Raw genomic sequence first — 57,671 nt, 5'->3', positions numbered from 1 at the left:
TCGGGCCGCTCACCCACGGATCGTTGACCGAAGCCGATACGAGCTGACCGTTGTTGTATTGCCGGGTCTCACGGACGAAACCCTGCAGGCGCTGTGTGTCCTGGATGGGCTCGCTTTCGCTGGTCGACACCGTGGCGCCGTCCATGCCACGCAGGTACACGGTTTCCGCGACACTCTGCTTCTCCGACGAATCACCCTTGACCACGCGCACGGTGCCGTAACCACGCCACTGCGACCACGTCCGCTTGTCTGCTTCAGCGAACTCGTTCTCGTCGAAGTGCCAGGCAGGGTCACCGATGTAGTCGTAGTGCGTCTTAACCAACGACGAGGCGCCGGTGCGGTCGTCGTCAACGACATCGGTGACGACGTACTTGTGGAAGTAGTCGAGGATCGCCTTGGGCGCACCGTCCGGCGTCCACCACGTCGGGTAACAACGCAGATTGTTCGACTGGAGCGCAGTTGGCGACGGCATACGCGAGCCCGGCACACAGTCCACGTCGCTGTACCTGATCTCCGTGCGTGCACCGGCCTCGTTGTTGATGCCGGTGACGCGATACCTGGTCAGCGGCGAGAGGTTGTCGTGCCCGCTGTCCACCCGGTTGGCCATGGCCCTGCGGTCGAACGTGGTTTCCGGCAACGAGATGGAGCCGCCACGCAGTCCGGTGTGGACGATGGACTTCAGGTTCATCGCCGGCGACGTGCCATCGCCGGTTGCCGGGAAGTCCTGCGTCAGCGTCCACGAGTCGACGTCGTCGAACCCACCGCTGCCATTGCCCACCTGCGTGGTGATCTTGGTGAGCCGCTTGCGCGTGAAGAAGGTGGGCGACAAGCGGTTGGTGCACTGCTCGCCCGCGTTGCAGATCTGGTCCGCGGGTACGTCCGGCCAGGACGACGCGGTCGAGGGGTTGAGCTGCCCGGGATCGCAGGTGATCTGCCCGTTGGGCAGGCAACGCTCGGCGGTGTCGAACCATACCCGTGCGCCGGCGGTTCCGTAGACGTTGTTGTCGCGCAGCCCGTACTCGATACGTCGCAGTTGGCCACCACGCACGTAGGACGTGCCCTTGGCGGGATCTGCGTTGCGCCCGTAGTGGTTGGTCTCCGGCTCGTAGTAATACGTCGTGACGTTGCCGTGCGGATCGACCGAGTAGTCGAGGTTCCACCGATAGGCCTGCTGACACCACGACGCGTCGAACGTCCCCGCGTTGCACGGTTCGCCCGCGTTGTTGCCGAACACCGGCCCAGTCCACGCGGACCGCGTCTCCGGCTTGCCCGCCGTCCAGCCGGGCAGCCTGTTGAGGCCGAGAAAGTACTGGGTGCCGTCGGTAGTGGTGACCTTCCAGTGCTCACCGTCGTTGTCACCGTTCGCGGCACCGAAGAGGTGCTCGACGCGCGCACCGTCGTCGTTCTTGGCGCGCCACACCTCCTTGCCGTTCACCAGGTCCTTGTGCTTGATCAGCTGACCGGACACGCCGACCAGGCTGATCGAGATGTTGTCGCCGGCCCAGCACTGGTCACCGGTCTTGGTCTGGCCGTTGTTGCCGCCCAGATCGAGACCGCACGGTTTGAACTGCCGCTCGATGAACCCGCCCGGCGAGACGTCCCAACCGTCGCCGACGATCGACGCCTGGTTGTTCGTCGACGACGTCCTGCCGTCCAGACTCTGCGACGAGTACCCCAGCGAAATCTTCGGCGCCGCACCGCCGATCGCCGGCGGCACGCGGACCGGGTAGCCATAGGAGAAGTCACCGGACGACCCACCGGCATTCCACGAACCCGCAGGAGCCAGCGACGTCGCGGTGAACGTACCGTTGCCACCGGACGGCGCCGCGGCCACTGCCAGCACCGTCGGGGTCTCGGCAGCGCGTTGTGCCGACGTCGACGAAGCCGAGGCATCGGGAGTGACGTCCGCGGAGACCTTGCCGGCCTTGCGATCGTTCTCAGCGCCGGGAACCGGTGTCGTCCGCCGACACTCGGGTTTGTCTGGAGTGGACAAAGCACACGCGGGCAAGGACACCAGTCGCAGACGCGAGGCGTAGTCGCCACCGAACGCCGGTGCGAACGACCGGTAGTCGACGTCGATCTTCACCGGCGAGTTCGCCGCACCACCCGCATCCGCCACGGTCAGCACGACGCCGTTGAGGCCCAGTTTTCTGGCCGCGTCCTGCCCCTTGACGTTCACCCGCACCTTCGCCGGTCCCGCTGATCGTGCAGCGACATTTTCCTTGCGCTGCAACGAAACCAGTCCGACCTTGGCGGCAGCACCGCTGCCGACCTCGATTTCGGTCTGCGACTCTCCCGGCCACGACACCGGGTCCGGCTTGGTCTTGGCGGCCTTCGCCGCCTGGTCCTCCGCCTTGCCGCGCACCGCGGGGACATCGGTCGTCGCGACCGACTTGTCCTTCTGGAGTTCGGGAAGCTTCCAACCGTACTGGTTGCGACCGGCGGCCAACGCGTCCTGACCAGACGATGCCAGCAACGTCAAAACGACGCCGAGCGCCGTCAGCTTCGTTCTTCTTCTCACAGCGAGATCCTCAGGGTTCGTCAGGAATGCAGGGTTGCCAGACGCAGGTCAGCGATCGCTCCGGCGGTCATCACGCCCGAGTAGATGCGGGCGTCGTCGACGTCGCCCCTCCACATGTCCGAACGGTGTCCATCCCAGATTCCGCGTCCTACCCAGAAGTCACCGGTGCCGTTAAAGGTCTCGAGTCCGATCCCAGTCGTGGTCCCGTGGTCGAACGTGTGCTGCACATCTCCATTGACGTACAACTTGATCGTGCCGGTGGTCGCGTCGAACGTCGCTGCGAGGTGCACCCACTTGTTCGCCTCGGCTGTTTGGTCCGAGAGCGCGTAAGAGCCGCCACCGGTCGAGGTCTTCGTCAGCAGGAATCCCCACTTCCCGGTCTCCGGCCGATAGCCGAGCAGGAACGGCGAGAACCTGGCGTCGCCCATGCCGACAGCAGCCCTCGGGCCGTCGAAGCTCCCTGCGTGTCGCACCCAGGCAGACACCGTGTAAGACCGATCAGTGCGCAGGTTCAACGGATGCGAGCCTGCCATCTCACCAGTCCCGGACGAGTCGAAGCTCAGCCACTTGTCCTTGCTGGTCAGGATCTGGTTGGGATCAAGCGGATCCGCCGGCGTCCCCGCCCACGCGACACCGCCGGACAACGTGGCGTTCTGGCCCGACACCTCGTCCTTGGTCGTCGTTCCATCACGCTCGTCGAGGTTGTAGTGGGCACGCAGCACCACGAAGTTGTTCTGGGCCGCCGCTTCGTCCGCGCTCAACGCGCGGTCCCACACCTGAACGTGGTCGATGCTGCCGGGCAACCGGTGGATGCGCTCACCGTTCCACTTCACCGAACCGACCACGAACGGGCCGGTCGTGTTGAAGAGCGTGGCATCCACCGCGCTCTCCAGCTTGCCGTTGACGTACAGCTTCAGCTTGTGCGAGTTGGGCTCGTAGGTGCCGAGCAGGTGGGTCCACACTCCGATCTGTGGCGGTGTGGACGACAAAGCCTGAAAAATGGCCGGATTGTTCTGGTCCGTCGCGGCCGCGCTGAAGGTCCAGCGGCCGGAGTCGTGGGAGTACTGCAGGTAGAAGCCACTCGCGACAGCGCCGCCCTGGCTCGCAACCGCGTAGGAGGAGTTCGCGTCGTCGAGCTTCACCCAGGCCGACACCGACAATGCGCGCGAGCTGTCGACCAACGCGGACGAGGTGGTGGAGTACGAACTGGTGCTGTTGACCTGACCGTTGTTCGCGTAACCGGCGCCGAACGAGGCGCCGCTCAGCGTCAGCGGGTGTCCCTTGCCGGTGATGTCGGCTGCGGTGGTCCCGTACTTCTCGTCGAAGTTCCACGCGGCCACAGGGCCTGTCGGCTCGGCGACGTTGAACACGTAGGTCTGCGCTGTCGCCGCACGGTTTCCAGCCTTGTCATACGCCTGGACGTACAGCGTGTTGGTACCGCCCTGAGTCGGGGTGATCGGCACAGCCATCACACCGTCGGCACTGGTGACGTCCGACCTGTTCTCGAAGGTGTCGACGTTCAGCGACCAGCCGTAGCGAACGACGTCCATCGTGTCGTTGAGACCGGTTTTCCCGTTGGGAGAGAACGTGAAGGTGCCCGTGCGGCCAACGCTGCCGTTGATCCCGGTGGTCGGGTAGTCCGTGGACGACACGGAAGGTTTGTTTGGCGCCACCGTGTCGACCGTGAACTCGCAGTCGCCTGTCACCGGCGAGCGGATCTCCCGGTCGCCCCCGTAAACCGACCAGTTGTAAAGACCGTCCGCAGCCAGAACTCCTTGTGGCACAGTCACCTCGGCGTACGAGCCGGACGGCACGTCCAACGCCACCGGCTCCGCGATCCAGGTGCTGTTGCCGACAGGGCCTCGGCGAATGGCGAAACCAGAGTCCGCCAGAATGCCCCCGTCCGGGTCGGACACCCTCGCCCGCAGCCTCGGTGTGCGGGTGAACACGGCGGGCCGAGCGTTGCCCTGGGCACACGGCAGTGCATCGAAGCGGTTCGGTCCCCATCCCTCCATGCCGTGGTCGACGGGCGGATTCGGGTACGAGTTGTACTTCACCACGAGGTACGGGTTGAGGTCGAACCGTCGCCACGAGTTGTTGAGATCATTCTCGTTCCTGGCCTTGAACATGAACGTTGTGTTGGTCCAACGGCCGACCGAAGCGGAGACCGCTGCGGAGGTCGCGTCGAAGTCCGCACCGCCGTCCCCAGGGCAGTGCTTGGCGTTGTTGCGAGTGTTGTTCTCCGACAGGTTCTTGTCCCAGCCGGGCTGGTTGTTCCACGTGGTGTTCGAGTTGATGGGCCCCGTCAACCACAGCTCGGTCGGGGACGGTGCGCACGAGTAGGAGTGGATCACTTTGGCGTGCAGGGTCGCCGACTTGATCACCGTGCCCATGATCTCGGTCGTGTTCATCTGGAAGTACGAGCGGGAAACACCAGCCGACCTCGAACCGAGTTCGCTCGCGTTGAGATACCCGGCTTTGAGGTCACCGAGCTGTCCCTCGGTCTTGTCGAAGTTGCGCGCGTCTGCCCATTCCGGCGGCGACTGCACGACCGCGTGGTGAATCTTGCTGCACTGTTGGCAGTAGTAGTCCGGGTCCAGCCGTACCGGGTACGTGGTGTTCGGATCGCCGAGGAACGTCTGGTCCGGCGTGATCGAGACGGTGTCGGCACCGACCTCAACTCCCATTACGCCCCGACGCGCCGACTCGGAGGAGTCCCACATGTGCGAGGCATCCCCGCCGAAAACCTGATTGCCGTCGCTGTCGGTCACAACGAGATCATCAGTGGACGCCGCCGCGGCCGACCTCGCCGACACCCCGGCTTTGGCCGCCTTGCCGATCCTGGTGTTCTTGGTGTGGGACTTGAAGGTGATCTTCTTCAGCCGCGGGTTGCGGGCTGCTTCCGCCGTCTTCACCACGAGGTTCTGCGCGAAGCCGGTCAGCCCCACCCGCACTTCGAGATCCACCCCCGGCAGGACCTCCTGGTAGGTGGCGACCCGGCCGGAGATCTGCGCCGGAGGGAGATCGCCGTCCCAGCCGAACCCGACCTCTGCCTCACCCCTTCACCAGCCGGGCGACCGGACCCTTCGCCGATCCAGGACCACCCGCCGTGAACGACATCGTCACCGGCGCCGCCTTCGGCGCCAACGAACCGTCAGCCTGTGGTGCGAGGTTCAGGTCGACGTCGGTCCACGTGTTGTTCCGCTGGACGCGTACCGGATGGGTGTGGGTGACGAGCGTCCGCGTGCCATCCGGATTGGCTTTGACCTGGGAAGTCTCGGTTGTCTCCGCCCCGATGACGATCGACTTGCCGCTCTGCTTCGCGAGCTTCTCCGCGCTCGCGGCGTCTCTGACCTCGTCGGGCACGGCCGCGGACGCCGTGGCGACCGAACCGATGAGTGTGCCCGCGAAAACGAGCGCAGCACTGAATACGGGCAGGGCTAAGCCCCGCCCTCTGGCGTTGAGCATCTATCCCCCCACTGCCGAACCCGTCCGGCAGCCTGATCACTGGTTCCCCGACCCGTGCTGGAGCAGCATGGACGAGCCCATCAGGAAAGGGAATACGTCAACGGGGGAAACTCCGCCGCAGGACGAAGCGTGTTGTTCACATCTTCACAAGGCGGAGGAACGCCTCCCACGACTCCGGAGCAACGGGCAGGTGAGTGGCGGGGGCCTTGCTGTCGCGGATGCCGATACCGTGGCCGATCTCGACGCAGTCACTTGCCGACGGGCTGTAGCTGCTCTTGCGCCAATCGGACATGCGGCAGGCCTCCTCAGGCAAGCATGGTGGCGATCACCCTTTCTGATTGTTCCGCATCCAAGGCGTCCTGATCCAACCGCTTCAACACTTCGGCGTAGCTGGCGAGCGATCCCTTGTCTTCGAGGAAGAGTCCGGAGTTCTCGCTCTCGATGAAGATCACCGGCTCGTACTTGTGGTAGCTGAGTTGGGTGAACGAACCGGACAACCCCGCATGAGCGCCGATGGCGACCGGGACGATCCGGAAGGTGATGTACTTGCGCACCAGCATCATGTGGATGTGGTTCAGCTGCGACCGCATGACGTCCGGACCACCGACCGGCAACCGAAGCGCCTGCTCGTGCACGAAGTAGACGAACTCGCGGCCAGGACTCAGGATCGCCTGCCGGTCGAGCTTCGTTCTGATCAACGCGTCGATGTCGGCGGGCTTGATCTTGGCCGACTTCTCGGCAGCCGCGCGGATGTAGCCGGCGATCTGGAGGTGGCCGGGAACGAGGTTCATCGACCACACGGTGATCTTGCTGGCGAGGCGTTCCTGGCTGATGAGCGAGTGCACCTGGTCTGGTACTCCGTCCTCGGGGAACAGCAACCAGCCCTTCTCGCGTGACTCGCGAAAGAGCGCCAGCAAGTGCTCGACGTCGGCGGCGGGCGCGCGGCAGTACGAGAGCAGCCGCACGAGGTCCACCTCGTTCACACCGCCCTTGCCCTGCACAAGGTCGGAGATCTTGGCTTCTTGCCAGTCCAACAGCTCGGCGAGCTGGCGCTGGGTCAGGCCGCTCTGCTCGATCGCGTAGCGGACCCCGGCGCCGAACTCCCGGCCCACCACGCTTGAGTTGCGCTTCGGCATGGAAACGAAGCTAGGAGACGCGATCCCCTGCACTCCAACGTTTCTGCCCGAATCGCCCCGAACGAAGTACGGCTTGGAAACGTTCTAACGCGACACGCCGTACTAGCTGGGCGTACTCGTGACCAGGCTGTTCGTCGCGGGCGGCGCCGCGCTGCTGCCCTCCGACGAGGACCGCTCGGTCGACGACGTGGACGACTGCGTGACGCCACCCGACGAGGTGCCACTCGACGACTGCTGCGGCGGGTCAGCCGGCTTGGTGGTCGTCGTGGTGGTGGTCGTGGTCGTCGTAGTTGTGGTGGTCGTCGTGGTCGTCGTGGTGGTGGTCGGGCAGGACGACGAAGTGGACGACGGGGCCGACGACGAAGTGGTGGAAGAAGTCGTCGAGGTGGTCGTCGTCGGGCAGTTCGGCGTCGTCGTGGTGGTAGTCGTCGTCGTTGTGGGCGACGTCGGGTTCGACGTGCCCGGGTTGCCGCCGGGGTCGGGGTTCGGGTTGCCCGGGTTGTTGGGCGCCGGGTTCAGGACGTTGTTGCCGGTGTCCGGCAGCGACGGCAGGGCGTCGACGTTCTCGCTGTACTCCTGGGCCCACTTGAGGACCTTCTCGACGTACTTCGGGTCGTTGTTGTAGCGGAAGACGGCCCTGGCGCGGTCTTCCTGCTTGGTCATGTCGCCGTTGCCGGCGCACAGGTAGCGGCCGGCGCCCAGGGCGGCGTCGTAGACGTTGTTCGGGTTGACGATGCCGTCTTCGTTGAGGTCGCCGCTGAAGCTCGCCCAGGTGGACGGGATGAACTGCATCGGGCCCACCGCGCGGTCCCAGGTGGTGTCGCCGTCGAGGCGGCCGCCGTCGGTGTCGCGGATGGCACGGAAGCCGAGCGAGCCGTCCAGCACCGGGCCGAGGATCTTGGGGGTCGCGTCGCCGACGGCGTTCACGCGGCCGTTGTTGGCGTGGTTGGACTCGATCTTGCCGATGCCGGCGAGCAGCGCCCAGTCGAGCTTGCAGCCGGGGACCAGGTCGGCCATCTTGTCCTCGGCGCGGAGGTAGGCCTCGAACACGACGCCGGGGATGCCGTGGTCGCCGGGGAAGTCGTCGATCAGGCCGGGGTCGTTGTCGAGGTCGTCGAGCTTGCCGTCCTCGAGGTCGGCGAGCAGGGCCGCGCTCAGCTCGTCGGAGAGCGGCAGGCGGCCGGACGCGCCGAGATCGGCCGGGTCGACCTGCAGGGCTGCCCAGAGGTCGGCTTGGCCGAGGCTGACAGCGATGTCGTCGTGCTTCGAGAGGTTGACCCAGTCGACCAGCTTGGTGCCGACGATCATGGTGGGCGCGAGCATCGCAGCCAGCGCGGCCACGGCGAAGCCCTTTTGCCTAGGGCTCAGCGCCGACGGACCACGCAGTTTGGCCATTGCCACGAATACTCACCTCTCGTGCGTCATCGCGGCTCGCCGTCCTGCAGTTACGGCGAACGCCCCCACAAGTTCCACCCTGCCCCACTCCAGAGCCTAGGTGTACCCAAGACGGAGTGAAGCGTGCGTTCGGTTCCGTTGACTGTTAACTCGCGCAGTCCCCGGCGGGCCAGAGCGCCTGCTCCGTCAAGATTGCCAGGGCTTCGTCCCCCATGGGATTGACCCCAGGGCCCTTCGCGAGGGCATGAGCGACGTGCACGTGAAGGCACTTAACTCTGCTCGGCATGCCGCCCGCGGTGACTTGCGTGCCCAACGACTCGATGGCGTCACGCTCCGCGAGGTACGCCTCGTGCGCGCGCAGGTAGGCGGCGGCGAGCTCTGGATCCTCAGCCAGCCGTTCCTGCTGCTCCTTCATCAGCCCGCCGCCCTCCAGCGTGCTGACCAGCGAGTTCAGCTTCGGGCAGGTGAGGTAGTAGAGCGTCGGGAACGGCGTGCCGTCGGGCAGCCGCGGCGCCGTCTGCACGACGTTCGGGTGCCCGCTGGGGCACCGCGAGGCGATCGCACGTGTCCCGCGCGGCGTGCGGCCGAGCTGCTGAGCGACCGTTTCCAGGTCAGCAGCACTTACTTGTGCGTCACCGATTCCCACAGTTCCTCGTACCAAGACCCTTGTGCCGCGGGCTTGCCCGACGGCCTCTCCGATTCAGTGTTGCGGTTCTCGTCGCCCGGCAGCTGGACGATGTACGGCGTCTCGCCCGGCCGCACCCAGTGCAGCCGCTTGCGCGCCTCGATCTCCACGTACGCCGGGTCCTGCAGCTGCGCCTTCCGCTGCTCCAACGCAGCGACCTGCTCGCGCAGCTTCTGCTGTTCGGCCCCCACGTCGCGCAGGTCGTCGCGCTGCGAGAGGTAGGTCCGCAACGGGACCGCGACGCTCAACGCCAGTGCGCACAGCACCATCGCGAACATCGCGGCCCGCCGCGTACCCGTCATGCCGAACGCGCCACCCGTGCCGTCGCCACGACGCGACGGCGCCTTGGGACGCGGTGGCTTTCGAGCGCGCGCGGGCCGCGCCTCCCGCTCTTCGCGGGGGCGACGGGGACGACGCGCGCGCTCGGCCATGCCTCAGCCTCTCAGCTCTCCGGCGTGTAACGCGGGAACGCGAGTTCACCGGCGTAGCGCGCCGCATCGCCGAGGGACTCCTCGATGCGCAGCAGCTGGTTGTACTTCGCGGTGCGCTCACCACGGGCCGGGGCGCCGGTCTTGATCTGGCCGGCACCGGTCGCGACGGCGAGGTCGGCGATGGTCGTGTCCTCGGTCTCGCCCGAGCGGTGCGACATCATCGACTTGTAGCCGTACGACGTGGCCAGCGAGACCGCGTCGAGCGTCTCGGAGAGCGTGCCGATCTGGTTGACCTTCACCAGCAGCGCGTTGGCGGCGCGGCGGGAGATGCCCTCCTCCAGGCGCTCCGGGTTGGTGACGAACAGGTCGTCGCCGACGATCTGGACCTTCTCGCCCAGCTCGGCGGTCATCTGCACCCAGCCGTCCCAGTCGTCCTCGGACAGCGGGTCCTCGATGGAGACCATCGGGTAGTCGCGGACCAGCTCGGAGTAGTAGCCGATCATCTGCTCGGCGGAGCGCTTGTTCTTCTCGAACGTGTAGGCGCCGTCGGAGAAGAACTCCGTGGCGGCCACGTCGAGCGCGAGCGCGACGTCGCGGCCCGGCCGGTAACCGGCCTTCTCGATGGCTTCGAGGATCAGGTCCAGCGCGTCGCGGTTGCTGGCGAGGCTGGGGGCGAAACCGCCCTCGTCGCCCAGGCCGGTCGCGAGACCCTTGCTCTTCAGCACGGACTTCAGCGCGTGGTACACCTCGGTGCCCCAGCGCAGGCCCTCGCGGAACGTCTCCGCGCCGATCGGCGCGATCATGAACTCCTGGATGTCCACCTCGGTGTCGGCGTGCGACCCGCCGTTGAGGATGTTCAGCATCGGCACCGGCAGCACGTGCGCGTTCGGGCCGCCCACGTAACGGAACAGCTCCAGGCCGCTCGACGTGGCCGCGGCCTTCGCGACCGCCAGCGACACACCGAGGATCGCGTTGGCGCCCAGACGGCCCTTGTCCGGCGTGCCGTCCAGGTCGACGAGCTTCTGGTCGACGACGCGCTGCTCTACGGCCTCGATGCCGACCAGCTCGGGCCCGATCTCGTCGAGCACCGCGGTGACCGCGCGCTCGACGCCCTTGCCCAGGTACCGCTTGGCGTCGCCGTCCCGCAGCTCCACCGCCTCGTGCTCACCGGTCGACGCGCCCGACGGAACGGCCGCACGCTCCAGCGTGCCGTCGTCCAGCGCCACCTCGACCTCGACGGTGGGGTTGCCGCGCGAGTCCAGGATCTCGCGTGCTCCGACCTGCTCGATGACCGCCACTTGCGCTCCCTGTTTCTCCTGCGTCTCGTCTCGCGACGAGCCTACTTGGGCCAGGTGACCGGCTGGGGCTCGACACCGTCAGATCACAGTGGGCCGCGACGCCGCTCGACTGAATCGTGCCAGAAGACTGTATGGAGGATGGCCCGTAGCCGTTCGGGCCACGCCACCTGGCGAGTTCAGCATGGTGAACGCGAAATTCATTCATCATCTATTCCAGCCGAGGCTTCACCAGCCCTACAGTCCCGCCAGCAACGGCGTGTCTCCCGCCTCCGCCGGTGCCAATGCGATGACTCGTGAACCACGCCCGAAAGGGCGTCAGGGCGCAGAGAAGGGCCCCATCATGCGACGAGCACTGGCTGGTGCCGTGGCGGCAACACTCGCCTCAGCCGCCATCGTGGTACTGCCGACGACACCCACAGCGTCCGCTGCGGAATCAGGCACGTTCACCGCGCTGACGTACAACATCGCGGGGCTGCCGGAGGCCCTGTCGAGCGCACCGACTCCCCGCAAGTCCGCCACCACGGCGATCGGGCAACGGATCGGATCGTACGACATCGTCCACGTGCAGGAGGACTTCAACTACCACGCTTACCTGTACGCGGCGAACAACCACCCGCACCGCACCGCGACCAGTGGCGGTGTGCCCTTCGGCAGCGGGCTGAACACGCTGTCCCGCAAGCCCTTCGACGAAGGCGACTTCGAGCGGGTCAAGTGGAACGCCTGCGACGCCAACAGCGGTGACTGCCTGACACCCAAGGGTTTCACGTTCATGCGGACGCGCCTGACCGAGGGCATCTACGTCGACTTCTACAACCTGCACGCCGACGCGGGCAGCAACAGCGGCGACCTCGCGGCACGGGCCTCCAACTTCGCGCAGCTCAGTTCGTTCATCCAGAGCCGCTCGGCCGGCAACGCGGTGGTGGTCATGGGTGACACCAACACCCGCTACACCCGCACGGTCGACGGCACCACGATCCGCAACTTCGCCGCCGCCAACGGTCTGACCGACCCGTGGGTGCAGCTCGTCCGCGGTGGCAACGCCCCCGCGGAAGGCAGCGACGCCGTGCTCTGCGACAACGCCAACCCCACGGACAGCTGCGAGGTCGTCGACAAGATCTGGTACCGCGGCAGCCGGGCCGTCACCCTCAACGCGACGTCCTACAAGAACAACCACGCCGCCTTCCGGGAGGACGGCACCGGCAAGATGCTGTCCGACCACTACCCGCTCAGCGTCGGGTTCAGCTGGTCGACGAACCCGGCGTACCAGTTCAGCGAGCAGGTCGGCGGCCCGCACGGCAACTACTTCAACGACGTCGACCGGGTGGCGTGGGGTGCCCAGACCACCGAAATCTCGTTGCGGAGCGGCAAGCGTGTCGACCAGGTCGGCGTGACGCTCAACGACGGCACGAGGCTGACCCACGGCGGGGAAGGCGGTTCGTACTCGTCACTCACCTTGGGCAGCAATGAGTACGTGAACAACGCATATCTCTGTCAGGCCAAGCACAACAACCACACACGGGTGTTCTACGCGAAGTTCACCACCAACCTGGGGCGCACTCTCGCCGGCGGCTCCACCACCTCGGACTGCTTCACCCGCACCGCACCCGCGGGCTGGCAGATCGCCGGATTCCACGGCCGCAGCGGCGACGAGGTCGACAAGGTCGGCTTCATCTACACGCCAAATGACGTCATGCTGGTCAACCGGGCGACCGGCAAGTGCCTCGAGGTGAGCAACTGGTCGACCGCGGACGGCGCCGACGTCCGTTCGTGGGCCTGCCACGGCGGAGCCAACCAGCGGTGGCGGATCGAGCCGCTCGCCGATGGCACCGCCCGGATCGTCAACCAGGGCAGCAACAAGCTGCTCGACGTGGCCGCCTGCGGCACCGCTGACGGCACCAACATCCAGCAGCACACCTGGTGGGACAACGCCTGTCAGCGCTGGTCGGTCCTCCCGACGGACGGCGACTGGGTGCAGCTGCGCAATTCCAACAGCGGCAAGGTCGCCGACATGGCCGACTGCGGGACCGCGGACGGCACGGACGTTCGGCTGTGGAGCTGGCTCGGCAACTCCTGCCAGCAGTGGCGGGCTCAGCCCTAGGCCGGTCGGGAGCACCGGCCCTAGGCTGGTCGCGTGCTTCATGTCGAACGTGGTGGAAACGGGCCGCTGCTGGTGCTGCTGCACGGTCTGGGCGCGACCGGTGAGGTGTGGAACGACGTCGTCAAGGACTGGCATGGCAGCTGGCTCGTGCCGGATCTGCCTGGTCACGGGCGCAGCGAGCCCGTCGAGCGTTACTCGTTCGGCTCGTTCGCCGCGTCCGTCGCGGAGGTCATCCCGCGCGAGCCGGTCACGATCATCGGCCACTCGCTGGGCGGCGTGGTCGGGCTGGCACTGGCGAGCGGGTGGTTCGGCGTGGACGTGACCACGTGCGTCGGCGTCGGGATCAAGGTCCGGTGGACGGACGAGGAGCTGGCCAAAGCTCAAGCCCTCGCCGCGAAGCCGGGCAAGGTCTTCGCCACCGAAGAAGAAGCCGTCGAGCGGGCGTCGAAGATGGCGGGCGTGAAGCTGCGGCACGGTGTGTCCGAAGTGGACGGTGGATGGACGCCGGCGCTGGACATGAAGGCCTTCGGCGTGGGCCGCCCGGACATGCCGGGCCTGATCATGGCCGCGGAGGCCGAGGTCGTGCTGGCGGCGGGCGAGAACGACCCGATGAGCCCTCAGGAGCACCTGAAGGAGCTGGTGCCGGAGCCGGTGATCTTCCCCGGCTGTGGCCACAACGTGCACGTCGAGTCGCCCTCGTCCGTCGCGCAGCTGCTGGCTCAGGTCGCGACGAACCCGCCGTCGGCGGCCAGCACCGCGCCGGTGATGTAGCTGGCGCGGTCGGAGGCCAGGAACAGCACGGCCTCCGCGATCTCCTCCGGCTGACCGGCGCGGGTGAGCGGGGTGGCAGCGCTGATCTCGTGGAACAGGTCGATCTCGGCCACGGCCTCGGTGGCGATCGGGCCGGGTGCCACCGAGTTCACCCGCACGCCCGCCGCGCCGAACTCGATGGCCCACGAGCGGGTCAGCGCGTCCATCGCGGCCTTGGAGGCGTTGTAGACGGAGCCGGCCGGGGTGCCGACCTGGCCGGCGACGGACGAGACGTTGACGATCGCGCCCTTCTTCTTCGCCACCATCGCGGGCACGAGTGCGGCGGTCAGGAAGTAGGTCGCACGGACGTTGACGTCGAACACCTGCTCGTAGTCGTCGAGCGACTGCTCAGGGGTCGGCGACATCGGGAAGATGCCCGCGTTGTTCACGAGCACGTCCACCTCGCCGACTTCCTGGGCCAGCTTGCGGACGTCGTCGAGGTTCGCGACGTCGGCCACGATGAAGTGACCGGTGCCGCCGGCCTGCTCGATGAGCTCGACGGTCTCCTTGCCGAGCTCGGCGCGGCGGCCGGTGACGTAGACGGTGGCGCCCTGCTCGGCCAGCTTCACCGCGATCGCGCGGCCGATTCCCGACGTGGCACCGGTAACGAGTGTCTTCTTGCCTTCAAGCTCTTTGGTTGACATGTCTACGAACGTGCCCGCGTCGGATCATTTCGGCATAAATTCGCGATGAACGACCAGGTCAGGTCGCGATGGCGCCCCCGTCCGCCGTCACGATCGACCCGGTGAGGAAGCTCGACCGCGGCGAGGCCAGGAACAGCACGGCCTCCGCGATCTCCTCCGGGTGCGCGGCGCGGCCGAGCGGGGTCGGCGCGACGATGTGCTCGATGGCGTCGCCGAGATTCTCCTCGACCTTCTCGGTGCGGGTGAGGCCGGGCGCCACGGAGTTGACCCGGATGCCGTGCGCGCCGAACTCCACGGCCCAGCTCAGCGTCAACGAGTCCAGCGCGGCCTTCGACGCGCCGTAGACGGACATGATCGGCGTGCCGGTGCGAGCGGTGACCGACGAGATGTTGACGATGCTGCCGCCGCCCTTCGCGATCATCTTCGGCAGCAGCGCGGCGGTGAGGAAGTACGGCCCGCGCACGTTGACGTCGAAGACCTGCTCGTAGGTCTCGACGTCCTGCTCGAGCGTCGGGCCGAACGGGAAGATGCCCGCGTTGTTGACCAGCACGTCGACCTCGCCGACTTCCTCGGCGAGCCTGCGCACGTCGTCGAGGTCGGCCAGGTCGGCGACGACGTGCTGCGTGCCGGCGAGACCGCGCCGCCCCGTGGTGATGACGGTCGCGCCCGCCGCGGTCATCTTCTCCGCCACCGCGCGGCCGATGCCGGACGTCGCGCCGGTGACCAGTGCTCGTTGTCCCTGAAGTTCCATGGCGTTGACGGTTCCGCCACGTCGTCATCAGGCCGTGAACGCGAAATGAATCAGCTGGTCAGCACAGGTGTGCGCCAGCCGAAGTAGCTCCGCACGAACCGCGGCAGCCGGTACCGGCCGAGCACCAGCGGTTCGATCAGGTGCACGTCGGCGAGCGACTCCAGCAAGACCTCGATCGCACCGACCGGAAGGCCGGACATCTCCGCCGCCGCGCTCACGTCGATCACCTCGGCGTCCTGCTGGGCGAAGCACAACAGGAGGTGCCGTGCTTCTTCGGCGAGCTGTCCCTCGACCTTCACCATCGGTGCCAGCACGGCCCGGCAGTCGGACGAGTTGGCGCCGTCGCGCTTGGTGTCCCGTTGCATCTGGGCGAGGGCCATCCCGATGGTCCAGTGCGGGCGGGCGGAGAGCTTGCCGCCGACCACCCGGACGGCGTGCGGCAGGTACGACATGCGGTTGAGGAACTCCTCCGCCTGCTGCGGCTCGGCTGCGATCCTGGCGGGGTCGAGGACCTTGCGGAAGAACTCGTGCGCCTCCTGACCGGTGAGCCCGGCGATCTTCAACCAGGTCACGCCGGGCAGCTCGTTGAGCCGGCGCACACTCGTGACGATCAGCGCGGAGCCGGGCGACGCGAGATCCGCGATCGAGGCCGCGTCCGGCACGTCGTCCACGACGACCAGGAACCGCTTGCCGCGCGCCTTCTCCCGCCACAGCGCGGCTTTGTCACCGGTCGGGTTCTCCACCCCCACCGCGCGCAGCAGGTCGTTCGCGAAGTCCTTGCCGCGCACGAAGATCTGCCCGTCCTTGAAGCGGTGCTTGACGAGGTGCCCGATCCGGGTGGCCAGCGCGGTCTTGCCGCTGCCGTGCATGCCGGTGATGCCGACCGTGCCCGGCAACGTCTGCAGCGCTTGCGCGATCTCCTGCGCACGTCCGGTGAAGTCGGCGAGGTCCGGCGGCAGCTGCTCTGGCCGGCGCGGCAGGTGCAGGTCGCCCCTGAGGATCTGCGCGTGCACCTCGCGCAGCTCTGGCCCCGGTTCGAGGCCGAGCTCCTCGTTCAGCAGGGCACGCGCCTGGTGGAAGTGGTCCAACGCCTCGGCCTGCCTGCCGTCGCGGTAGAGGGCGTGCATGAGCAGCGCGCGCGGCCGTTCGCGGAGGGGGTGGGAGGCGACGTGCTTCTGCAGTTCAAGGGTGTCGAGCTCGCGTTCCAGCCAGTCCTCGCGGGCCTTGAGCCGGTGCGCGGCGAGCCTGACCCGCTGAGCCTCGAAGTAGGCGCCTTGGAGCCCTTCCAAGGGTTCGCCGCGGCAGTCGTCGACGATCTCGGCCCGGACCGTGTAGCCGCCGTCCTTGGACTTCAGGTCCAGCTCCGGCAGGGCTTTGCGGATCTTGTACATGTACGTCCGCAGCGCCATGACCGCGCTCGGCGTCGGGTCGTCCCAGACCATGCCGATCAGCTGGTCGTTGCTCAGCCGGATGCCGTTGTTCAGCAGCAACGCCGCCAGCACCGCGCGCTGCTGGCGCGGCCCCAGTTCGATCTCCTCGTCGTGTCGCCAGGCTCGTACCGGACCCATCAGTGAGAAGCGCAGGCTCATGCAACAGGACAACGCCCGCGTGCATTCCCTGCTTCCCTGAAATGAGTACTATGAACGTAGGCTTCTGGCCTACGGAGGTAATAGTGAAACGCCACGTGACCATCCCGACCGCACTCGCCAGACGAACGAACAAAGTGCTGCGCCCAAGGGACGCGGCCGACGTCTACGCACATCCTCGCGGGGAGTTCGAGCGTCTGCTCGAACAGGCAGTGCTCCGCCGCATCAGCCACGGCTACTACGCGCTCGCTCCTCTCGAACGGTTCGGGGATCCGAGGTGGCGTCCAGACCTCGCCGCAGCGGCACTCGGCGTGGCGCAAGCCGACTACGGGAAGGACGTAGTGGCGCTGATGGGAATCACAGCCGCACGGCGGCACGGCGCCCTGCCGCGCGCCATCGGAACCGCAGTCGTGGCCGTGCCCAAGCAACGGCCACCGCTGCGCACCGACCTCGGCGAGATCGTTTTCGTCAAGCGCGACGTGCGACGGCTGGACCTCGAGCGAGCGGACACCGAGCTCACCACGGGTTGGATGACCACCGCTGAGCAAACTGCGCTCGACATCGCCGCACGGCCCGAGCTCGGCGGCCTCACCGAAGCTGAAATCCGGCCGGTCGTCCGAGCACTCGCCCGCAAGATCGATTGGGCTCTCGTGGAAGAACTCGCAAAGGATCAACGCAGGCCCGGTGCGTTGGCTCGGGTGAAGGAGGCGGCAGGTGCTTGAGCACGACGAGCTCGTTGCCGTCGCTGATCTGTTCGGGGTCGCCGAGGAGCAGGTTCGGAGGGATCACCTGATCAGTCACGTGCTCGCGAGCCTGCCCCGGACAGCGCCCGACGTTCTCTTCGTCGGTGGCACCGCCCTGGCCAGAACGCACCTGGCGAACCCAGCGGCAGGCGGGAGATTGTCAGAGGACATCGACCTGTGGACGCCTGACCGTGCTGCGGTCGCCACTGCGCTCGACGAACGGCTGCCACGGCAGCTGCGCAGGGAGTTCCCTGGAACGAGCTGGGATCCTCCACTGAGGTCGACGAGATCGGCGATCGAGCCCGGGCTGCTCGTCACAACCGCGGATCTTCGCGTGCGCGTCCAACTGCTCGATCACGACGAGTGGGCAAGATGGCCGTGGGAGACGGCGCGGATCGAGACCCGGTACAGCGACATCACGTCGGAAGTCGAGCTCAAAGTCCCAACGCTGCCGGCGTTCGCAGCGATGAAGACTCTCGCTTGGGCGGACCGCCACGCTGCTCGGGACCTGTACGACCTCGCGCGCCTCGCCGAGTTGGGCGCCTTGACGCAAGAGGCAGCCGAACTGGTGCGCGACGCGACAGGTGTCTCAGTGCAGAAGTACGAGTTCGCCTCGCTGCCCGTCAAACTGGAGTGGCAGTCGCAGCTCGCGCACCAGACCCGCGACCTTCCCACCCCCGAGTGGTGCCTCGAACTGGTGCGAGACGCGTACGGCGAGGCGCTCGGCTGGTAGCTCTCACAGCTGCGCCGGCAACGGCCGCGGCTCGATCACCTGCTTCATCACGATCGTCGACGTCAACCCGCGCACCCCAGGCAGTTTCGCCAGCGTGTCCTCGTACAACCGCCGGTACGACGCGAGATCCGCGGTGACTACCCGCAGCAGGTAGTCGGGGCTGCCGAACAACCGCTGCGCCTCCACGATGTTCGGCGCCTCCACCAGGGCCTGGTCGAAGTCGTCCATGGACTCGATCCGCAGCTTGGCGAACACCAGGGCCTCGAAGCCGAACCCGATCGCGGTGGCGTCCACCACGGCGCGGTAGCCGCGGATCACGCAAGCGGCGCTGGCAGCAGGAGACGCTCAGCTGCGCGCGGTCGGCCAGCTCGGTGATCATCAGGCGGCCGTCCGCCTGCACTTCAGCAAGAATTTTGCGGACGAGGAAGCCTAGGTTTGCCCTATGAACCCGTTACGTCAGCTCACCCTGGACCAGCTCAGGCAGCGCACGAGCATGAAGTGGCGGTACTACCCCGAGGACGTGCTGCCGGTGTGGGTCGCCGAGATGGACGTCCTGCTGGCCGAGCCGGTCGCGCGGGCCATCACCGACGCGGTCGCGCGCGGCGACACCGGATATCCCGCGGGCACGGGCTATGCCGAGGCGCTCCAGGCGTTCGCGAAGCAGCGGTGGGACTGGGAGCTCGCAGTGGAGCGCACGGCGATCGTGCCGGACGTGATGCTCGGCGTCGTCGAGATGTTCCGGCTGGTCTCGCACCGGGACGCGCCCGTCGTCGTCAACTGCCCGGTGTACCCGCCCTTCTACCACTTCGTCGGGTCGATGGGACGGCGCGTGGTCGAGGCGCCGCTCGGCGACGACCACCGGATCGACTTCGACAACCTCGAAAGGGCGTTCGTGCAAGCCGGCCGGGGATCGGTCTACCTGCTGTGCAGCCCGCACAACCCGACCGGCACCGTCCACACCGAAGCCGAACTGGAGCAAGTGGCGCAGGTGGCGCGCGAGCACGGCGTCCGGGTGGTCGCGGATGAGATCCACGCGCCGATCACGGCCACGAAGTTCGTGCCGTACCTGAGCGTTGCGGGCGACGGGCTGTCGTTGATGTCGGCGTCCAAAGCCTGGAACCTCGCCGGGCTCAAGGCCGCGCTCGCGATCGCCGGGCCGGACGCCGCCGAGGACCTGAAGCGGCTGCCGGAGGAGGTGAGCCACGGGCCCAGCCACGTCGGCATCCTCGCGCACACGGCGGCGCTGCGAGACGGCGGCGACTGGCTCGACGCCCTGCTCGCCGGGCTCGACGAGAACCGGCGCCTGCTCCAGGACCTGCTGGCCGCCGAACTGCCCGGTGTCCGGTACCGGCCGGGACAGGGCACGTACCTCGCCTGGCTGGACTGCCGCGAGCTCGGGCTCGGCGACGATCCGAGCGAGGTCTTCCTGCAGCAGGGCCGGGTCGCGCTCAACTCCGGGATCCCGTTCGGCACCGGCGGCAAGGGGTTCGTGCGGATGAACCTCGCGACCTCGCCGGAGATCATCACGGAGGCGGTCACGCGGATGGCCACAGCGTGGAACAAAACCTCGTCCTGAGTCGGACCTGCTGGTAGTTCTGGAGCCCGTGCGGATCAAACCCGGCTTCGCGGCTGGCACGGTGCTGGTCTGGGCCTCCGGCTACCCGGTGGGGGCGCTCGCCGTGGCCGTGGCTCCGCCGTTCCTGATGACCACCATCCGCTTCACGCTGGCGGCCGTGCTCATGGCCCTGGTCGCCCTCACCACGAGCGCGCGCTGGCCGCGTGGATGGCCGCTGATCCACACCTGCGTGGCGGGACTGCTCGTGCAGGCCTGCCAGTTCTCCGGCGTCTACCTCGGCCTGAGGATGGGTGTGCCGGCGTCAGTCACCGCGTTGATCATCTCGTGCACGCCGGTGCTGACGGCCGTGGTCGCGGCCCAGATCTTCCACGTCCGAATTGGACTCAGGCAGATCACCGGCCTGATGCTCGGGATCGCCGCCGTCCTGACCGCGCTGTGGAACCGGCTGGGGTCGTTCGGGTCCGGTGCCGTCTTCACCGTGCTGGGCATGCTCGGCTTCGTCGCGGGCGGCGTCTACCAGCAGAAGTTCTGCCGCGACACGGACTTCCGCAGCGGCAACGCCGTCCAACACGCGGTCTCGGTGCCGGTGGTGGGCCTGCTCGCCCTGACCGAGCACGCCGGGGTGACGGACTGGCGGCAGTTCTGGCTGACGCTCACCTTCCTGGTGCTGGTGAACTCGATGGGCGGCGCGTCGCTGTTCCTGGTCGGCGTCCGCACCGGGGGCGCCGCGGCGATGACGACGCTGTCCTCTGTGGTTCCGTCGGTGACGGCGTTGATCGCGTGGCCGCTGCTGGGACAGGTGCCGACGGCCGGTGTCGTGGCCGGACTGGTGCTGGGATTCGGCGCGTGCTGGCTCGGCACCTCCACCCCATCGAGTTCTGTCGCCCGGACGGCAGTCGAAGAACCGGCCGGCGGTAGGTAACGTTGATCGAATGACGGACAGCACCTTCGAGGCGTTCCGGAAGGCGGAGGCGTTGCTCGCGCAGCGTCGGCCTCTCGACGCGCTCCGTGAACTGCAGCAGGTGCTGGACGAGGCCGGCGAGGCGCCGTCGGTGCAACTGCTGGCCGGCCGGGCATACCTCGGGTCCGCGCAGCTCAACCGGGCCGAGGAAGCGTTCCGCAAGGTCCTCGACCTCGACCCGAGCGACCACTACGCCCGGTTCGCGCTGGGCAAGACCCTGCAACGGCTGGGCCGCCTCCCCGAGGCGCTGGCCCAGCTGCGGATGGCGGTGGCGATGAACCCGTCACCGGAGTACCAGGAAGCGCTCGGCGAGGTCAAAGCCCGCCTGGCCTTGGGAAATTGACCATCTTTCCGTCCTCAGTGGACAGAGCGCAGCATCCGCGCGGCAAGCAGCCCCCCGCGACCGTCCCGAAGCACGTAGCCTGGATCGCGTGGTCCCGCCGCCCGTGAAAGGCCCAGCCCGCCGCCCCAACTACGGCAACATCATCGGCCGCATCGTCCTGGTGCTGCTGTTGATCGTCGTGGTGGCCGCGGCAGCCTGGGGCCTGGGCGCCCTGAACCGCAAAGACGCCGCCCCGCTGGGCCCGCCCCCGTTCCTGGTCCCGATCCAGGACGTCGAACCAGGCGCCGCACCCCCTGGCAGCGCCGCCGCCCCGGGCAACGACACAGCCGCAGCGAACCCGCTGGCCGACTGGATCACCCGAGTGGCGTCGAAGACCGACATCCCCCAACGAGCACTGCACGCCTACGCCTCAGCCGACGTGATCATGCAGCGCGAGGCCCCGGCCTGCCGCATCTCCTGGGCAACCCTGGCAGGCATCGGCCGAGTCGAGTCCCGCCACGGCAACATCAACGGCTCCCGTCTGCAGGAGAACGGCCTCCCCTCCCGCCCGATCATCGGCGTCCCGCTGAACGGCTCCCCCGGCGTCAAAGCAATCCGCGACACCGACGGCGGCCGCCTGGACGGCGACACGACCTGGGACCGGGCAGTGGGCCCGATGCAGTTCATCCCCGGCACGTGGAACCGCTGGGCCAAGCGCGCGGTAGGCGACGGCCTCCCCGCAGACCCGCAGAACATCGACGACGCCGCCCTGACGGCAGCGCGCTACCTCTGCGGAGGCGGAGCCCGGGACCTGGGCACGGGCCAGGGCTGGTGGTCCGCCGTGATGACCTACAACAACTCGGTGGAGTACGGCCAGAACGTGTTCAGCGGGGCCGACGCCTACGCACGGGCAAGCGCAACCCAGTAACGCAGAAACGGGGCAGCGGAAGAACCGCTGCCCCGCAGGCCGGGTGACCCTGGGGGACGCGGGCCGGTCAGTCGAGACAAACCGGCACAGGGGCAACACCCAACCCCGCACTGCACAACACAATCTGTGCGTTCTCGAGCCTGAAGGAAGTTGGGGCCCGGCGGAATGAGCCCCAACCCCCTCTCTCAGACCCCTGCCAAGGGCGCGGAGGACGTGGACGATTCCTCAGCAGGGGAAGGCAGTGGCAACTCCAAGCCGACGCCGACCGAAACCTCGGCAGGAGGTTCCTCAGGCGCACCAGGCTCTTCCGGAACCGAAGGCACCGGTTCCCCACGCTCACAAGGAGGCTCGGTAGGCGTAGTAGGCACAACCGGCGGAACCGGCTCCTCAGACCGAGGCGTGGAAGGCGTGGTGGTAACCGGGTCAGCAGGCCCAGAAGAAGGCGTCTCCAACACCGGAGGCGCAGGCACGACAGAAGAAGTGGACGACACCACCGGCGAAGAAGTGTCCGAAGAGGACGGCAAGGTCTCGGTCGACTCTTCCTCCTCGGGCCCCGCCGGCGGCTCATTTCGCCCGGTAGCAGCAGACTTGGCCCCGGTAGCTCGAACGGTCTCGGTGACAGTGGACACCGCAACCCGAGTCTGCGTCGCCATCCGAGCCGCCCGAACCTCCCGCGCCGCTCCCTCCACCACAACGGTCTCGGTGACGGTGGACAGCGAAGTCCCGGTCTCGAACGGCTCGGTCCACCACTGCGATGTGGGCCGCGCGGGCGGCGGCGCGGCCAGTGGCGCCTCATCGGGTGACCCGGTGAGCGCGATCAGCGCGAACATGCCGCCCAGTGCCAGAAACGGCACGACGACCACGGCTCCGAAGCATCCGCGACCGCTGCGCGGCTCTTCACGGTGACTCATCTGGGACACACCCCCGAACGGTGACGACTGTTCCACTTGGTTGATCGTCCACATGGAACAGTGCGTCACAGTTCTTTAGTCACACGATGGGGTGTTCAAGCCAGTGGTGGCAACTCCGGAGCGTGAGCGGCTGGCGAAGATGAAAGGCTTTCCAGGGCCAACGAAACGGCCTTCTCCAGCTGTGGGTCGCGCCCGGAAACGCGGTCCGACGGCGTCATGACCACCTCGATGTCCGGGTCGACACCGTAGTTCTCCACGGCCCAGCCGTGGCCCTTGAACCAGGATGCGTACCTCGGTTGGGTGACCATGGTGCCGTCGACGAGCGTGTAGAGCATGTCGATGCCGATGACGCCGCCCCACGTCCGGACGCCGACGACCGGGCCGATGCCCAGTTCCTTGATGGCCACGTTGACGATGTCGCCGTCGGAACCGGCGAACTCGTCGGCCACCGCGACGACCGGGCCGCGGGGCGCGTCCTGCGGGTACGACTCGGACGCCGTGTAGCCGCGCGCCACCGACCAGCCGATGACCTTCCGGCCCAGCTTCTCGATCACCAGCTGGGAGGTGTGGCCGCCGCCGTTCTCGCGGACGTCCAGGACGAGCGCCTCGCGGGCCAGCTCCACCCGCAGGTCGCGGTGCAGCTGCGCCCAGCCGGCGCCCATCATGTCCGGCACGTGCAGGTAGCCCACGCGGCCACCGGACCGTGCGTGCGTGAACGCGCGACGGTTGGCCACCCAGTCGTGGTAGCGCAGCGGCTCCTCATCGGCCAGAGGCACGACCACGACTCGTCGCAGCTCGCCACCACCACCCGGCCGCACGGTGAGCTCCACGGGCTTGCCGGCCGTCCCCACCAACAACGCACCGGGACCGGCCAGACCGACCGGACGACCGTCGATGGCCACAAGAGCGTCGCCAGCGCGCACGGCCACGCCAGGAGCAGCCAGCGGCGAACGGGCGTGCGGGTCGGACGTCTCGCCGGGGATCACGCGCGAGACCACCCACGAGCCGTCGACCAGCGCGAAGTCGGCCCCGAGCAGCCCCTGGCGACGGGACGCGGGCACGCGCGACGCCTCGCCCCAGACGTACGCGTGGGACGTGCCGAGCTCGCCCTGCACCTCCCACAGCAGGTCCACCAGGTCGTCGTGGCTGCCCACCTCGGCCACCAGCGGCCGGTAGCGGTCCAGCTCGCCCTGCCAGTCGACGCCGCCCATGTCGGTGCGCCAGAAGTGGTCACGCATGAGCCGGCCGTTCTCGGCGTACATCTGCGCCCACTCGGCGGCCGGGTCGATCACCACCCGCACCCGCGACAGGTCGATCTCGATGCAGTCGGCCGAGTCGTCGTCGACCTTGCTGTCGGACGGCACGACCCGCAGGTCGCCGCGGTCCTCGATGACCATCCGCTTGCCGTCGCCGGAGATCGCAAACGCTTCCGCGCTGTCCGCCAGCACTTCGGTCTTGAGCTTGCCGAAGTCGAACCGCTCCAGCACCGTGCGCGGCGGCCGGGATTCCGGCGACGCCAGGTTGTCGCCGAGCACCCCGAGCAACGGCCGGCGCAACCACAACAACCCGCCCCGCGCAGCCTTCAGGCCGGCGTAGTCGGCGGCCGCGACGGGCAGCGTCACGACGCGATCAGCGAGGCCCTCGACATCGACCCGAGTGACCGAGGTCTTCTCGTCCTCGTCGTCGGAGTCCTTGTCCTCGTCGCCGACCGGACGTCCACCGTGCATCGGCGCGAACGGCGACGGCGTGGTGGCCGCCAACGGCACGAGGTGCGGCCGACAGCCCGTGGGGAACGACAGGTCGAACACGTGCGCGTCGTACACCGGGTCGAACGTGCGGATCGACAGGAACGCCAGGTACTTGCCGTCCTCGGTGAACGAGGGCGAGAAGTCGGCGAAGCGCAGCGGCGTCACGTCCACAACGGACAGATCAGACGTGTTCACCATCTTGATGTGCCGCAACGGGTTCGGACCGGGATGCGACCACGCCAGCCACGAGGAGTCAGGCGAGAACGCGAGGTGCGTGACGTGTGCGTTGGCACCGCGGACGACCTCGCGCACCTCGCCGGAAGCGATGTCCACCAACAACAACCGGCCGTCGTGCGTCGCAACGGCCACGCGCGAGCCATCAGGCGCGGCGGCCAACGACATGACCCGGCCAAGCTGCCCAGAAGCAACCCGACGCGCGGTGTTGCCGGGCTCGACGCCACCGACGGGCGCGATCTCCAGCGCTTCCTCGCCTTCGACGTCGGTCACCCACACGACGTGATCGGTCTCGCCGAGCACCTTCGGCAGCCGCGCACGGACGTCCGAGCGGTCGGCCAACGCGCGCACGGGGCCGTCGCGATGCGTCACCCAGTGCACGGAACCACGGACCTCAACGGCAGAAGCGCGGCCCGTGTGGTCGACGCTGAACGACTCGACGTTGCCGGAAGCCTTGACGTGGTGCGGTTGCCGGCCCGTGCGCGGCCCGCCGAGCTTGATGTCGAGCTTGCGCAGGTCCGACAAGCCGTCCAGCAGCCACAGCTCGCCGGCCTGGTGGAAGATCACCCGCGAGCCGTCGCTGGAAGCGTTGCGCGCGTAGAACTCCCCCGCCGTGTGCCGGCGCAGGTCGGTACCGTCCGGCAGCACCGAGTACACGCTGCCGACGCCCTCGTGGTCGGACAGGAACGCGATGCGCCCGTCGACCCACATCGGGTTCGTCAGCGACGACTTCAGATCGCCGAGGATCCGGCTGAACTCGCCGTCACCCGCGAGATCGACCCACAGCTTGCCCGCCGTGCCGCCGCGATAACGCTTCCAGCTGGCGGGTTCCTGCATGTAGCTCGACGACGTGACGACCTGCCCGTCCGGACCGAACGAGACGTCGTTGACCCACCCGAACGGCAGCACTTCGGACGGTCCGCCGTCCAGCGGAACGGCGTGCGCCTGCTTGCGGTTCCGGGACATCTGGCCGGTGGTCGACACGGCGAGCACTCGCCCGTCCGGAGTCCACCCGGACACGGCCGTGCGGGCCACCCCCCAGTGCGTCAACCGGCGTGCGGGGCCACCGTCCACAGGCGCCACCCGCACCTCCGGCGCACCGTCGATCCAGCTCGCCCAGGCCAACTGCGTGCCATCAGGGGAGAACCGGGGTGTGCGGGCGGGTACCTGATCGGCGGACGCGCGCCAGGCCCTTCCTCCACCGACGGGCGCGAGCCACACGTCGTCCTCGGCCACGAACGTCACCAAGTCACCGCACAGGTGCGGATACCGCAGGTAAGTCACGAGATCGACGTTAGCCCACGTTCACCGTTTCTAGTGCCGCGACCGCCAACCTTTACCCCGTGTTCCGACGTTCAGACGGGTGCATCGCGGCGCCGGCCCCCGCCCGTCATATCGGGCACAGGGGGGCGGGGGCCGGTGTCGCGAGGTGCCCTGCTGAGCGCCGGAAGACGCGGTGAAGGTTGGCGGTCGCGGCACTATCTGGGCCAAAATCGCCGCCAGTCCTCAGCTGCAAGCGAATCCAGACCTTCGGCCCTGGCCTTCGCCTCGGCCTCGCGCACGTTCGCGGCGAAACGGCGACAGATCTGGCGGAGCTCTGTCTCGGGGTCCTCACCCGCGAGCTTCGACAACGCCGTCACGGCGAACAACGTCGTGCCCGTGTCGTCGCCCTCCGGCAGCAGGTCGACCGGGAACCCCGCGCGTTTGGTGCGCTGCACCAACTTCGCGGCGAGAGCAACCGCCGGCTGACCGAGCGCGACACCGTCCACACTGGACTCGCGCCGCTTCTCGACCTGCTTCAGCTCCTCCCACCGGTGCTGCTGCGACGTGGCGTCGTGCACCGCCGGGTCGTGGCCCTCGAAGACGTGCGGATGACGGCCGACGAGCTTGGCGACCAGATCAGTCGCAACCGCATCGATGTCGAACGGATCTTCGGCGTCCTCGGCCGCGACGCGCGCGTGGAACAGCACCTGGAGCAGGACGTCGCCCAGCTCCTCGCGCATCGCCGCGCGGTCGCCGTCCTCGATCGCCTCCAGCAGCTCGAAGGTCTCTTCGAGCAGGTACTGGCGCAACGACAGGTGGTCCTGTTCGGCGTCCCACGGACAGCCGCCGGGCGAACGCAGCCGGTGCATCACGGCGGCGGCGTCGAGCAGCCCCGCGCCCATCGGCTCGGGCGTCGTGATCACGACCGCGTCCGGGTACGCGGACGGCTCGGTCGTGAGCACCACCGCGCCGTCCTCGACCACAGCAGGGGCGGGCCCGTCAACGCCGAGCGAGGACCAGAACTCCAGCGCAACGCCCTCGCCCGCGTACACGGCCTTGGCCGAGCGCAACGCGGGCAGGGCGGCAGCCGGCAGCACGGCGTCGAGCCGCTCGCTCAGGACGACGACGGTGATCAAGACTTGTTCTTGGTCGCGGTGACGCCGACGTACCCGGCCCGCTCACCGGCGTTGCCCACGACGGTCGCGTCGGTCGGGTCCCACACGCCGTAGCGGGGGTTGACCTCGATCTCCAGGTCCGCGGCGAGGAACTGGGCGATCCGCAGGCCGAACGCGCCGAGCAGGCGCGGGTCGATGCGCTCGGACAGGTCGTCCTCGCCGGGCGTCGGTGAGACCCGGTTGCGCTCCTTGACCAGCGCGACCATCCAGCTGGACTGCTGCTCGTCGGCGGGGAAGGCGACCACGGTGCCGGGCTTCACGCCCCACAGCATGGTGTGCACCAGCGACGGGTTCTCGGTGACGCGGACCCGCTGGTTCGTCGCCGACGCCTGCTGGCCGCCCGTGGTGCGCGGAGCCTCCTGGATGAACCGCGACATCTTCGAGGGGTCGGCCGCGACCTCGGCGGCCTTCTCCTTCGCTTCCTTCGGGTCCTTGCTCTGGAAGAAGTCGATCACGACCTCGAGCGTGGAGAGGTTGCGCTTCGCCAGCTCACCCATCACCAGCACGTCGCGCTGACGGCGGTAGATCGTGGTGGCGTCCTGTTCGCTCTGCTTCGCGGCGGCCTCGGGGCCACCCTTCTCCTGGACCGCGTCGTACACCTTGGTCTCGTCGACCGTGATGTTCTCGCGCTGCGCCGCGTAGTCGGCGATCTTGTGGGTGATCTCGTCGGCCAGCACCAGGCGCGAGACCTGGTCCAGCTTGCCCTGGTCCTGCATCTGCTGGGCCGCGGGCTCCTTCTTGAGCACCTTCACGGTCCGGTCCTGGACGGTCCCCAGACCGATCGACTGACCACCGACGATCGCGGCCGAACTGGCCTTCGAGGGCCCGGCGCCACAACCGGTGGCGAGCAGCGCCACGGCAACACCGACCAGCGAGAAACGCTTCAGAACAGTGCTCACGAGGATCTACCCTCTCACGCCGTGGTGACCGGGGTCACGGGAGTCCCCGCCAGTGAGTCGAGGAACGCACCGCACCAGTCCAGCAGCTCCTGGTCGCGCAGCTGAGGTGCACCCATCCGGCCGCCTGCCGCTCCTTCGGTCGGCCTAGGCACCGTGACCGTGCCCATGGCCTGCTTGTACACGGCCTTCGGGAACAGCCGGCGCATCCTGACCAGCTGCGAGTCGAGCAGCTCCAGCTTCGCGAACCGCACGTTCTGGCCCATGGCGATCACCTCGGTGACGCCGTGGCGGCGGCAGGTGTGCCGCAACCTCGCCACGCTCAGCAGGCGCTCGACCGGTTCCGGCGGCGTGCCGTAGCGGTCCTTGAGCTCGTCCCACACGGCCTGCAGCGCGGCTTCGTCGGAGGCGGCCGCGATCTTGCGGTAGGCCTCCAGCCGGAGCCGTTCGCCCGGCACGTACTCGTGCGGGATGTGCGCGTCGACCGGAAGATCCACACGAACCTCGGCGAGCTCCTCCTCGACCTCGCCCCCGTCGGCGCCCGCGTGCTTGCGGAACGCCTCGACGGCCTCGCCGACGAGCCGCACGTAGAGGTCGAAGCCGACGCCCGCGATGTGGCCGGACTGCTCGGCGCCGAGGATGTTGCCGGCGCCGCGGATCTCCAGGTCCTTCATCGCGACGGCCATACCCGCGCCCAGCTCGGTGTTCTGCGCGATCGTGGCGAGCCGGTCGTGCGCGGTCTCGGTCAGCGGCGACTCCTGCGGGTACAGGAAGTACGCGTAGCCGCGCTCACGACCACGGCCGACGCGGCCGCGCAGCTGGTGCAGCTGGGCCAGGCCGAGCAGGTCGCCGCGTTCGACGATCAACGTGTTGGCGTTGGAGATGTCGAGGCCCGTCTCGACGATCGTGGTGCAGACGAGGACGTCGTACTCACGCTCCCAGAAGCCCTGGATGAGATGTTCGAGCTTGTCCTCGTTCATCTGGCCGTGCCCGGTGACCACGCGGGCCTCCGGCACCAGCTCGCGGATGCGCTTCGCGGCCTTCTCGATCGTCGAGACCCTGTTGTGCACGTAGAAGACCTGGCCGTCACGCATCAGCTCGCGCCGGATCGCGGCACCGACCTGCTTGTCGTCGTACGCGCCGACGTAGGTGAGGATCGGGTGCCGTTCCTCCGGCGGGGTCAGGATCGTCGACATCTCGCGGATGCCCGCAAGCGACATCTCCAGCGTGCGCGGGATCGGCGTCGCAGACATCGTCAGCACGTCGACGTGGGTCCTGAGCGCCTTGATGTGCTCCTTGTGCTCGACACCGAACCGCTGCTCCTCGTCGACGATCACGAGGCCGAGGTCCTTGTACCGCACGGTCTTCTGCAGCAACCGGTGCGTGCCGATCACGATGTCGACCTCGCCGTCCGCGAGGCCGTGGATCACCTGCTCCGACTCGGCGGGGTCGGTGAACCGGCTGAGTCCCTTGACGTTCACCGGGAACTGCCGCATGCGCTCGGAGAACGTGTTCAGGTGCTGCTGGGCGAGCAGCGTCGTCGGCACCAGCACCGCGACCTGCTTGCCGTCCTGCACGGCCTTGAACGCCGCGCGGACCGCGATCTCCGTCTTGCCGTAGCCGACGTCACCGCAGATGACGCGGTCCATCGGCACGCTGCGTTCCATGTCGGCCTTGACCTCGTCGATCGCGGCCATCTGGTCCTGCGTCTCGGTGAACGCGAACGCGTCCTCCAGCTCGCGCTGCCAGGGCGTGTCGCTCGCGAACGCGTGGCCGGGGGCCGACTGCCGGGCAGCGTAGAGCTGCACGAGCTCGGCCGCGATCTGCTTGACCGCCTTGCGCGCCTTGGACTTCGTGTTCTTCCAGTCGCTGCCGCCGAGCTTGTTCAGCGTGGGCAGCTCACCGCCGACGTACCGGCTGACCTCGTCGAGCTGGTCCGTCGGGACGAACAACCGGTCGCCGGGCTGCCCGCGTTTGCTGCTCGCGTACTCCAGGACCAGGTACTCGCGGGTGGCGCCGGCGACGGTGCGCTGGACCATCTCCACGTACTTGCCGATGCCGTGCTGCTCGTGCACCACGAAGTCGCCCGCCTTGAGCGCCAACGGGTCCACCGCGTTGCGCCGCCGCGACGGCAGCTTGCGCATGTCCTTTGTGGACGTGCCACCGCGACCGCCGGTCAGGTCGGTCTCGGTCAGCACGACCAGCGCGAGGTCCGGCAGCACGAAGCCGTCCTCGATCGCACCGCGAACGACCGTGACGGTGCCTGCTTTCGGTGCCTCGTCGAGGGATTCCACGCAGACCGCGGAGACCTCGGCCTCGTTCATCCGTTCCACGGCGCGCTGCGCGGTACCGGCGCCGGGAACGACCAGCACGGCCGCACCACCCGTCGCCGTGTGCGCCTTGAGGTCGGCGAACGCCCGGTCGACGTCGCCCTGGTAGGCCTCGACCGCCTTGACGTCGAGGTGCACCACGTCCGGCGCGTCGGTGGTGAGCTGGCTGAGCGTCCACCACGGACGGTCGTTCGCCTTCGCGTTGTCCGCGATCTCGCTGATGCTCTGGTAGGCGCTGCGGCCGAGGTCGATCGGCGCCTTGCCACCCGCCGCCGCGGCCATCCAGGACGCTTCGAGGAACTCCTGGCCGGTGCGGACCAGGTCGGCCGCGCGGGCCCGGATCTTCTCCGGGTCGTTGAGCAGGACGTGCGTGCCTTCGGGAACGACTTCGGTGAGCAGCTGGAGCTCGCCCGGGCACAGCGCGGGGATGAGCGCCTCCATGCCCTCGACCGCGATGCCCCCGGAGATCTTCTCCAGCATCTCGGCGAGGTGAGCGTCCGACCGGTGCTCCTCGGCGAGATCCTGGGCGCGCTGCTTGACGTCCTCGGTCAGCAACAGCTCGCGGCACGGCGGCGCCACGAACTCGTCGATCTGGTCGGGCAGTGAACGCTGGTCCTGCACGGAGAACGGCCGGATCTCGCTGACCTCGTCGCCCCAGAACTCGACCCGGAACGGGTGCTCTGCGGTCGGCGGGAAGATGTCGAGGATGCCGCCGCGCGTCGCGTACTCGCCGCGCTTCTCGACCATGTCGACGCGGGTGTAGGCGTTCTCGGCGAGGCTCGTGATCAGCTCGGCGAAGTCCTGCTCTTCACCAGTTTTGAGGTGGACCGGCTTGAGGTCGCCCAGACCCGGCGCCATCGGCTGGATGAGGCTGCGCACCGTCGTGACGAGCACCCGGATCGGGTTGCCCTCGGGGTGCTTGAGCCTGCGCAGGACCTGCAGCCGCGCACCCACCGTGTCCGCGCGGGGCGACAGGCGTTCGTGCGGCAACGTCTCCCAACTGGGGAAGAACGCGACCTTGCCGGGCCCGATGAGGTCCTTGAGGACGTTGGTCAGCTCTTCGGCTTCCCGCCCGGTCGCCGTGACGGCGAGGACGGGTTTCGCGGTGGACAGCGCCGCGGCGACGAGCGGGCGGGCGGCCAGCGGACCGTCCAGCTCCAGCTCGGGGACACCGGCGGAGTCGACCAACGTGCGGAGGGCTTTGTCGTGCAGCACGCAGGAGAGCAGGCCGAGCAGCGGCATGTGAGAAACCCCGGTCGAGTGGGAGACGCCAGACAGACCCCTGCCTGGGACGAGGGGTCTCACTCCCCACCATAGCTCGTTCGGCGAACCCTTATAGGGTGACCGCTAACGGTCGCGCTGAGCAGCCGCGCGCGCCGCTTCCCTCTTGCGCTGGACGTACCCGGCGGGGTCGGCGTCGTAGTTGCGGCAGTCGTCCTGCCAGGTCGCGAGGGCCTGCCGGAGGTCGCCCAACGAGTGCACGTACGCCGCGGAACCCCCGTGCCGCACCGTCGTGCGCTCCACGTCGGTCCACACGAGGTCGAAACCGTGCACTCGCTGCAACGCGGAAAAAACCATCAGGTCGTTGATCTGCGGGTGCGGGTACGCCCGGAAAGAAGACCAGGAGCACGTGCTCGCCGTGCGGATCACCCGCGAGGGGTTCGACTGGGCGGTCGCGCACGCCGTCGAGAGCAACATCAAGGGCAAACCCGCCGTGCGCGTGCAGTGGGATCCGGAACGCGGCATGAACCACGAAGCCCTGCCGCACAGGTCGATCCAGATCGGCCTGACGCGGGAAGCCGTCGACATGTACGTCAACGAGTGGACGGTCAGCATCACCGACGTCACGCCGTTGGCCAGGCAGATCCACGAGAAGGTGCGCGCACGAGATCTGGATGCAGCGCGCGCACTGCTGCCCGTTGAGCGGCCTTACGGAACCTCCACGGCACCAAACGCATAGTTAGGACATGCGCGCACTCGTTGCTGTGTCGGTGCTGATGGTCGCGGCCTGCTCCAGTCCGGAACCGGGCGGCACCGCGCCGTCGAAGGCACCGGCGCCGCAGGGCCTGAAGGTCGAGGAGATCGCCACTGGCCTGGAGCACGCCTGGGACATCGGGTTCCTCAACGACGGCTCGATGCTCGTCACCGAACGCCCTGGCCGGATCAAGCTCGTCAAGAACGGCCAGGTCACCGAGGTCGACATCGACCTCTCCGACGTGCAGGTGCGCGGCGAGGGCGGGCTGATGGGGCTGGTGATCCACCCCGACGGCCAGCGGTTCACCGCCTGCTACAACACAGTCAGGGACGTGCGGCTGGTGACGTTCCGCCTCGACGGCACCAAGGCGACCAAGACCAAGGACCTGGTCACCGGCATGCCGTCGAACCCGAGCGGCAGGCACTCCGGGTGCCGGCCCACGCTCGGGCCGGACGGGACCATGTTCGTGGCGACGGGTGACATCGCGCAGGGGCGCAACCCGCAGGACAAGACGAGCCTCGGCGGCAAGGTGCTGCGGATCGACCCCGAGACCGGCGAGGGCGCCAAGGACAACCCGTTCGCGAGCAGCAACAACGCCAACGAGCGCCGGGTCTACACCTACGGGCACCGCAACGTGCAGGGCGTGGTGTTCCGGCCGGGCACCGACCAGGCGTTCTCCAGCGAGCACGGGCCGGCCGTCGACGACGAGGTCAACCTGCTCAAGAAGGGCGCCAACTACGGGTGGGACCCGTCCAAGGGCGGCACGCAGGGCGGGTATGACGAGGACGTGCCGATGACCGACCTGGAGCGCTTCCCCGACGCGGTGCCGGCCGTGTGGTCGTCCGGGTCGCCCACCGAGGCGATCTGCCAGGCGGCGTTCTGGAACGGCAAGCTCGCGATCACCGCGCTCAAGGGGTCGAAGCTGCTGCTGTTCACGCTGGACCCGCAGGGCAAGGTGCAGAACGTCAGCATCCCGGCGGAGCTCGACGACAGGTTCGGACGGCTGCGGGCCGCCCGCACCGCGCCGGACGGGTCGCTCTACCTCACGACGTCGAACGGCTCCAACGACAAGCTGCTGCGGCTCACCGGAGGTGCGTGAGGTCGCGCGGGGTGCGTTGCGACGCACCCCGGCACCGACTTCATCGTGCCGCTCGACCCCTCGACGAACGGCCCGGACACCTGGATACATCGCTCCAGGGCGCCCATACCGTTTCCGCGATCGCCGGGCAGCTCACGAACGGCTGCGCAGCCGGGGCTTGTGCTCCATCGCCGAGAGGCCGTTCCAGGCGAGGTTGACCAGGTGGGCCGCGACCTCGTCCTTCTTCGGCTTGCGCGCCTCGAGCCACCACTGGCCGGTCAGCGCGACCATGCCGACCAGCGCCTGCGCGTACAGCGCGGCGAGCTTGCGGTCGTAGCCCTGCTTGGCGAAGTGCACGCCGAGGATGTGCTCGACCTGCGAGGCGATGTCGTTCAGCAGCGACGAGAACGTGCCGGAAGACGAAGCGACGGGCGAGTCCCGCACCAGAATGCGGAACCCGTCCGTCGAGCCCTCGATGTAGTCGAGCAGCGCGCAGGCGGCGTGTTCCAGCAGCTCCCGAGGGTGGCTGCCGCCGTCCAGCGCCACGACGATCTGATCCATCAAGCGCTGCATCTCCCGGTCGACAACGACGGCGTAAATGCCTTCCTTGCCACCGAAGTGTTCGTAGACCACGGGCTTCGACACGCTCGCGCGGTGCGCGATCTCCTCGATCGAGGTGGCCTCGAAGCCCTTCTCGGCGAACAGGGAGCGGGAGACGTCCAGGAGCTGCTCTCGGCGTTCCTTGCCCGTCATCCTGACCCTGGTCACCCTCGTCAGCGTACGGGGCCTACTTCTTGACTGTGATCCTGGCCAGCCGCTGCTCACTCGGCCAGCGCACGTTCCAAGCCCAGCCGAACTTCTCGAACATCCAGATCAGGCGGGCGGAGATGTCGATCTGGCCGCGCTTCACACCGTGCCGCGCGGAGGTCGGGTCGGCGTGGTGCAGGTTGTGCCACGACTCGCCAAAGCTCAAAATCGCCAGCGCCCAGACGTTGGCGGAACGGTCGCGCGCGGCGAACGGGCGGTCGCCGACCATGTGACAGATCGAGTTGACCGACCACGTGACGTGGTGCAGGAACGCGACGCGGACCAGGCCGGCCCAGAAGAACGCCGTCACGCCGCCCCAGACGGACCACGTGATCAGGCCGCCCAGCACGCCGGGCAGGGCCAGCGAGATCGTCGTCCACAGCACGAACAGCTTGTCGACCCACACGATGTCCTTGTCGGCCATCAGGTCCGGGGCGAAGCGCTTGTGGTTGGTCTTGTCGCGGTCGAACAGCCAGCCCATGTGGGAGTGCCAGAAACCCTTGGCCAGCGCGGCCGGACCGGTGCCGAAGAGCCACGGCGAGTGCGGGTCGCCCTCGCGGTCCGAGAACGCGTGGTGGCGACGGTGGTCGGCCACCCAGTCGATCACCGGGCCCTGCAGCGCCATCGAGCCGGCGATGGCCAGGCCGATCTTCAGGGCGCGGTTGGCCTTGAACGAGCCGTGGGTGAAGTACCGGTGGTAGCCGATCGTCACGCCGAGGCCGGCGAGGTAGTAGAAGGCGACGAAGAGCGCCACGTCGACCCAGCCCAGTCCCCAGCCCCACGCGAACGGGACGGCGGCCAGCAGAGCGAGGAAGGGAACGATGACGAACACGTACACACCGGACTGCTCGGCATGACTGCGTCGCCCGTCGAACAACGGTTTCGGGCCCTGGTCGGCAGACGGGTTCATCGTCGTGGTCATACGGATACCTCTGGGGGGTCGAGGGATGACGTACCTACGCAACCGTAACTTACGGAAGCGTAAGTTAGGTCCACCTACTTCGCCAGACTCACGTGGAAACTCGGGCGAACTCGCGGCCAGTTCTCAGGTTCGTCACGCTGTGTCGCCTGGAATCGAGACCATGACCCGGCATCATCGGGTGATGGCCAGACGCAAGATCACCCGGATCACCGTGACCTCGTTGCTCGCCCTGCTCGTGCTGGTCACGGTCGGCCTGGGCGGCATCGGCTGGTACTACAGCGGTGAGCTGCTCGAACCGGAGGAAGTGCCGCAGCGCTTCCCCGAGACCGCGCTCGGCGTGGACGACAAGAACCTCGTGCTGGCCGAATCCAAGCTCACGCTGCAACGCGGCACGTTCGGCATCGTCTGGCCAGGCGGCGCCGCGAAGGTCGGTGACATCGCGGCGGCGAAGGACGGTCGCGTCGAACGTCCGCTGCTGGAGGGCAACCCGCCGCCCGACGGCACCAAGGTGCGCATCGAGACCGACGTCTACGAAGGCAACCCGAAGACCACGCTGGGTCTGGTGTACAGCGAGGTCAGGGTGCCGTCCGAACTCGGCGAGATGCCCGCGTGGTTCGTGCCCGCGGCGAAGAACGACACGTGGGTCATCACCGTGCACGGGCGGGGCGCGTCCCGCGAAGAGGCGTTGCGCGTGGTTCCTCAGTTGCACGGTGCCGGATTGCCCGTTTTGCTGATCACCTACCGCAACGACGTCGGAGCGCCCGCGTCGCCGGACGGTCTCTACCACCTCGGCGACACCGAGTGGCGCGACGTCGAGGCGGCCATCAAGTACGCACAGACGCAGGGCGCGCAGAAGATCGTGCTCTACGGCTGGTCGATGGGCGGCGCGATCGTCGGCCAGACGCTGGCGCGTTCGAGCGTCGCGGCGGCGGTCAACGGTGTCGTGCTCGACTCCCCCGTCACGAACTGGACGCAGACGCTGAACCTGCAGGCGGAGAACCGGGGCGTGCCGACGTGGCTCACGCCGGTCGCCGAGCTCGTGTCCGGCTTCCGCGCCGGCATCGACTTCGACCGGTTCGACCTGGTCCGCAACCCGCCCGTGCTGAAGCCGCCGACGCTGCTCTTCCACGGTTCCGCGGACGGCACCGTGCCCACCCAGTCGTCGCGCGACCTGGCGACCGCCGCGGCCGGGCTCGGGTGGCCGCTGCAGTACGTGGAGATCCCCGGCGCCGACCACACGTCGGGGTGGAATGTGGCGACCGACACGTACCGAAATGCGCTCGGCGACTTCCTGACCAGGTCAATCGGCGCGAAGCCGTGATCTTGAGCTGAGCCGGATGAGTGGTGGTTGGACAAGAGGAGGACGTCTCGTGACAACATGTGCGCAGGACGGGCGCGCGCCCGCCCGTTCCGCCATGGTGTAAAGGCAGCACCTCGGATTTTGGTTCCGATGGTCCAGGTTCGAATCCTGGTGGCGGAGCAAGCCCCTGGGCACGGGGTGTCTTGTGCGGTCTTTGGGAGGTGCGAAGCTGCCCGAGGAAACGGTCGACGAGCAGGGCAACGTGGGCCACCGCCATCACGAGATGTCCGACGCGTGGCTGGTGGGCCGCGCGAGCGAGCTTGTCGCCGTGGCCCAGAGCAGCCACCTCGCCGCGCAGCTGGAAGCGACCTCCGAGATCGACCACATCCTCGCCGAGGCGCAGGGCCGTGGTGAGCCCCGCATCGTCGCGCAGCTGCTCAGAGCCGCGGCCGTGGTCCGGCTGGTGACGCCAGGGCTCGTCGACATGTCCGACCCGCAGCTCGACGAGATGCTCAGCCACTGCCGCCGCCACGGCCTGATGGTGATGGAAGCGGACGCACGGGCGTTGCGCGGCCGGCGGTTCCTGCTGGCCAACGCCGAGGACAAGGCGCTGACCGAGATCGCGGCGGCGCTCGCGATGATGCTCGACGAGGAACCAGACGCCGACCCGGTGTTCGACAAGCGGACGTGGGACCAGCTGCTTGCTTCGACGTTGCAGGACATCGCGCTCGTGCTCACCCAACTCGGCGTGTACGAGATGGCCGACGACGTGCTGGCCGGCGCGAACAACGCGTTGCGCGAGAGCGGGCAGCCGCACCAGATCTACGTGCACCTGGTGAACAGGGCGCGGCTGCGGATCGGCTGGGGCTTGCGCCTCGAACGGGTGAATCTGCACGACGCAGCGCACGAGCAGTTCCGAGTCGCCTCAGGGCTCGCCGAGGCCGCCGAGGTGCCGTTCCGGCAGTCGCTGCACCCCGGCCGGCGCGACCTCGACGCCGCCGAGCAGGTGCCGATCCTCGGCGCCGCCCACGCGTTGACGCATCCCAGCGAGAGTCACCTCGATCGGCTGTGGTCGTTGCGCGGACTGTCGATGTACGCGCGGGAGCTGATCATCGTCGCGATCGCGCTGTCCAGGTGCCTGGTCGAGGCGAACCGGCTGGACGACGCGCTGAAGGTGCTCGGCGACACGCGCACGCAGATGGAGCACGACACGTCGGAGCCGTCGCTGCTGTTGTCGCTGGAGCGGGAGTACGCGCATCTGAGTGGGCCGCACACGATGTCGGCGCTGGAGGCGTACAACGCGGCTCTGGAGGCCGAACTGTGGGCGATGCAGGAGTCCCGCGTCGCCACGATCACGACCCGCCGCGAACACGAACGGCTGACGCGCGCGCACGGTGCGATAGCGCAGCAGGCGTTGCAAGACCCGCTGACCGGGCTGCCTAACCGCCGGGCGCTCGACGACAAGATGGGCGAGCTCATCGCCGGCCAGGTCAACCCGTTCTCCATCGCCCTGGTGGACCTCGACGGCTTCAAGGGCGTCAACGACCGGCATTCGCATGCCGAGGGTGATGATGTTCTTCGGGTGATTGCCAGCACACTCCGGCAGGCGTTGCGCGGCGACGACATGGTTGCCAGGTATGGCGGCGACGAGTTCGTGGTGCTGCTGCCGGGAGCCCCTCTGCACGCCGCGGAAGCAGCACTCGGCCGGGCCGTGGATGCCGTGGCGGGCTTGCCAATCGACCTCTCACGTGGGGTGACGCTGTCGGTCGGCGTCATCTCGCTGCGCCCGCGCGAATCCGCCAACCAGGCCCTGTCCCGGGCCGACTCGGCGATGTACGTGGCGAAGCGCCAGGGCGGCTGCCAGGTCGCGGCCGTGGCGGGGGAGCCCTCTGCGGAGGCTTAGGCTGGTCCGCGGACTCGAACCCACCCAGCCTGTTAGGGAGAGCATTGATGCTCGAGGGCCCTGTCAGCACGGTCGTGCTCGCCGCCGGGGAAGGCACCCGCATGCGGTCGTCCACGCCCAAGGTGCTGCATCGGATCGCCGGACGTTCACTCGTGGAACACGCGGTGCGCGCGGCGGCCGGCACAGATCCCGACCACCTGGCCGTCGTCGTCGGCCACGGCCGTGAAGCAGTCACCGAGCACCTCGAAGCACTGGCTGGTGCGCTGGGCCGCAAGGTCACCGTCGCCGTGCAGGCCGAGCAGAAGGGCACCGGGCACGCGGTCTCGTGCGGCCTGGCCGAGCTGCCGCACGACCTCGCCGGCACCGTGATCGTGAGCTACGGCGACGTGCCACTGCTCGACACGCAGACCTTCAAGGCCCTGCTGGCCGAGCACGCGTCGGCGGGCAACGCGGTGACCGTGCTGACGGCCGTGGCGGACAACCCCACCGGATACGGCCGGATCGTGCGCTCCGCGGACGGCACCGTGCAGCGGATCGTCGAGCAGAAGGACGCTTCCGCCGCCGAGCAGCTGATCAACGAGATCAACTCCGGCGTGTACGCGTTCGACGCCGCGGTGCTGCGGGACGGCCTGTCGCGGCTGTCGACCGACAACGCGCAGGGCGAGCTCTACCTGACCGACGTGCTGGGCATCGCCCGTGGCGACGGCCGCCGCGTGGGCGCGCTGATCGCGGCCGACCCGTGGCTCGTCGAGGGCATCAACGACCGCGTGCAGCTCGCCGCCGTCGGTGCCGAGATGAACCGCCGGATCGTCGAAGGCCTGATGCGTGCGGGCGTCACGTTCGTCGACCCGTCGTCGGCCTGGGTGGACGCGGACGTGCAGATCGGCCAGGACGCGCTGATCGAGCCGAACGTGCAGCTCCGCGCGGGCACGGTGATCGGTGCGCGGGCGACCGTCGGTCCCGACACGACGCTGTCCGGCGTGACCGTCGGTGAGGGCGCCAAGGTCGTCCGGACCCACGGCAGCGACTCGCAGATCGGCGACGGCGCCTCCGTCGGCCCGTTCGCGTACTTGCGACCCGGCACGTCGCTGGGCGTGAAGGGCAAGATCGGCACGTTCGTGGAGACCAAGAACTCGACGATCGGCGAGGGCTCGAAGGTCCCCCACCTCTCCTACATCGGCGACGCCACGATCGGCGAGTACAGCAACATCGGTGCCGCCTCGGTGACCGTCAACTACGACGGCGTGAAGAAGCACCGCACGATCGTCGGATCCCACTGCCGCACCGGCTCGGACAACATGTTCGTGGCGCCGGTGACGGTGGGCGACGGCGTCTACACCGGCGCGGGCACCGTCCTGCGCCGCAACGTCCCGCCGGGCGCGCTCGCAGTGTCCGGAGGCCCGCAGCGCAACCTCGAAGGCTGGGTAATCAGCCGACGTCCAGGAACCGCCGCAGCTCAGGCAGCGGCAGCTGCCCTCGCACAGCAGAATGACGAGAAGACAGAGGAGGGTCGCTGACCGTGAACCCGCAGATGCCCGGCACACCGAAGAAGAACCTGATGCTCTTCGGTGGGCGCGCCTATCCAGAGCTGACGGAAGAGGTGGCGAAGCACCTCAACGTCACGGTGACCCCGCAGCAGGCCTACGACTTCGCGAACGGCGAGATCTTCGTCCGCTTCGAGGAGTCCGTGCGCGGCTGCGACGCCTTCGTCATCCAGTCGCACACCGCCCCCATCAACCAGTGGCTGATGGAACAGCTGATCATGGTCGACGCGCTGAAGCGCGCCTCGGCCAAGCGCATCACCGTGATCATGCCGTACTACCCGTACGGCCGGCAGGACAAGAAGCACCGCGGCCGCGAGCCGATCTCGGCCCGCCTGGTCGCGGACCTGTTCAAGACCGCGGGCGCGGACCGGCTGGTGTCGGTCGACCTCCACACCGCGCAGATCCAGGGCTTCTTCGACGGCCCGGTCGACCACCTGTGGGCGATGCCCCTGCTGGCCGACCACATCCGCGGCAAGTACGCGGGCCACGAGCTCTGCGTCGTCTCCCCCGACGCCGGCCGCACCAAGCTGGCCGAGAAGTGGGCGGACACGCTGGGCGGCGCGCCCATCGCGTTCATCCACAAGACCCGTGACCCGCTGCGGCCCAACGAGGTCGTCTCGAACCGCGTGGTCGGCAAGGTCGAGGGCCGGCTCTGCATCGTGATCGACGACATGGTCGACACCGGCGGCACGATCGCCGGCGCGGTGAAGCAGCTGCTCAACGAGGGCGCTGCCGACGTGGTGATCGCCGCCACGCACGGCATCCTGTCCGGCCCGGCCACCGAGCGCCTGCGCGACTCGGGTGCCCGCGAGGTCGTGTTCACCGACACGCTGCCGATCCCGGCGGAGAAGCGGTTCCCGAACATGACCGTGCTGTCGATCGCGCCGCTGCTGGCCCGCGTGATCCAGGAAGTCTTCGAAGACGGCTCCGTCACCTCGCTGTTCGACGGCAACGCCTGACGCTCTGCTTTGACCGCACGCGGGGCGCTTTCGTACTCCAGGTGAGTGCGAAAGCGCCCCGCGTGCGGTCTACGGACCCCCGATTAGCGCCTTTGATCCTCGCTCACCTACACTGGTCGGGTTGCCTCGGCGAGGGCGGGCCTTCAACGGTCCGGCGTGATCGACGCGGTGGCTTGATGCCGCGCGTGTTGACGTTTTCCGCGTGCTGCTCGCCGCCGCAGGCCACCACCCCAACGCTGAAACTTGTGCACCGCCCCGACGTACAAGGCCAGACTTGTAAGGAGTACCCCACCGTGTCCGAGGTCCGTCTCGCCGCTGAGCAGCGCACCGAATTCGGCAAGGGCGCCGCCCGCCGTACCCGTCGCGCCGGCAAGATCCCCGCGGTGCTCTACGGCCACGGTTCCGACCCGAAGCACCTGGCCCTGCCGGCGCTCGAGTTCGCCCGTGTTGTCCGCGAGCACGGTCAGAACGCCGTCCTCACCCTCGCCCTCGACGGCGGGAGCGAGCTGGCGCTGACCAAGACCGTCACCACGCACCCCATCAAGAACTACATCGAGCACGTCGACCTGCTGCTCGTCCAGCGCGGCGAGAAGGTCACCGTCGAGGTGCCGCTGGTCATCTCCGGCGAGCCCGCCTCGGGCACGCTGGTGACCCAGGACCTCACCACCATCACGGTGGAGGCCGAGGCCCTGCACATCCCGGACCAGATCGAGCTGTCGATCGCGGGCGTCGCGGCCGGCACCCAGATCCACGCGAGCGACCTGACGCTGCCGTCCGGCGCCGTCCTGGTCACCGACGCCGAGGCGCTGGTCGTCGCCGTCAACGAAGCACCGTCCGCCTCCCAGCTCGAGGGTGAAGAGGCTGCGCCGGCCGCTGAGGCGACCGAGGAAAGCTGAGCCCCATCACGTCGGGCCGCACAGACGGCGCGCCACCCCCTCACGAGGGGGGAGGCGCGCCGTCTGCATACCTGCGGCCGACCGAGATCCGGTCCAAGACCTTCCGCCGCAAGCGGCAGGGCTACGACCCGGACCAGGTGAACGAGTTCATGCTGATCATCGCCGACGCGCTGGCGGGCCGCATTCGCCTGAACCCGGACCACGTGCGCACCGTCAGGTTCGCCACGGTCCCCAACGGCTACGACCCGCTGAGCGTCGACGGCGTGCTGCACCTGCTCGAGTTCCAGGTCCGCAACGGCATCGTGCCGCCGACGGGCCTGGCCACCGGCGAGGACCTGCAAAACCGCAAGCTGCCGAAGGTCGGCACCGGCTACGATCGCGCCGAAGTCGACGCCTTCATCGCCCGCGCCGCTGCCAACCTGGACGGCCGGGGTGCCATGACCTCGACCGAGGTCCGCAACACCCGGTTCAGCACCACGTCCGGCCTGCTGGGCAAGGGTTACCAGGTGCAGGCCGTGGACGCGTTGCTGGACGATCTCGAGCAGGAGTTGCGGTTCCGTGGACGATGACCTCGCCCTCATCGTCGGCCTGGGCAACCCGGGCCCCAAGTACGAGGGCAACCGCCACAACATCGGCTTCCTGGTGCTCGACGAACTGGCCGCGCGGGTGGGCGGCAAGTTCAAGGCCCACAAGTCCGGCGCCGAGATCGTCGAGGGCCGCCTGTCCGGCCACCGGGTGGTCCTGGCCAAGCCGCGCAGCTTCATGAACCTCTCCGGCGGCCCGGTCTCCAGCGCCGCGAAGTTCTTCAAGCCCAGCCTGATCGTCGTGATCCACGACGAGCTGGACCTCCCGTTCGCCGCGATCCGGATGAAGCTCGGCGGCGGCGACAACGGCCACAACGGCCTCCGCTCCATCACGAAGTCGTTGGGCACCAAGGACTACCACCGCGTCCGCTTCGGCGTGGACCGTCCGCCGGGCCGCCAGGACCCCGCCGACTACGTGCTGAAGGACTTCTCCACTGTGGAGCGCAAGCAGCTCGCGCTGGAGATCGACCGTGCGGCGGACGCGACCGAGGCGCTGGTGACCAAGGGCCTGGAAGCCGCCCAAAACGCCTTCCACTGAGCCGTAGGATCGTGGCATGACCAACCGAAAGGGCCATGCCGCGTAGGCGCCCTGAGCCTCCCAGAGGCAAGCTCCTGCCCTTCGACGGTGCCTCGACCCGTCTGCTGGCCGAACTGCGCCGCCACCGCGCCTCCGACTCGTACCTCCGCGAGTGGTCGAGTTTCGTGCGAAATCCGCGCCACCGGCGATGGCTGCGTCAGCACGAGGCCTACTTCGACGACGACGTCGTGGAAGCCCTGTGGGCTCGCGAACAGCTTGAGCACATGATGTGCAGGCTCCCCCGCCGCAGTGCGAGGGAGCTGCGCAAAATCGTCGAGGCTCTCGACGCCCTCTACTAGACCAACGCGGCCGCCGCGGACCGGCGAAGCTTGCCGGAAGGCGTCTTCGGCAACGTCCCCGGCGGCTGCACCACGACGGCGAACGGCCGCAACCCGACCGCGTCCACCACCCGCGCCGTGACTTCCTTCACGAGCGACTTCTCCGCCTCGGCGTCCCCGGCGAGCTTCGACTCCACCACGACGGCGAACCGTTCCCGCTGCGTCCCGGCGTCCAGCCGCACCGCGACCGCGTTGCCGGCCCGCACACCGTCGACCGAGCAGGCCGCACGCTCCACATCGGTCGGATAGATGTTGCGGCCGCCCATGATGATGACGTCCTTGCGCCGCCCGCAGACGACGACCTGGCCGTCCTCCACCACGTACCCGATGTCGCCGGTGGAGAGCCAGCCCTCGGCGTCCTGCGTGGCCAGCGGGCCGTTCACGGTCAGGTAGCCGGGCGTCACGGCCTCGCCGCGGATCTGCAGCTCACCGACGTCCCGGACGCCGAGCACGTCGCCCGAGTCGGAGACCACCCGCAGTTCCAGGCCCGGCAACGGCGGCCCGAGCAACGGGAACCCGCGCCCCTCCGGAGCAGGCACAGCCCGCCGGTCGGCCTCGACGGCGTCGGCGTCCACGACGTCCACCGACAGCCCGGTGAACAGCGGCGCGAACGCGACACCCAGCGTGGTCTCCGCCATCCCGTAGGCCGCCAGGATCGACTCGGGACGCAAGCCGAAACGTGCCCCTGCATCCACAAAAGCCTGCACAGCGGCGGGATCGATCGGCTCGGCACCGTTCAGGGCCAGCCGCATCGTGGACAGATCGAACGACTCGGACGAAGAAGCCAGCCGGCGAGCCACGATCGCGTAGGCGAAGTTCGGCGCCGCGGTGATCGTGCCGCGATAGCGCGTGATCAGGTCGGCCCACAGCGTCGGACGCGACAGGAAGTCGACCGGCGTCACCTTGACCAGTTCCAGGCCGAAGAGCATCGGCACGGTCAGGAACCCGACCATGCCCATGTCGTGGAACAGCGGCAGCCAGGAAACCATTACGTCCGACGTTGGATCCAACGCGGCCGCGATGCGCATACCCTCGGCGTTCGACATCAGGTTGCGATGTGTGATGCGAACGGCCTTCGGATCGGCGGTCGATCCACTCGTCAACTGCAGCAGTGCCGTGGCATCCTCGGGAGTGGGAACAGGGTGAGCGATCGGCTCGCCGTCGAGCTCGGAGAGCTTGCGGTACGGAATGCCGTGCTGGTCCAGCACCGAGGCCAGCGCGTCAAACGGGCTGCCGAGCAGGACCAGGCGAGATTCGATCATGGCGAGCACCCGCAGCGTGTCCTCGGCCCACTCGGCCAGGTCGGTGCGTGGTGTGGGTTGATGCAACATCGTGACGCTGCCACCACACAGCCATGCAGCTTGCACGGCTGGGGCGATCACGGCTGGTTCGGCGGCGAGCACGGCGATCGCGGTGCCCGGCGCCACGTCGAGCGCTCCGGCCATCCGCCGGGCGCGTTCGTGCACCTCGGCCCAGGTCCGGCGGACGGGCGCGGCGGGTTCACCCGTCGTCATGCCCTTGCCCTGGCCGTTTGCGGCCGTCGCCAGCATCACATCCACGAACTGACTCATGTTGGCGATCGTAGTGGCGCCGTTTGGTCCATCAGGGCGAAACGTTATGCCACGCGAAACGCGATACTCCCCAGTACAGGTACGCAGGAGGAGGTCATTGGTGGATCGGGGCGGCCCCGGAGCGCAGCATCGTCTACCCGCGCATCCGGCACCTCTGCTCTCCGCGCAGGACGTGGCCCTCGTCGCGTTCCACCGTCCCCCGAAGGGCGCGCGCGGGTACGACGCAGCTGAGGTGGACGCATTTCTCGACCGGGTCGAGGGCACCATGCGCAGCAAAGACATCCTCACGCGCGAGGACGTGCTGAACGTGAGGTTCAGCACCGCTACCCGGGATCCGGGTTACGACGTCAACGAGGTCAACGTCTTCATGGAGCTCGTGGCGGACACGTTGCGGTCCACTCCGCAACGCCAGCAGGCCGGTGCGCCCGCTCTGGGTGCGCACGCCACGTCGCAGGCGCTCAGACCCGCGGTGCGGCTGTCTCCGGACGACGTGGCCGCGGTGCGCTTCCACAAGCCCAGACCGGGCACGCGCGGCTACCACGAAGGCCAGATCGACGCGTTCCTCGACCGCATCGAGGCCACCCTGCGCGGACAGGACAACCTGACCGCCCAACAGATCCAGGACGCGGTGTTCGGCGAGACCGCGCCGGGCACCTTCGGGTACGACGAGGAAGACGTCGACACGTTCCTCGACCTGGTCGTGCTGATGTTCGAAACCGCACCGCCGCCGCCCAAGACGCCGCCCAGGACGCCGCCGACCACGCAGCTGCCGCAGCAACAGCAACGGCCCCAGCAGCGCAGTCCCCAGCCTCCGCCGCGTCCCCAGCAGCTGCCGCCGGCCCAGCAGCCCGCGCAGCCCAAGGCCGTCGACGCGCCGAAGCTCACCGCCAACGACGTCCGCAACGTCGCGTTCCACCGCCCTCCCCGCGGCCGTCGCGGTTACCAGGAGTCCCAGGTGGACGCCTTCCTCGACCGCATCGAGGCGACGATGCGCGGGCAGGACAACCTGACTGCCAAGGACATCCGCGACGTCAGGTTCTCCCGTCCGCTCATCGGACGGCGTGGCTACGACGAGTCCGAGGTCGACTCGTTCCTCAGCCGGGTCGAGCAGCAGCTCGCCGGACCGGTGCGCAGCATGCCGCAGGTGCGGTCGTGGAAGGACCTGCGCCAGCTGCGGATCCCGCAGGCGGCGTCCGGCCAGCGCGGCTACCGCACCGCGCAGGTCGACCGGATGCTCGAGGAGATCGGCGTCGCGCTCGACGGCATGCTCGGCGCGAGCTCGGAAGAGGTCATGAAGGCGCGCTTCAGCTACGCCTTACTTTCCGGCCAGGGCTACGACACGTCGTTCATCGACGAGCTGCTGCCCCAGCTCGCGAACGAACTGCGCCGCCGCGGGCGTTAACCCTCGACCACCTCGGCCGCGGCCATCCACTGAGCCTCGACGTCGGTTTCCTCCGCCAGCACGGCACGGAGCTCGGCGTCGAGCTTCAGCAGCCTGTCGGGATCGGTCGCGGCTTCGGCGAGCGCGGCGTGCAACTCGGCTTCCTTCTTGTGCAGCACCTCGAGACGCCGCTCCAACCGCGCCAGCTCCTTGCGGGCGGCACGCTGGTCGGCGGCGTTCGACGGCGCCTTGTCGGCAACGGGAGCAGCAGCGTTCTCCCTGTCGCGCAACGAGTCCCGGCGCTTCAGGTACTCCTCGATCCCGCCGGGCAGATCGGTCAGCCCGCCGTCACCGAAAAGCGCGACGACCTTGTCGCACACGCGCTCGACGAGGTACCGGTCGTGCGAGATCACGACGAGCGTGCCCGGCCACGAGTCGAGCAGATCTTCCAGCTGCTGCAACGTGTCGATGTCCAGGTCGTTCGTCGGCTCGTCGAGCAGCAGCACGTTCGGCTCGGCCATCAGCAACCGGCACAGCTGCAACCGCCGCCGCTCACCACCGGACAGGTCGGACACCGGCGTCCACTGCTTCTGCGACGAGAACCCGAAGCGCTCGCCCAGCTGCGACGCCGACATCTCGTACTTGCCGAGCACGACCCGGCGTGCGACCTCCTCGATCGCCTCCAGCACGCGCATCGACCCGTTCAGGTCGAGCAGCTCCTGGGAGAGGTGCGCGATCTTCACCGTCGCGCCCTGGATCCGCTTGCCCGACTCGGTTTCCCGCTCACCGGCCAGCAACCGCAGCAACGTCGTCTTGCCGGAACCGTTGACGCCGACCAGACCGATCCGCTCGCCGGGCCCGATGCGCCACGTCAGATCGCGAACGAGCACGCGGTCCGGAATGGACAGTGTCACGTCCTCCAGCTCGATCACCGTGCGCCCCAAGCGCTTCTTGGCGAACGCGACCAGCTCGACGGTGTCGCGCACCGGCGGCACGTCCGCGATCAACGCCTCGGCCGCCTCGATCCGGTAGCGCGGCTTCGACGTGCGGGCGGGCGCACCCCGGCGCAGCCACGCGAGCTCCTTGCGGGCCAGGTTCTGCCGCTTCTCCTCCGCCGCGTCCGCGAGCCGCTGCCGCTCGGCGCGCGCGAAGATCCAGTCGGCGTACCCGCCCTCGTACTGCTCGACCTTGCCCAGCACCACTTCCCACGTGCGGTTGCAGACCGTGTCGAGGAACCACCGGTCGTGCGTCACGACCACCAGCGCACACTTGCGGGCCAGCAGGTGCTCCGCGAGCCACCGCACACCCTCGACGTCCAGGTGGTTCGTCGGCTCGTCCAGCACCAGCAGTTCGAGGTCCTGGATCAACGCGGCCGCCAGCGCGACCCGCCGCCGCTCGCCACCGGACATCGTGGAGACCACGGAGTCCAGGCCCAGCGCCGTGATCCCGAGCCCGTCCAAAATGGACCGCACGCGGGCGTCCGCCGCCCACTCGTGCTCGGCGTCGAACCCGAGCGGGTCGATCACCGCGTTGCGCACGGTCGAGCCCTCCGGCAGCTCGGTCCGCTGCGTCACGACCGCCATCCGCAGATCACGCGACCGCGACACCCGGCCGTCGTCAGCGGGTTCCACCCCGGCCAGCACCTCGAGCAGCGTCGTCTTGCCGCCGCCGTTCAGGCCGACGACACCGATCCGGTCGCCTTCGTTGACGCCGAGCGACACGCCGTCGAGCAGCGGCCGGACGCCGAACGACTTCGACACGGACTCCAGGTTGACCAGGTTGGCCATCAAAACCTCACGACTAGTAAGAAACTGCCTGTTGAAGGCTACCTACCAAGGCCAAAGGCCCTGCTCACCAGCCTCGAAGAGCGGAATGACCCGCACCGCGTTGTCGCTCCTGCCGTGGTAGCGGTACCGGCGCCGCGACACTGAGGCCCACCGCGTGTCCTGGTCGCTCAGGTCCCAGACGTGCAGCGGCACGTGCCAGGGCACCGACCAGCTCAACGGCCGGTCGAGCTGCTGGTCCTCGGTGATGACCAGGACCCGGTCGTGGCGGCGGAAGAGGACGCGGAAACGCGTGCGGACGACCTTGCCCACGTCGTCCGAGCACCGCACGACCTCTGCCCGTTCGCACCGGCTCGCCACCAGGTCGACTGTCCCGGCGAAGTCGTACCGCTCGACCGCGCGCTGGTCGGCCACCACCAGCGTGTGGCCGGCCAGCCTGGGCAGTTCCCGCACGGGTGCGGGCGTTCGGGGTCCTGACCTGGTGCCCTCGGCGTTCCGGTCGTGGCGGCGGTCGAGGACGGCCCTGAACAACGCGGACTGACGCTCGTCGACCGGCTTCGGGTGCACGCGGTTCAGCACGTCACCGAACCGGAGACCCATCCCCAGGTGATCGTGCTCGCGCACCGACTGCTCGGTGTAGAGACGGCGCACCGCGTCGCTGATGCCGCGCTTCAACGGCTTCGGCAACGCCCGCCCGTGGAAGTAGTTCCAGTAATACAGCAGCCAGGTGGGATCGAGCGGGTCCACCAGCACCGAGTCGATCAACTGACGGGACATGCCGTGCTGACCGGCGGCGAGCCGCGCCGCGAGGAACTCGGCGGCACCCGCACGGGCGGTGTAACCGAGGCCGGCCTCGTGGCGAGTCCAGCGCACCAGCGCGGCGGTCCACTCCGGGTGTGCGACGGCGCTGCGGCGCACCAGTTGCACGTAGTGGGCGAGGCGAGCGGCGTAAAGGCTCGGCTCGGCACCGACCAGGTCCGACACGACCAGCCGGAACAGCTCGCGTTGCAGCCGTCTGCCCAAGCCAACCCCCTGTGTAAAGACCACGCGGGCCTCGAGAATTCGAGATCGCCCCCGCTTGGAACGAGGGCTTCGCACCGGGGCACGCGTGGAGCCAGAGGATCTTAAGCGTGGACCTCGGGAGGAGTGGGCTTCGGCTCCTCGGTGGTGATCACGCGCGCACCGGGCACCGGCCCGTGCGCGACGCGAACCGTCCGGCACACACCCGCGCCGGCCAGCTCGGCGGCCACCCGCACCGCCGTGTCGCCGTCCTCGCACAGGAAAGCCGTCGTGGGGCCGGATCCGGACACGATGCCGGCCAGCGCACCCGCGTCGACGCCGGCTCTGAGCGTGCGGCGCAGGTTCGGCCGCAACGACACGGCGGCGGCCTGCAGGTCGTTGCCCAGCAGCAGAGCCAGCTGCCGCGGGTCTCCAGAGGACAGACCCTCCAGCACGGCCTCGACCGCACCGACGCGCGGCGGATCTCCCTCTGCGCGCAGGCGGTCCAGCTCGTCGAAAACGTCCGGAGTGGACAGTCCACGCCGGTCGAACGCCAGCACCCAGTGGAACTGGTGGCGGCCGAGCACCGGCACGATCCGCTCGCCGCGGCCCGTACCCAAAGCGGTCGCGCCGTACAGGGCGAACGGCACGTCGGCGCCGAGCTTTCCGGCCAGCTCGGCGAGCTCGTCGCGGCTGATCTCCAGCCGCCACAACGAGGACAGGCCCACGAGCGTCGCCGCCGCGTCCGCACTGCCGCCCGCCATGCCGCCCGCGACCGGGATGGCCTTGCGGATCACGACGCGGACCTTGGGGTCGTCCGGGTCCTTGCCCACGTGCGCCGCCAGCAGCCGAACCGCGCGCCAGGCGAGGTTCGAGGCTCCCGTGGGCACCTGGTCGGCGCCCTCGCCGTGGACCTCGACGCCTGGTTCGTCCGCTACCGCGACGGTGACCTCGTCGACCAGCGAGAGCGCCTGGAAGATCGTCACCAGGTCGTGGTAGCCGTCCGGGCGCACGTCACCGACGGCCAGGTGCAGATTGACCTTGGCCGGGACGCGGACCGTGACCGGAGGAGGAACGACTGCGAGCACCATGTCAGCCTACGGGCGTTCTGGAGTCGTGGACTCCTCCCCCGGTCACCAGGAATCTCAAACCGGGATGACCGAGCCGTTGTAGGTCTGCTTGATGTAGTCCTTGACCTGCTGCGATCCGAGCAGCTCCGCCAGGTCGCGGATGCGCTTGTCGTCCTTCAGCTCGGTCCTGGTGACCAGACCGTTCGCGTTCGGGTTGCCCTCGGCCTTCTCCAGCGCGAGCGCGTCCGTGGCCGGCTTGAGGCCCGCGTCGATGGCGTAGTTGCCGTTGATCACCGACGCGTCGGTGTCCTCCAGCGAACGGGGCAGCTGAGCGGCCTCCAGCGGCACGAACTGCAGGTTCTTGGGGTTCTCCGCGATGTCGCGCACGGTCGGCTGGTCCACGGCCTTGAGCTTGATCAGTCCGTTGGCCTCCAGCAGCTTCAGGCCGCGCGCCTCGTTGGTGGCGTCGTTCGCGACCGCGACCTTGGCCCCGGATGGCAACTCGTCGAGCTTCTTGGCCTTCTTGGAGTAGAGGCCGAGCGGCTCGACGTGGACGGGCGCGACCCAGTCGACCTTGGCGCCGCTCTCCTTCGTGAAGGTCGCCAGGTACGGGACGGTCTGGAAGTAGTTGGCGTCGAGCGAGCCGTCGACCAGCGCCGTGTTCGGCTGCACGTAGTCGGTGAACTCGACGACCTCGACCTTCAGACCCTTCTGCGCGGCGAGGTTGTCGGCCACGTACTTGAGGATCTGCGCGTGCGGGACGGGAGAGACACCGACCTTCAGCGTGTCCGAAGAGGACGCGCCGCCGGCGGAGCAAGCGGACAAAACGGTCAGGGCAGCCGCGATCAGGGCAGCACGAATACGCATTACGTTCCTTTTGAGAATTACGGGTGGTTCAGACGGTGGCGTGCCGGCGCCGGTCGGACGCACGGGCGGCACGGGTGAAGCCGAGCTGGATCAGCGTCGTGAGCACGGCGAGCCACGCCACGGTGCTCCACAGGATCCGGTCGTTGAAGCGCTGGTAGCCCTCGCGGATCGCGAGGTCGCCGAGGCCACCGCCGCCGATCACGCCCGCCATGGCGGAGTACCCGATCAGGGCGATCACGGTGACGCCGATGGCGTTGATCAGCGCGGGCAACGACTCGCGGATCAGCACTGAGCGCACGATCCGGAGCGTCGAGGCGCCGGTCGTCACCGCGGCCTCGACCACGGTCACGTGCACCTCGGACAGGATGTTCTGCACGAGCCGCCCGACGAACGGGATCGCACCCACCGCCAACGGCACGATGACCGCTGTGCTGCCGATGGATCCGCCGACGATCAGGCGGGTGACCGACGTGAGCGCGACGAGCAGCACGATGAACGGCATCGAGCGGCCCAGGTCGGTGATGAAGCCGAGAACGCGGTGCACCGCGGCGTTCGGCCGCAGTCCACCCTTGGCGGTGAGCTGCAGCCAAACCCCGAGGGGAACTCCGAAAGCGGTGGCGATCACGGTGGAGACGCCGACCATGTACAGCGTCTCCCCGGTGGCCTCGACGAGGTAGCTCAGCACGTCGGACCAGGGTGTTGCAGACCTCACGCAGCTACTCCCTGCGGCCCCTTCAGGGACCTCTGCACCGCGCCGCCGGCCTCGCCGATCCACTCCAGCGCGGAGTCGGACCGCTCACCGTTCAGGCCGAGGCGGAAGCGCGCGACCGGCGTCTCGCCCAGCCGCGTGAGACCGCCACCGACGATGTTCAGCTCGACGCCGAACCGGTGCGACGCCTCGGGCAGCAGCGCGCCGACCGCGGCGAACCCGACGAGCACGACGTCCGCGACGCGGTCGTAGCTGCTCTCGTTGATCGGGTTGAGATCGACGGCGGGCAGCAACGCGCTGCTCGTGCGGCTGCCGGCATCGCCGACCAGGTCGAGGACCTTGCCGTGCTCGACGACGCGGCCCTGCTCCAGCACGGCGACGTCATCGCAGATCTTGCGGACCACGCCCATGTCGTGCGTGACGACGAGAACGGTCACACCCAGCTCAGCGCGCGCACGGTCGAGCACGGTCAGCACGGAACCGGTGGTCTCCGGGTCCAGGGCGCTGGTGGGCTCGTCGGCGAGGAGCACCGACGGGTTGGCGGCGAGTGCGCGCGCCACGGCAATGCGCTGGCGCTGCCCGCCGGAGAGCTGGTCCGGGTAGGAGGCGGCCTTGTCGGTCAGGCCGACGAGGTCCAGCAGCTCGCCCACCCGCGAGCGACGCTGGGGTCCGGGGATGCCGGCGGACTCGAGCGGCAGCGCGATGTTGCCGGCCGCAGTGCGCTGCCGGAGCAGCGAATCCCCTTGCGGCACAACGCCGATCTGCCTGCGAGCGGCCCGCAGCGCCGACCCGTCCAGCGCGGTGATGTCCGTGCCGTCGACCCGGATCGCACCGGAGTCAGGACGCTCGAGCAGCGCAACGCAGCGCGCGAGCGTCGACTTGCCGGCCCCGCTCGGGCCGACGACGCCGAGCACGGTGCCCGCCTCGACGTCGAGGGTCACGCCGTTCAGGGCGTTGACACCCTGGAAGGACTTGGTGAGGTTTTCGACAGTGATCACTTCTGCTCCACGGCTGCGCGCGACGGCCCACCCTTTTGACGGGGTGCGCGGTCGAAGTTCTGCTCAGGTGTGTGCGCCACTCTTCGATCGAGAGCGCGTCAAAGGACTTTGAGAAGGCGCCTTAGACGAGGTGGCGACGACATGCAGAAGCGGTGCGACGGCACTGGTCGACGACTCGCCGGCGCGTCAGCATTCGCGTGGTACCCATGTGATCCTCCATCGGTCCTGGCGTTAGCACCTGCCCGCATCCAGCGGGTGGTTGCTGCGACGTCGTAGAGCCAGGTCTCTCGGTCGCTCCGGATGGCTTTCTCAGTGAACCGGACGGACGTTCGGTTGCGCAAGCCAGATTCCGATTCGTTCGACAGATCACACCGATGGCCGATGGATCCCCGGCCTAGACCTCCGCGATCCGGATGAAGTCGATCACGCTGAGTTGCTCGCCCCTGGCCTGCGGATCGATGCCGGCCTTTTCGAGCAGTTCGTCGATGTTGACGTTGCTGTTCGCGGCCCAGCCCTTGAGGGCGGCCCTGAGGGTTTTGCGTCGTTGCGCGAAGGCCGCGTCGACGATCGCGAACAGCCTCTTCTTGTCCACTGTGGACAGCGGGGATTCGTGACGGTGGAAGGAGACCAGGCCGCTGTCCACGTTGGGCGCCGGCCAGAAGACGTTTCTGCCTACCGGGCCTGCCTTCTTGGCTTCCGCGTACCAGGCCAGCTTGACGCTGGGGACGCCGTAGATCTTGCTGCCCGGTTTCGCGGCCATCCGGTCGGCCACTTCGGCCTGGACCATCACGAGGCCTTTTTCGAGGGTGGGCAGCTCGTGGAGGAGGTGCAGAACCACCGGGACGGCGACGTTGTAGGGCAGGTTGGCGACGATCGCCGTGGGCTGGGCCGGCAGGTCGTCCTTGGTGACCTTCATGGCGTCTTTGAGGACTACCTGCAGTTTGGCCGCGTTGTCCGGGTCCATCTCCTGCGCGGTCTGCGGGAGCCGTTTGGCCAGGGGTGGGTCGATCTCCACTGCCACGACCTGCTTGGCGGCTGGAAGGAGGGCGAGAGTCAGGGAGCCCAGGCCTGGGCCGACTTCCAGGACGACGTCGTCGGTTGTGAGGTCGGCTGCGGTGACGATCTTGCGGACCGTGTTGGGGTCGTGCACGAAGTTCTGGCCCAGTTTTTTGGTCGGGCGGATGTCCAGCTCTTCGGCCAGACGGCGTACTTCGGCGGGTCCCAGCAGGCTCACGTCGGCCATTCTCGCAGGTGGGGTTCCGGGCTGTGCGGGTTGGCTTGCTGTGGTTGTTCCGCTTCCAGCGGGGTTGGTCGCCTTTTGCTGGTTGGGTCGCGTTCCAGCGTGGTTGCGTGGGTGGCCTTACGGGCTTTGGTTGCGTCATCGCCGCTTCGCGACGATCGCGATTGGGGCTTGACTTCGGGGCCCTTTCGAGGCGCTGCGTCGGGCGGAAAAGGACGGATGCTTCGCAGCCGTCCGATCCGCGAAACGGCAGCACCTCGATCCCAAAGTCAAGCCCCAATCGCCAGCGTGCGGGGTTGCGTTCGGGCGGTCGGGCTGCGGTCATTACCGCTGGTCCGCGTTCGGACAGCCCTGTCCGGCTCGCTGCGCATCGCCACATGAGGTGCCTTCGGCCCGCGTTGCCACAGGAACATCGGCTCTGCTTCGCCATCGCCGCTTGCCTACGGCTTCGCGAGATATAGATGGAATCCTCGTGGCTCGCTCCCGGAAAGGCGTCAACGGGTACCGCGAACAATTGAGCTCACTACTGGTTGCCGCGCCAACGTCTGAGCTGACTACTGGTTGCCGCGCCAACATCGGCTCGCGACCTCGCCGGTACGCCATAACCACACCATGGCTCACCGTGCGGGCTGGCCGTGCCTCCCAGGTCCGCCAAGGCTCGTCGTGCGGGCTGGCCGCGCCTCGCCGGTACGCCACGAACTCGCCATCGACCCCACTCCCCACCCCAAGCGTCGGTCACCCTCACCGTCTGCCCCGGACATGGCGAAGGCCGCCCCTGGCGATCCGGGAGCGGCCCTCGTCGAGTCGTGCGGTGCGGCTGAGCGCGGGTTTACGGCAGGCCCAGCTTCGCGCGGCAGCCCGGCCACGCGCCGTAGGTGCCGCCGGCGCGGTCGCGCAGCTTCGTGGCGATCGCGATCTGCTGTTCGCGGGTGGCCTGGTGCGGGAGCTGGGCGTAGGCGGTGCCGCCGTGTGCTGCCCAGGTGCTGGCCGAGAACTGGAGGCCGCCGTAGTAGCCGTTGCCGGTGTTGATGGACCAGTTGCCGCCTGCCTCGCACTTGGCCAGGCGGTCCCAGACCTCGCCGTCGGGCAGGGGCTTGGTGCCCACGGTGATCTTCTTGGGCTTCGGCTCCTTGGTGACCTTGCCGCCGATCTTCTCGCGGCTGATCTCCTTGCCGTTCTTCACGGTCACGCGGTAGGTCGAGATCTGCTCGCCGGCCTCGCCGGGGTCGGTGACCTTCTGCTCGCCCTGGGTCATGTTCGGGTCGTTGGTCTTCTCGACCGGCGGGGCGACCGGCTCGTTCACGTTGATGACCGTGACGCCCGTGCGGGAGATGTAGACCTCGGCGCCGGTGGCGAGCTTGACGTCGGTGCCGGACGCGACCGCGTCCTCCGGGCCGAGCGAGAGGTTCTCGTTCTTCAGCAGCTCGTCGACCGTGACCGCGGTGGTCTGGATCTCGCGGACCGGGTTGGCGCCGTCGAAGAGCTTGATGGTCTTGCGGGTCTTGACTTCCAGGTTCATGCCCTCGAGCGGCACGTCCTGGGTGCCGGGGGCCGAGAACCAGGCGCCCTCGGTGGGGACGCCCATCTGCTTCGCGGCTTCCTCGACGGTCACCGAGCGGACCCAGTCCTCCTTGGCCTGGCCGTCGATGCTCATCTTCACGAGGCGGCCGCGGTCGAGGGTGATCTTGCCGCCGTCGGTGATCGGGGCGTTCAGGGAAGGCGACAGGGCGTCGTGTTCGCCGACGGTGATGCCTTCCTCCGCCAGCACCTCGCCGACCGTGCCCTCGTAGGAGTGGACGGTCTGCAGCGAGCCGTCCACGTCGACCGTGAGGGACTTGTCCATCGCCATGGCGGTCACGCCGCCACCGGAGATCGAGACGAGGACCGCGGCGACCGCGCCCTTGAGGAAGCGGCGCTTCCAGCTCGTGACGGTCTGGACGAGGACCTGCGGGTCCTCCTTCTCCTCTTCCTCCGACGGGAGGACGAGGGGCGGCATGATCGTCGTCTCGGCGTTGATGAGACGGATCAGCTCGTCGACGTCGACGTTGGCCGTCGCGAGGAGCTCGTCGGCGTCCGGGCCGAGCACCTCGAGCACGTCCGCGGGCGAGATGGTCAGCGCACCGGCGGGAAAGCTCGGGTGGGGATCAACGACGCCAACCGCGGTGTTCCCGACCGGCGTGAACCAGTCGGTGTCGTCGTTGAAGTTGTACGGAGCGGCAGTTCTGTCGCTACCAGACACAGGGTCGATACCTCCATTGCGGAAGCTCGAGGCCACCGCACAGTTGGCGTTGACAAGATCATTCGAGGGTTGAGCTCGAAGGTTCCCGGCAACTCCTCCTACGTGGTCTCGCTTCTTCGCGCTTCTGGCTTGGGTCCCGCCCCGACTGCGGGCGTGCTCCGAACCGACAGGGTCGGCCTGGGTGGCACGGTCACGGGACAGTAACGGGGTCGCGCACGTTGCGCAAACATCCCCGCCAATGTTGTGACCTCAGTCACCCCATAGGGGTAGGAACCCCTTGCTCCGTTCGTCTTACATCGCATCTCAGTAGCCAAGTCCGAACACTCGTTGAGCAGTACGGGTGACGGCGGTACCGAGTTCAGAAAGATCTTCGCCACGGAGCGTGGCCAAATCCCGAACTGTGTAATTCACACAATAGGGTTCGTTTGGACGCCCCCTGAACGGATGCGGCGTCAGGAACGGCGCGTCGGTCTCCACCAGGAGCTGGTCCTGCGGCACCAACTGGGCCGCCTCCCGCAGCGCGCGGGCGTTCTTGAACGTCACCGGGCCCGCGAACGACAACACGTATCCCGCGTCCACGCACCGCCGGGCGAAGTCCGCGTCGCCCGAGAAGCAGTGGAAGACCACAGTGGACGGTGCTCCTTCGGAGTCGAGCACCTTGAGGATGTCCTCGTGCGCGTCCCGGTCGTGGATCATCAACGGCTTCCCGACGCGCTTGGAAAGGTCGATGTGCCAACGGAAAGCCTCGTGCTGGGCGGCCGGCGGCGAGTAGTCCCAGTAGTAGTCGAGACCGGTCTCGCCGATCGCGACCACCCGAGGCAGCACGGCCAGCCGCTCCAGCTCCGCCTTCTCGACGTCGCCGAAAGAAGAGGTGCGCGTCGGGTGCACGGCCACCGCCGCGTAGACCCGCGGGTCCCAAGTGGACGCCTCGGCGGCCCACTGCGCGGCGGCGAGATCGTCCGCCACGGTGATCACGTGCGAGACCCCGGCGGCGTTGGCCCGGTCCAGAAGCTCGCCCACACCAACGGCATCAGTGGCGCCACACGCGTCGAGATGCGTGTGGGCGTCGATCACCGGTGCCGGAAGAGCTTCCGGCACCGGCGGTCGTTCCCGCTTCTCAGGCACTAGTCGGTCACGATCGGAGCCCACTCGGGCCCGATCTCGCCCAGCTTCGGGTCGAGCTTCGCGAACAGCGGCGACGGCTTCTGCAGCGGACGGCCGACCTCGATCGGCGTCGACTCCCAGCGCGCCTGCTCACCGGCGTAGTCACCGGTCAGCACCGGGTAG

At 68.4% G+C, this 57,671-nt stretch carries 51 protein-coding genes, 1 tRNA gene and 1 riboswitch (2 of these 53 cut by a window edge); of the genes, 21 read left to right on the top strand and 31 right to left on the bottom strand.

The window, feature by feature from the left end; all coding sequences use genetic code 11:
* From DI276_RS32935 to eno, 9 genes are all read right to left on the bottom strand, one after another.
* On the bottom strand, window positions 1-2,521 hold the 5' end (the start) of the coding sequence (locus DI276_RS32935) for an RHS repeat-associated core domain-containing protein (RefSeq protein ID WP_112270647.1). 4,241 nt of this gene lie to the left of the window's left edge; the window shows 2,521 of its 6,762 coding nt (coding positions 1-2,521); it begins with the start codon at window positions 2,519-2,521; its stop codon lies beyond the left edge, outside the window.
* A 20-nt stretch (window positions 2,522-2,541) separates the two neighbouring features.
* On the bottom strand, window positions 2,542-5,487 hold the full coding sequence (locus DI276_RS32930) for a LamG-like jellyroll fold domain-containing protein (RefSeq protein ID WP_112270645.1): 2,946 nt from the start codon (window positions 5,485-5,487) through the stop codon (window positions 2,542-2,544).
* An 88-nt stretch (window positions 5,488-5,575) separates the two neighbouring features.
* A complete protein-coding gene (locus DI276_RS32925; protein WP_112270643.1) occupies window positions 5,576-5,989 on the bottom strand; it encodes a hypothetical protein in 414 nt (137 codons plus the stop codon).
* A 136-nt stretch (window positions 5,990-6,125) separates the two neighbouring features.
* Window positions 6,126-6,281: a DUF397 domain-containing protein gene (locus tag DI276_RS32920; RefSeq protein WP_112270641.1), complete on the bottom strand. Its 156-nt coding sequence runs from the start codon at window positions 6,279-6,281 to the stop codon at window positions 6,126-6,128.
* A 13-nt stretch (window positions 6,282-6,294) separates the two neighbouring features.
* Window positions 6,295-7,125 carry a helix-turn-helix domain-containing protein gene (locus DI276_RS32915; RefSeq protein WP_112270639.1) on the bottom strand — a complete coding sequence of 277 codons (831 nt, stop codon included), beginning with the start codon at window positions 7,123-7,125 and terminating at the stop codon, window positions 6,295-6,297.
* Between the two features lie 102 nt (window positions 7,126-7,227).
* Window positions 7,228-8,526, bottom strand: coding sequence for a lytic transglycosylase domain-containing protein (locus DI276_RS51370; protein ID WP_198681051.1), 1,299 nt, complete (start codon window positions 8,524-8,526; stop codon window positions 7,228-7,230).
* A 139-nt stretch (window positions 8,527-8,665) separates the two neighbouring features.
* Window positions 8,666-9,166, bottom strand: coding sequence for a DUF501 domain-containing protein (locus DI276_RS32895; RefSeq protein WP_232837077.1), 501 nt, complete (start codon window positions 9,164-9,166; stop codon window positions 8,666-8,668).
* Window positions 9,142-9,636 (bottom strand): FtsB family cell division protein, encoded by a 495-nt coding sequence (locus DI276_RS32890; RefSeq protein WP_232837076.1) that lies wholly within the window; start codon window positions 9,634-9,636, stop codon window positions 9,142-9,144. Before DI276_RS32890 ends, DI276_RS32895 begins: the two co-directional genes overlap by 25 nt.
* Window positions 9,637-9,647: 11 nt before the next feature.
* Window positions 9,648-10,934: a phosphopyruvate hydratase gene (gene eno / locus DI276_RS32885; RefSeq protein ID WP_112270630.1), complete on the bottom strand. Its 1,287-nt coding sequence runs from the start codon at window positions 10,932-10,934 to the stop codon at window positions 9,648-9,650.
* A 340-nt stretch (window positions 10,935-11,274) separates the two neighbouring features.
* On the opposite strand from eno, the gene DI276_RS32880 reads away from it, so the two are divergent.
* Window positions 11,275-13,032, top strand: coding sequence for an RICIN domain-containing protein (locus DI276_RS32880; protein ID WP_112270628.1), 1,758 nt, complete (start codon window positions 11,275-11,277; stop codon window positions 13,030-13,032).
* A gap of 33 nt (window positions 13,033-13,065) precedes the next feature.
* Window positions 13,066-13,803 (top strand): alpha/beta fold hydrolase, encoded by a 738-nt coding sequence (locus tag DI276_RS32875; protein ID WP_112270626.1) that lies wholly within the window; start codon window positions 13,066-13,068, stop codon window positions 13,801-13,803.
* Here the strand turns inward: DI276_RS32875 and DI276_RS32870 are convergent.
* Genes DI276_RS32870 through DI276_RS32860 form a run of 3 tightly spaced genes read right to left on the bottom strand, consistent with a single transcriptional unit; the run spans window position 13,752 to window position 16,805 of the window.
* Window positions 13,752-14,486 carry an SDR family NAD(P)-dependent oxidoreductase gene (locus DI276_RS32870; protein WP_112270624.1) on the bottom strand — a complete coding sequence of 245 codons (735 nt, stop codon included), beginning with the start codon at window positions 14,484-14,486 and terminating at the stop codon, window positions 13,752-13,754. The two genes, DI276_RS32875 and DI276_RS32870, sit on opposite strands and share 52 nt — an antisense overlap.
* 58 nt (window positions 14,487-14,544) lie before the next feature.
* Window positions 14,545-15,237, bottom strand: a complete 693-nt coding sequence (locus tag DI276_RS32865) for an SDR family NAD(P)-dependent oxidoreductase (protein WP_112270622.1) — start codon at window positions 15,235-15,237, stop codon at window positions 14,545-14,547.
* A 50-nt stretch (window positions 15,238-15,287) separates the two neighbouring features.
* A complete protein-coding gene (locus DI276_RS32860; protein WP_198681050.1) occupies window positions 15,288-16,805 on the bottom strand; it encodes a BTAD domain-containing putative transcriptional regulator in 1,518 nt (505 codons plus the stop codon).
* A 104-nt stretch (window positions 16,806-16,909) separates the two neighbouring features.
* On the opposite strand from DI276_RS32860, the gene DI276_RS32855 reads away from it, so the two are divergent.
* Window positions 16,910-17,545 carry a type IV toxin-antitoxin system AbiEi family antitoxin gene (locus tag DI276_RS32855; protein WP_198681049.1) on the top strand — a complete coding sequence of 212 codons (636 nt, stop codon included), beginning with the start codon at window positions 16,910-16,912 and terminating at the stop codon, window positions 17,543-17,545.
* Window positions 17,538-18,299, top strand: coding sequence for a nucleotidyl transferase AbiEii/AbiGii toxin family protein (locus DI276_RS32850; protein ID WP_112270609.1), 762 nt, complete (start codon window positions 17,538-17,540; stop codon window positions 18,297-18,299). The genes DI276_RS32855 and DI276_RS32850 overlap by 8 nt, the downstream gene beginning before the upstream one ends.
* Window positions 18,300-18,302: 3 nt before the next feature.
* Here DI276_RS32850 and DI276_RS32845 read toward each other — a convergent pair whose 3' ends face one another.
* Complete coding sequence (locus DI276_RS32845; protein WP_232837075.1) at window positions 18,303-18,617, bottom strand: Lrp/AsnC family transcriptional regulator; 315 nt, start codon at window positions 18,615-18,617, stop codon at window positions 18,303-18,305.
* Window positions 18,618-18,741: 124 nt separating this feature from the next.
* On the opposite strand from DI276_RS32845, the gene DI276_RS32840 reads away from it, so the two are divergent.
* The 5 genes from DI276_RS32840 (at window position 18,742) to DI276_RS50330 (ending at window position 22,992) form a co-directional block, all read left to right on the top strand.
* Window positions 18,742-19,875 (top strand): MalY/PatB family protein, encoded by a 1,134-nt coding sequence (locus DI276_RS32840; protein WP_112270607.1) that lies wholly within the window; start codon window positions 18,742-18,744, stop codon window positions 19,873-19,875.
* A gap of 28 nt (window positions 19,876-19,903) precedes the next feature.
* A complete protein-coding gene (locus DI276_RS32835; RefSeq protein WP_112270605.1) occupies window positions 19,904-20,797 on the top strand; it encodes a DMT family transporter in 894 nt (297 codons plus the stop codon).
* A 10-nt stretch (window positions 20,798-20,807) separates the two neighbouring features.
* Window positions 20,808-21,179: a tetratricopeptide repeat protein gene (locus tag DI276_RS32830; protein ID WP_112270602.1), complete on the top strand. Its 372-nt coding sequence runs from the start codon at window positions 20,808-20,810 to the stop codon at window positions 21,177-21,179.
* A gap of 88 nt (window positions 21,180-21,267) precedes the next feature.
* Window positions 21,268-22,086 carry a lysozyme family protein gene (locus DI276_RS32825; RefSeq protein WP_232837074.1) on the top strand — a complete coding sequence of 273 codons (819 nt, stop codon included), beginning with the start codon at window positions 21,268-21,270 and terminating at the stop codon, window positions 22,084-22,086.
* A gap of 480 nt (window positions 22,087-22,566) precedes the next feature.
* Window positions 22,567-22,992, top strand: a complete 426-nt coding sequence (locus tag DI276_RS50330; protein ID WP_157985084.1) for a hypothetical protein — start codon at window positions 22,567-22,569, stop codon at window positions 22,990-22,992.
* A gap of 100 nt (window positions 22,993-23,092) precedes the next feature.
* On the opposite strand, the gene DI276_RS32820 is transcribed toward DI276_RS50330, so the two are convergent.
* The 5 genes from DI276_RS32820 to DI276_RS52555 all read right to left on the bottom strand — a co-directional run bounded on the left by DI276_RS32820 (window position 23,093) and on the right by DI276_RS52555 (window position 32,221).
* Complete coding sequence (locus DI276_RS32820) at window positions 23,093-26,263, bottom strand: S41 family peptidase (RefSeq protein WP_112270600.1); 3,171 nt, start codon at window positions 26,261-26,263, stop codon at window positions 23,093-23,095.
* Window positions 26,264-26,457: 194 nt separating this feature from the next.
* Window positions 26,458-27,378, bottom strand: a complete 921-nt coding sequence (locus DI276_RS32815) for a MazG family protein (protein WP_112270598.1) — start codon at window positions 27,376-27,378, stop codon at window positions 26,458-26,460.
* Window positions 27,375-28,316 carry a hypothetical protein gene (locus DI276_RS32810; protein WP_112270596.1) on the bottom strand — a complete coding sequence of 314 codons (942 nt, stop codon included), beginning with the start codon at window positions 28,314-28,316 and terminating at the stop codon, window positions 27,375-27,377. Before DI276_RS32810 ends, DI276_RS32815 begins: the two co-directional genes overlap by 4 nt.
* A gap of 14 nt (window positions 28,317-28,330) precedes the next feature.
* A complete protein-coding gene (mfd, locus tag DI276_RS32805) occupies window positions 28,331-31,885 on the bottom strand; it encodes a transcription-repair coupling factor (protein WP_198681048.1) in 3,555 nt (1,184 codons plus the stop codon).
* A gap of 105 nt (window positions 31,886-31,990) precedes the next feature.
* Complete coding sequence (locus DI276_RS52555; protein ID WP_232837073.1) at window positions 31,991-32,221, bottom strand: hypothetical protein; 231 nt, start codon at window positions 32,219-32,221, stop codon at window positions 31,991-31,993.
* Between the two features lie 7 nt (window positions 32,222-32,228).
* On the opposite strand from DI276_RS52555, the gene DI276_RS32795 reads away from it, so the two are divergent.
* Together DI276_RS32795 and DI276_RS32790 are read left to right on the top strand one after the other, a co-directional pair.
* Entirely contained in the window at window positions 32,229-32,603 is a 375-nt protein-coding gene (locus DI276_RS32795) for a DUF4291 family protein (RefSeq protein ID WP_232837072.1), read from the top strand.
* 7 nt (window positions 32,604-32,610) lie between these two features.
* A complete protein-coding gene (locus DI276_RS32790; RefSeq protein WP_112270590.1) occupies window positions 32,611-33,717 on the top strand; it encodes a PQQ-dependent sugar dehydrogenase in 1,107 nt (368 codons plus the stop codon).
* A 132-nt stretch (window positions 33,718-33,849) separates the two neighbouring features.
* On the opposite strand, the gene DI276_RS32785 is transcribed toward DI276_RS32790, so the two are convergent.
* Both DI276_RS32785 and DI276_RS32780 read right to left on the bottom strand, forming a co-directional pair.
* A complete protein-coding gene (locus DI276_RS32785; protein ID WP_112270588.1) occupies window positions 33,850-34,449 on the bottom strand; it encodes a TetR/AcrR family transcriptional regulator in 600 nt (199 codons plus the stop codon).
* Window positions 34,450-34,483: 34 nt separating this feature from the next.
* A complete protein-coding gene (locus tag DI276_RS32780) occupies window positions 34,484-35,425 on the bottom strand; it encodes an acyl-CoA desaturase (RefSeq protein WP_112270586.1) in 942 nt (313 codons plus the stop codon).
* Window positions 35,426-35,606: 181 nt separating this feature from the next.
* Here DI276_RS32780 and DI276_RS32775 point away from each other — a divergent pair, with 181 nt between their 5' ends.
* The 9 genes from DI276_RS32775 to DI276_RS32735 all read left to right on the top strand — a co-directional run bounded on the left by DI276_RS32775 (window position 35,607) and on the right by DI276_RS32735 (window position 43,487).
* Window positions 35,607-36,746 (top strand): alpha/beta hydrolase family protein, encoded by a 1,140-nt coding sequence (locus DI276_RS32775; RefSeq protein ID WP_112270584.1) that lies wholly within the window; start codon window positions 35,607-35,609, stop codon window positions 36,744-36,746.
* A gap of 88 nt (window positions 36,747-36,834) precedes the next feature.
* Window positions 36,835-36,905 (top strand) — tRNA-Gln (locus tag DI276_RS32770).
* 25 nt (window positions 36,906-36,930) lie between these two features.
* Entirely contained in the window at window positions 36,931-38,628 is a 1,698-nt protein-coding gene (locus DI276_RS32765; RefSeq protein ID WP_232837071.1) for a GGDEF domain-containing protein, read from the top strand.
* Window positions 38,629-38,675: 47 nt separating this feature from the next.
* Window positions 38,676-40,145, top strand: coding sequence for a bifunctional UDP-N-acetylglucosamine diphosphorylase/glucosamine-1-phosphate N-acetyltransferase GlmU (glmU, locus tag DI276_RS32760; protein ID WP_112270582.1), 1,470 nt, complete (start codon window positions 38,676-38,678; stop codon window positions 40,143-40,145).
* Window positions 40,146-40,159: 14 nt separating this feature from the next.
* Window positions 40,160-41,131, top strand: coding sequence for a ribose-phosphate diphosphokinase (locus DI276_RS32755; RefSeq protein WP_198681083.1), 972 nt, complete (start codon window positions 40,160-40,162; stop codon window positions 41,129-41,131).
* 293 nt (window positions 41,132-41,424) lie between these two features.
* The gene (locus DI276_RS32750; protein ID WP_112270577.1) at window positions 41,425-42,027 is read left to right on the top strand and encodes a 50S ribosomal protein L25/general stress protein Ctc; all 603 of its coding nucleotides are present in this window, start codon (window positions 41,425-41,427) and stop codon (window positions 42,025-42,027) included.
* A gap of 5 nt (window positions 42,028-42,032) precedes the next feature.
* The gene (locus DI276_RS32745) at window positions 42,033-42,596 is read left to right on the top strand and encodes a DivIVA domain-containing protein (protein ID WP_232837120.1); all 564 of its coding nucleotides are present in this window, start codon (window positions 42,033-42,035) and stop codon (window positions 42,594-42,596) included.
* Window positions 42,586-43,149, top strand: a complete 564-nt coding sequence (gene pth / locus DI276_RS32740) for an aminoacyl-tRNA hydrolase (protein ID WP_112270573.1) — start codon at window positions 42,586-42,588, stop codon at window positions 43,147-43,149. The genes DI276_RS32745 and pth overlap by 11 nt, the downstream gene beginning before the upstream one ends.
* A 35-nt stretch (window positions 43,150-43,184) precedes the next feature.
* A complete protein-coding gene (locus DI276_RS32735; protein WP_112270571.1) occupies window positions 43,185-43,487 on the top strand; it encodes a hypothetical protein in 303 nt (100 codons plus the stop codon).
* Here the strand turns inward: DI276_RS32735 and DI276_RS32730 are convergent.
* Window positions 43,484-45,097, bottom strand: a complete 1,614-nt coding sequence (locus tag DI276_RS32730; protein WP_112270568.1) for a fatty acyl-AMP ligase — start codon at window positions 45,095-45,097, stop codon at window positions 43,484-43,486. The genes DI276_RS32735 and DI276_RS32730 overlap by 4 nt on opposite strands.
* Before the next feature lie 100 nt (window positions 45,098-45,197).
* On the opposite strand from DI276_RS32730, the gene DI276_RS53125 reads away from it, so the two are divergent.
* On the top strand, window positions 45,198-46,499 hold the full coding sequence (locus DI276_RS53125; RefSeq protein ID WP_269814315.1) for a DivIVA domain-containing protein: 1,302 nt from the start codon (window positions 45,198-45,200) through the stop codon (window positions 46,497-46,499).
* On the opposite strand, the gene DI276_RS32710 is transcribed toward DI276_RS53125, so the two are convergent.
* From DI276_RS32710 to metG, 10 genes are all read right to left on the bottom strand, one after another.
* Window positions 46,496-48,265: an ABC-F family ATP-binding cassette domain-containing protein gene (locus tag DI276_RS32710; RefSeq protein ID WP_112270566.1), complete on the bottom strand. Its 1,770-nt coding sequence runs from the start codon at window positions 48,263-48,265 to the stop codon at window positions 46,496-46,498. The genes DI276_RS53125 and DI276_RS32710 overlap by 4 nt on opposite strands.
* Before the next feature lie 42 nt (window positions 48,266-48,307).
* On the bottom strand, window positions 48,308-49,285 hold the full coding sequence (locus DI276_RS32705) for a hypothetical protein (protein ID WP_112270564.1): 978 nt from the start codon (window positions 49,283-49,285) through the stop codon (window positions 48,308-48,310).
* Between the two features lie 101 nt (window positions 49,286-49,386).
* Window positions 49,387-50,352: a 4-(cytidine 5'-diphospho)-2-C-methyl-D-erythritol kinase gene (locus tag DI276_RS32700; RefSeq protein WP_198681047.1), complete on the bottom strand. Its 966-nt coding sequence runs from the start codon at window positions 50,350-50,352 to the stop codon at window positions 49,387-49,389.
* Between the two features lie 54 nt (window positions 50,353-50,406).
* Window positions 50,407-51,198, bottom strand: a complete 792-nt coding sequence (locus DI276_RS32695; protein ID WP_112270562.1) for a MetQ/NlpA family ABC transporter substrate-binding protein — start codon at window positions 51,196-51,198, stop codon at window positions 50,407-50,409.
* A gap of 28 nt (window positions 51,199-51,226) precedes the next feature.
* Window positions 51,227-51,910 carry a methionine ABC transporter permease gene (locus DI276_RS32690; RefSeq protein ID WP_112270560.1) on the bottom strand — a complete coding sequence of 228 codons (684 nt, stop codon included), beginning with the start codon at window positions 51,908-51,910 and terminating at the stop codon, window positions 51,227-51,229.
* Window positions 51,907-52,905 (bottom strand): methionine ABC transporter ATP-binding protein, encoded by a 999-nt coding sequence (locus DI276_RS32685; protein WP_112270558.1) that lies wholly within the window; start codon window positions 52,903-52,905, stop codon window positions 51,907-51,909. The genes DI276_RS32690 and DI276_RS32685 overlap by 4 nt, the downstream gene beginning before the upstream one ends.
* 213 nt (window positions 52,906-53,118) lie before the next feature.
* Window positions 53,119-53,212: riboswitch (SAM riboswitch) on the bottom strand.
* Between the two features lie 87 nt (window positions 53,213-53,299).
* The gene (gene rsmA / locus DI276_RS32680) at window positions 53,300-54,148 is read right to left on the bottom strand and encodes a 16S rRNA (adenine(1518)-N(6)/adenine(1519)-N(6))-dimethyltransferase RsmA (protein ID WP_112270555.1); all 849 of its coding nucleotides are present in this window, start codon (window positions 54,146-54,148) and stop codon (window positions 53,300-53,302) included.
* Window positions 54,149-54,974: 826 nt separating this feature from the next.
* On the bottom strand, window positions 54,975-56,384 hold the full coding sequence (locus tag DI276_RS53120) for a resuscitation-promoting factor (RefSeq protein WP_112270553.1): 1,410 nt from the start codon (window positions 56,382-56,384) through the stop codon (window positions 54,975-54,977).
* A gap of 303 nt (window positions 56,385-56,687) precedes the next feature.
* Window positions 56,688-57,482, bottom strand: a complete 795-nt coding sequence (locus DI276_RS32670; RefSeq protein ID WP_112271399.1) for a TatD family hydrolase — start codon at window positions 57,480-57,482, stop codon at window positions 56,688-56,690.
* A 26-nt stretch (window positions 57,483-57,508) separates the two neighbouring features.
* Window positions 57,509-57,671: the 3' portion of a methionine--tRNA ligase gene (gene metG / locus DI276_RS32665; RefSeq protein ID WP_112271397.1), read on the bottom strand. The gene runs 1,631 nt beyond the window's last position; 163 of the gene's 1,794 nt are visible here — the last part of the coding sequence; its start codon lies off the right edge, out of view; the stop codon is at window positions 57,509-57,511.

The sequence above is a fragment of the Lentzea terrae genome (genome assembly GCF_003265345.1).
GTDB classification, from domain to species: Bacteria; Actinomycetota; Actinomycetes; order Mycobacteriales; family Pseudonocardiaceae; genus Lentzea; species Lentzea terrae.
Note: the sequence above shows the minus strand (reverse complement) of the source record. Positions and strands in the feature narration are given on the sequence as shown.

What these genes read in the sequence shown, in the direction of transcription:
- DI276_RS32925 (WP_112270643.1), bottom strand. Translation starts at nt 5,989, where the DNA reads ATGCTCAACGCCAGAGGGCGGGGCTTAGCCCTGCCCGTATTCAGTGCT.
- DI276_RS32920 (WP_112270641.1), bottom strand. Translation starts at nt 6,281, where the DNA reads ATGTCCGATTGGCGCAAGAGCAGCTACAGCCCGTCGGCAAGTGACTGC.
- DI276_RS32915 (WP_112270639.1), bottom strand. Translation starts at nt 7,125, where the DNA reads ATGCCGAAGCGCAACTCAAGCGTGGTGGGCCGGGAGTTCGGCGCCGGG.
- DI276_RS32890 (WP_232837076.1), bottom strand. Translation starts at nt 9,636, where the DNA reads ATGGCCGAGCGCGCGCGTCGTCCCCGTCGCCCCCGCGAAGAGCGGGAG.
- DI276_RS32880 (WP_112270628.1), top strand. Translation starts at nt 11,275, where the DNA reads ATGCGACGAGCACTGGCTGGTGCCGTGGCGGCAACACTCGCCTCAGCC.
- DI276_RS32870 (WP_112270624.1), bottom strand. Translation starts at nt 14,486, where the DNA reads ATGTCAACCAAAGAGCTTGAAGGCAAGAAGACACTCGTTACCGGTGCC.
- DI276_RS32865 (WP_112270622.1), bottom strand. Translation starts at nt 15,237, where the DNA reads ATGGAACTTCAGGGACAACGAGCACTGGTCACCGGCGCGACGTCCGGC.
- DI276_RS32860 (WP_198681050.1), bottom strand. Translation starts at nt 16,805, where the DNA reads ATGGGTCCGGTACGAGCCTGGCGACACGACGAGGAGATCGAACTGGGG.
- DI276_RS32840 (WP_112270607.1), top strand. Translation starts at nt 18,742, where the DNA reads ATGAACCCGTTACGTCAGCTCACCCTGGACCAGCTCAGGCAGCGCACG.
- DI276_RS32830 (WP_112270602.1), top strand. Translation starts at nt 20,808, where the DNA reads ATGACGGACAGCACCTTCGAGGCGTTCCGGAAGGCGGAGGCGTTGCTC.
- mfd (WP_198681048.1), bottom strand. Translation starts at nt 31,885, where the DNA reads ATGCCGCTGCTCGGCCTGCTCTCCTGCGTGCTGCACGACAAAGCCCTC.
- DI276_RS52555 (WP_232837073.1), bottom strand. Translation starts at nt 32,221, where the DNA reads ATGGTTTTTTCCGCGTTGCAGCGAGTGCACGGTTTCGACCTCGTGTGG.
- DI276_RS32790 (WP_112270590.1), top strand. Translation starts at nt 32,611, where the DNA reads ATGCGCGCACTCGTTGCTGTGTCGGTGCTGATGGTCGCGGCCTGCTCC.
- DI276_RS32785 (WP_112270588.1), bottom strand. Translation starts at nt 34,449, where the DNA reads ATGACGGGCAAGGAACGCCGAGAGCAGCTCCTGGACGTCTCCCGCTCC.
- DI276_RS32780 (WP_112270586.1), bottom strand. Translation starts at nt 35,425, where the DNA reads ATGACCACGACGATGAACCCGTCTGCCGACCAGGGCCCGAAACCGTTG.
- DI276_RS32775 (WP_112270584.1), top strand. Translation starts at nt 35,607, where the DNA reads ATGGCCAGACGCAAGATCACCCGGATCACCGTGACCTCGTTGCTCGCC.
- glmU (WP_112270582.1), top strand. Translation starts at nt 38,676, where the DNA reads ATGCTCGAGGGCCCTGTCAGCACGGTCGTGCTCGCCGCCGGGGAAGGC.
- DI276_RS32755 (WP_198681083.1), top strand. Translation starts at nt 40,160, where the DNA reads ATGCCCGGCACACCGAAGAAGAACCTGATGCTCTTCGGTGGGCGCGCC.
- DI276_RS32735 (WP_112270571.1), top strand. Translation starts at nt 43,185, where the DNA reads ATGCCGCGTAGGCGCCCTGAGCCTCCCAGAGGCAAGCTCCTGCCCTTC.
- DI276_RS32730 (WP_112270568.1), bottom strand. Translation starts at nt 45,097, where the DNA reads ATGAGTCAGTTCGTGGATGTGATGCTGGCGACGGCCGCAAACGGCCAG.
- DI276_RS32710 (WP_112270566.1), bottom strand. Translation starts at nt 48,265, where the DNA reads ATGGCCAACCTGGTCAACCTGGAGTCCGTGTCGAAGTCGTTCGGCGTC.
- DI276_RS32700 (WP_198681047.1), bottom strand. Translation starts at nt 50,352, where the DNA reads ATGGTGCTCGCAGTCGTTCCTCCTCCGGTCACGGTCCGCGTCCCGGCC.
- DI276_RS32695 (WP_112270562.1), bottom strand. Translation starts at nt 51,198, where the DNA reads ATGCGTATTCGTGCTGCCCTGATCGCGGCTGCCCTGACCGTTTTGTCC.
- rsmA (WP_112270555.1), bottom strand. Translation starts at nt 54,148, where the DNA reads ATGGCCGACGTGAGCCTGCTGGGACCCGCCGAAGTACGCCGTCTGGCC.